We start from the raw sequence: 49,054 nt of genomic DNA, 5'->3' as shown, positions 1-49,054 counted from the left end.
CAGCGCAGTATTGCCGCGCTCAAACGCCGGGCCACGGCCCTCGGGTTCCAGGTCAATCCGATAGAGGTGGCCACATGAACACAACCACCTTCACTTCTGTTTCTTGAGAGCTGGCCATAGGCGGAAAGCTTGGTCGAGTAGCTGGTTTCCTGGTCCTGGATAGCCGTCAGCGGCGCCTGTTCGGACGCCGAGAGCTGATCCAGCAGGGAACTCAGGTCGAGACCAGAGCCGACGCCCAGATTCGAGATGGTTGTCATGCGTGTTCCTGGAACGATTAGCTTGAAGATGGGGACGCGGCCGGGTAAGCCTCACCGTGGCCGCGAGCCACCATAGCAGCGCCTCCAGCGACGAACTCTCGTCAATTGGCGACATTTCGCACCCCATTTAATGGGCCGTAATTTTTGGGTCGCGGTTGATACCTCGTCTCAGCGAAATCTTGTCGGCTTCGATACAAAGCAGAGGCTTTGCAAGTGCTTTGGTATGTATGCAAGTGCCACATGCCATACATATTCCCTCGCCATGCCGGTCCCGGTGCGACCGAAGGTCGCCTTAAAGTTGCGAGCATTTTCCTGTCGGTTAATTGCGCAATTGACCCGATCGCGGTTTCCCGACCTGTATCCGTGAAGCCGATTCGAAAGCTACCTGCCCCTGGTTTTCTGCGCGGCCAGTCGCACCACTCGCCCCGATGTCGCTGATGTCGCCTAAGCTTTACTCAGGACGACTTCAACCAGCCCGCGCGGGGATGCGCCGGACCCATATCATGGAAAAAACCGCTTTCGTCTTTGCCGGTGGCGGCAGCCTGGGCGCGATCCAGGTCGGCATGCTGCGGGAACTGGTCGCGTCGGGCCTGACCCCCGACCTGGTGATCGGGGCCTCGGCCGGGGCTATCAATGGCGCCTACTTCGCCTGCAACCCGGGGCGCGATGGTGCGGCACGGCTGGAACAGCTCTGGCGCACCATCCGCCGCACGGAGATCATGCCGTGGTCGTGGCGCAGCGTACTGGGCATGCTGGGCGGCAGTCGTGGCTACCTGGTGGACGCATACGGCCTGCGCACGCTGCTGAGCCGCAATTTTGGCGACGCGCGGCTGGAAAGCTCGACACTGCCGCTGCATGTCGTGGCAACCGACATGCAGAGCGGCGCGGAGGTCCTGCTCTCCAGCGGAGCGATCGTCGATGCGGTGCTGGCCAGTGCGGCCATACCCGGCGTCTTCCCGCCGGTGCAGTTCGAGGGACGCACGCTGATCGACGGCGGCGTGGCGAACAACACCCCCGTTTCGACCGCAGTCCGGCTCGGCGCCACGCGCGTGATCGTACTGCCCGCAGGCTTCACGTGTTCCGAGCGGCGCCCGCCGCGTGGGGCGCTGGAACATGCTTTCAATGCGCTCTCGCTGCTCGTCGCGCGCCAGCTCGTCCACGACTTGCAGCACTGGAGCAGTCACGCGCATATCTCCGTGGTGCCGCCGCTTTGCCCGCTCGATATCTCACCCTACGACTACTCGCGCTGCGGCGAGCTGATCGACCGGGCGGCCAGTACCACCGCGCTGTGGCTGTCGCATGACGGGCTCGAAAGCCGGAATGTGCCGGGGGCGCTTCAGCCGCATACGCATGATGCGGAATCGCCGAGCTGCAGCGCCGACATGGCGCCGCCACGGCCGCCGCAGGCATCGCCCGGCGCGGAACATCATTTATAGCGAACCGGGCTTGCGGCCATCGAGCGCGGGCCACGAACCAGGCTTGCGACCCGCACTCACTCCACCCTCACTCCACCTTCACGCCGCCCTTCTTCACCACCTCGCCCCAGCGTACCGATTCCTCCTTGATGAAGGCCTGGAACTGCTCGGCCTTGCCGCCAACCGGATCGATACCGTAGTCGATCAGGCGGGTCCGGACGTCCGGCTGGCGCAGCACGGCATCCATCTCCGCGGAGATCTTCGCCAGCACTGCGGGCGGCGTCTTGGCCGGCGCGATCAGACCGATCCAGCTGCTGGCCGTCACGGACGGATAGCCCGCCTCGGCCATGGTCGGCACGTCCGGCGCGGCCGGCCAGCGCGTGGGGCTGGAGATCGCCAGCGCGCGCACCTTGCCCGCCTTCACCTGCGGCATCATGGTCTGCACCGAGTCGAAGATGATGGCCACCTGCCCCGAGAACAGGTCGGGCAGCGCCGGCGAAATCCCCTTGTATGGCACGTGGACCATTTTCACGCCCGTGGTCTGCGCGAAGAGTTCGCCGGCCAGGTGGGCACCCGAGCCGTTGCCGCTCGAGGCAAAGGTCATCTTGTCCGGATGGGCCTTGCCCCAGCTCACGAGTTCCTTCACGTTGGTGGGCGGCAGCTGCGCGCTCGACACCAGCAGCAACGGAATGCGGCCGATCAGGCTGACGCCGGTCAGGTCTCTGACCGGATCGTAGCTCATGCGCGGATACAGGCTCGGGTTGATCGCGTGCCCCGCCACCACGACCAGCAGCGAGTAGCCGTCCGGCGCGGACTTGGCCACGTTGTCCGAGCCGATCATGCCATTGGCGCCGGGGCGGTTTTCCACCACCACCGGCTGGCCGATGCGCTCGGACAGTTTCTGCATCACGAGCCGCGTGACGGCATCGGAAACGCCGCCCGGCGTGTACGGCACGACCACGCGCACCGGACGGTTCGGCCAGCCGTCGCCCTGCGCGATGGCCGGCACCGCGCCGGCGATCAGTCCGGCGAGCACGCTCATCCCCAGCAGCCTGCGGATGCGCCCGCTGGGCTTGTATTGCGTCATGTCTCCTCCTTGTCGGATGGGCGCCTGTTGCCGGCGCTTCGGTTTCTGTCAATCAGTGGCTCAAGTCCTGCGCCCAGCCCTGCGGGACGGAAAGCGGAAAATCCAGCAGCATCTGCGCGTAGCTCTTGCCAAGCGGGTCGGAGCGCAGACTCGCGACACCGCCGCCCCCCAGCGCGCCATGCATCAGGAAGTTCAGCGCATTGAGCCCCGGCACCTCGAAGCGCTCGACCTCGCCCTGCACGAGATGGGCGAAATACGCGCGCACGGCCCGCGGCGTAAGCTGTTCGCGCAACAGCGCCAGGTACTCCGGCCGGCGCGCGATCACGCCGATGTTCTCGTCGTCGCCCTTGTCGCCGCTGCGGGCGCAGGCCAGCGCGACCAGCGGGCGCTCCACGCGGGGCCCGTCAGGCACCGGCGGCAGCGCGGGAATATCGATGGCCTCGGGCGCTGCCTCGTCGCCGCACAGCGCGGCCTTGGCCAGGACGATCTCGCCGCCCTCGAACGCCACGCGCATCGGCACATCGGCCTTCGGCACCAGGAAGGAAAAGACCTTCACCACGGACTGGATGTCGACGCGGCCCGAGAACGACGAACGCGTGCCCGCCGCCATCGAGGTGCCGGCCGACGAGCACTCGCGCTGCAGGAAGCCCAGCGCCTTGGCCTGATCATGGCGCGCGCCGATGCGCAGGACCACCTCGCGCGTGGGCAGGTCGCGCGCATGCGGCCCGTATTGCGATTCACAGCCGAGCAGCTCGACGATGGTCTCGCTGTAGTCCGGCAGGCCGCGCGCGGCCAGCATGCCGCGCGTGCGCGCGAGCAGCGCATCGGCCGTGCGGCGCGCCTTGGCGGGGGCATCGATGCCACGGATCGCCATCATCAGGCTGATCTGGTAGCCGTCCTGCCAGGTCGCGTTGCCCTTGTAATGGCTGCCGGGCGCCCGGCCGCGCGCGCCCGACACGCGTACCTGGCCAGGCGCGGCCAGTTCGGTGCGCACCGCGCGGAAGTCGCAGGTCACGTCGGGCATCAGGTAGTTGGCGGGATCGCCCACCTCATACAAGACCTGCTCCGCCACGGCTGCCGGGTCAACCAGTCCCCCGGTCCCGTCCGGCTTGCTCAGCAGGAAGCTCCCGTCGTGCGCGCAGTCGATCACGGGGTAGCCCATGCGGTCCCAGTCCGGCACGCGCTGCCAGTCCGTGAACAGCCCGCCCGTGGCCTGCGCGCCGCACTCGATGACATGGCCGGCCAGCGTCCCGGCGGCCAGGCGGTCCCAGTCGGTCCAGTCCCATTCAAACTCGTGGGCCAGCACGCCGACCACCACCGCGCTGTCCACGCAGCGTCCGGCGATGACGATGTCCGCCCCGAGCCCCAACGCCCGCGCAATGCCTTGCGCACCGGTGTAGACATTGGCGGACCACGGCTCCGTGGTCGGCACCGGCTGGCCGGCCAGGTCCGTGAGGCCCTGCGCGCACCATTGCGCGAACTGCGCCTGCACGTCGTCGCCCGTCACCACGGCGATGCGCGGCGACAGGCCCTGTTGCGCAGCCGCCTTCAGCAGCGCGTCGCGGCAGGCTTCGGGATTCAGGCCACCGGCATTGGCGACCACGCGGATGCCGCGGCGCAGGATCTCGCCAAGGTTCGGCGCCATGGCGGCGCTCACGAAATCCGTGGCATAGCCCAGCGCCGGGTCCCTGGCGCGGGCGCGCGCCAGGATCGACATGGTGGTTTCGGCCAGGTAGTCGTAGACCAGGTATTGCATGTCCGGCACTGTCAGCAACTGCGGCGTGGCGATAGCGGAATCGCCCCAGAAGCCCGAGGCGCCGCCGATGCGGATGGTCCTGGCGGTATTGGTCATGCGGTCTCCTTGTCTGCGTCCGCTTCCACACGGGCCAGCAGCGCCCCGGCGCTGGCTTGCCCGCCTGTGCGTGCGGCCAGTTCAGCCACCACGCCCGCGAATGGCGCGGCAATGATGTGCTCCATCTTCATGGCTTCCAGCACCACCAGCGGCTGGCCGGCTGCCACGCGCTCGCCCTCGGCGACGTGCACGGCCACGATGCGCGCGGTCAGCGGCGCCTGCAGCAGGCCGTCGGCAGCGCCGGCGTCGCGCCGGCGGCGCGGGTCATGGCGCTGGAACTTCCATGCGCGGCCGGCCTGGAACAGGTGCAGCGCATGCTTGTCCGCGGCGAACACCAGCGGATACGCGACGCCGTCGCACTCCACCAGCGCGGTGCCGGCCTGCGGGTCGGCACGCAGCACGCGCACCACGCATGTTTCGGCCGGCGCATCGCCATCACACTCGCGCAGGCTGACATGCCAGCCGTCGCTCCCGGCGTGCAGCGAGGCCTGCCACGACTGCCCCGCCGCATCCAGCGCGATGCTGGACGCCGTGCGTGCCAGCGCGGCCGGCTGGCTGCCACCGTCCAGCACGCCGGCGGCTACCAGAGCGGCGCTCGCCGCCACGTGCGGCGCAGGCACCGTGGGCTGGAGCGCGGCCTGCATATGGGCCTCGACAAAGCCGGTGTGGACGTCGTTGCCCGCAAAGGCCGGACTTGCCAGGCAGTCGGCCAGGAAAGACTGGTTGGACGGCACGCCCAGCAGCACGCAATCTTCCACGGCGCGCAGCAGCTTGCGCCGCGCCTCTTCGCGGTCGGCGCCGTGCGCCACCAGCTTGGCGACCATCGAGTCATAGTGCGTCGGAATGGCGCCGCCCTCTTCCAGCGCGTGGTCCACGCGCACGTCGCGGCCCGGGACCGGCGGACGCCAGCGCAGCAGCGGGCCGCCTTGCGGCAGGAAGCCGGCGGGGACGTCTTCGGCGGTGAGCCGCACTTCGATCGCGTGGCCGTTCAGTTGCACTTCGTCCTGCGTGACCGGGAGCGGTTCGCCGGCCGCCACGCGCAACTGCCACTCGACCAGGTCGAACCCGGTGATCGCTTCGGTGACCGCGTGCTCGACCTGCAGGCGCGTGTTCATTTCCATGAAGTAGAAGTTGCCATCGGCGTCGAGCAGGAACTCCATGGTGCCCGCGCCGACGTAGCCGATTGCGCGCGCGGCGCGCACCGCGGCGTCTCCCATGCGCGCGCGCAGCGCGGGGCCGACTGCCGGCGACGGCGCCTCTTCGATGACCTTCTGGTGGCGGCGCTGCACCGAGCAGTCGCGTTCGCCGAGGTGGATCGCATGGTCGTGGGTGTCGGCGAACACCTGGATTTCCACGTGGCGCGGCGCAATCACGGCGCGCTCCAGGATCAGTTCGCCCGAGCCGAACGCGGTCTCCGCTTCGGAGCGGGCACTGGCCAGCGCCGCCGGCAGGCCTGCGGCATCGCGCACCAGCCGCATGCCACGGCCCCCACCGCCGGCGGCGGCCTTGACCATCAACGGGTAGCCGATCTGGCCCGCCTGCGCCAGCAGCGTGGCGTCGTCCTGCGCGGTGCCCTGGTAGCCGGGCACGCAGGGCATGTCGGCGGCCAGCATCAGCCGCTTGGCCTCGGCCTTGTTGCCCATGGCGCGGATCGCCTGCGCCGGCGGACCGACGAAGACCAGCCCGGCCGCCACCACGGCTTCGGCGAATTCGGCATTCTCGGCCAGGAAGCCGTAGCCCGGATGCACGGCATCGGCACCGCTCCTGCGCGCGGCGTCAAGGATCGCCGCAATGTTCAGGTACGACTCGCGTGGCGCGGCGGCGCCGATGCAGACGGCGCGGTCCGCGGCGGCCACATGCGGACTATGCCTGTCGGCCTCGGAATAGACAGCCACTGTGGCCAGGCCGAGGCGGCGCGCGGTGCGCATGATGCGCACGGCAATCTCGCCGCGATTGGCGACAAGCAGTGTATGGAAGGGTCGGCGGATAGCAGACATGGAGGAAGTCCCGTGAATCTCTTTGAAAGCTCAGGCAACGGCCTGCGCGGCGCGGACGGTGTCGGCATCGAAGCGCGCCACCCAGCTCACGTCGCGCTTCTCGCGGAAGGCCGCCACGCCTTCGGCGCCTTCGCGCCGCATGCATTGCGCGAACAGGCGCGAGGCCTCGTCCAGCAGCGGCGCCACCGGCTCCTGGCCACAACGGCCCACCAGCGTCTTGAACACGCGGTTGGCCTGCGGCCCGCAGCGGCCGATGCGCGTCAGCCATTCGGCGATCAGCGCGTCCAGCTCGGCACTGTCCTCGGCCAACTGATCGACCAGGCCGAGGGCCACCGCCGGCTGGCCGCTGACACGCTCGCCGGTCAGCCCTAGCCGGCGCGTGGCCACGGCGCCCAGGCGCTGCACCACGAACGGCGCGATCTGCGCGGCGATGATGCCCAGCGTCGTCTCCGACAGCGCGAAGCGCGCGTCACGCGTGGCCAGCACGATGTCCGCCGCGCACGCCAGGCCCATGCCGCCGCCCATGGCTGCGCCGTCCACGGCGGCAATCACCGGCACCGGCAGCACCGACAGGCGCTCCATGAAATAGCCGAACTGGCGGTTGCGCGTGGCGACCGGGTCGTCCTGGCTGGCATCGGCCTGTAGTCGGGCCTGTAGTCGGGCCTGGAAGTTGCCGACGTTGCCGCCGGCGCTGAAGATGCCGCCGGCGCCGCGCAGCACCAGGGCACGCACCTCCGGATCGGACTCAGCCTGCTCCACGGCGGCGGCCAGCGCCGCCACGACTTCAGGCGCCAGCGCGTTGCGCGTGGCCGGGATATTCAGCGTGGCGAACAGCACGCCGTTGGCGCGGCGCACGATCACGCCGTCGTTCTGCGAGGTGTCTGGCATGGCAGTGTGTCGTTGAAATTGTCGGTCACGCGCTCAGCCGCGCGACATCAGGCCCATCTGCTTGGCGATGACCTGCAGCATCACCTCGTCGGCACCGCCGCCGATGGAGCCAAGGCGGAAGTCACGGTAGGCGCGCGACGCATGGTTGTCCCACGTGTAGCCCATGCCGCCCTGGAACTGCATGCACCAGTCCGCCACTTCACGCGACAGGCGTCCGGCCTTGAGCTTGGCCATCGAAGCCAGCTCGGTCACCTCGCCGCCGTTGATATAGGTCTGCGTGGCCACATAGACCAGCGCGCGCAGCGCCTCCATTTCGGTCTTGAGTTCGGCCAGCTTGAACTGGATGAACTGGTTGTCCAGCAGCGGCTTGCCGAAGGCGATGCGCTGACGCAGGTACTCGGCGGTCTCTTCGATCAGCGCGGTGCAGGCCAGGCGGCGCGCGGCGCCGTTCAGGCGCTCTTCCTGGAACTGCTTCATCTGGTAGATGAAGCCCATGCCCTCTTCGCCGATGCGGTTGCGCACCGGCACGCGCACGTCGTCGAAGAAGATCTGCGCGGTGTCCGAGCACCACATGCCGAACTTTTTGATCTTCTGCACTTCGACGCCCTTCACGCGCTTGCCGTTTTCCTTGAGCGGGACCACGATCAGGGACTTGTTCTTGTGCACCGGGCCTTCGGAGGTGTTGCACAGCAGGCAGATCCAGTCGGACTGTGTGCCGTTGGTGATCCACATCTTGGAGCCGCTGATGACGTAGTCGTCGCCGTCGCGGCGCGCGCGCGTCTTGAGCGACGCCACATCGGACCCGGCTCCGGCTTCCGATACGCCGATCGAGCACACCATGTCGCCGGCAATGGCCGGCGCCAGGAATTCGCGCTTGAGCGCGTCGGAGCCGAACGCGGTCAGCGCCGGCGTGGCCATGTCGGTCTGCACGCCAACGCCCATGCCGATGCCCTGCGCGCGCGCATAGCCCAGCGCCTCGGCCGCGGCGACGGCGTAGGAGAAGTCGAGTCCCAGGCCGCCGTATTCGACCGGCTTGGTGATGCCCAGGAAGCCCAGGTCCCCCATCTTCTTGAACAGATCATGCGCCGGGAAGATCTCGGCGGCTTCCCATTCATCGACGTGCGGATCGATCTCCGCCGACACGAAGCGGCGAATGCTGTCCATGATGTTGCGGTGGTCTTCGGTGTACAGCATGCTGGTCTCCAGAATTCTTGTTGGCTTGATGGCTTGTTGGCTTGATGTTCGTTGCAGTATCGTCCGATGCCGCTCACATGCGGGCCACACCGAACTGCATGGCACGCGGCTGGCGCAGGCTGGCTTCGCGCGCGGTGGCCAGTACGAAGGCCAGTACCGCGCGCGTGTCGCGCGGATCGATCACGCCGTCGTCCAGCAGCAGGCCGCTGGTTACGAAGGCGCTGGCCTGGCGCTCGAAGTTGGCGACGATCTCGGCGGTCTGCGCCGCGAGCTGCGCTTCATCGACCGCCTTGCCCTTGCGCTCCGCCTGCTGGCGCGCCACGATCTCCAGCGTCATGGCGGCCTGCTCGCCGCCCATGACCGCGGTGCGTGCATTGGGCCACGAGAAGCAGAAGCGCGGATGGAAGCCCCTGCCGCACATGCCGAAATTGCCCGCGCCGAACGACGATCCGCAGTAGATCGTGATCTGCGGCACGGTCGAGTTGGACAGCGCCTGGATCATCTTCGAGCCGTGCTTGATCATGCCCGCCTCTTCCGAGGCGCGGCCCACGATGAAACCGGTGGTGTTCTGCAGGAACACGATCGGCGTGCCCGACTGGTTGCACAGCTGGATGAACTGCGCGGCCTTGGTCGCGCCGGCCGGGTCGATCGGGCCATTGTTGGTGATGAAGCCGACCGCGTGGCCTTCGATGCGCGCGTGGCCGCAAACCGTGCCGGGGCCATAGTCGGGCTTGAACGGCAGCCACGCGGAATCGTCGACGATGCGCGCGATCACCTCGCGCATGTCGACGGGGCGCTTCATGTCCAGCGTCATCACGCCATCCAGTTCGGCGGGGTCCAGACGCGGCGCACGCACCGGCTGTGCCGGCGCCGGCGACACGTCCGGCCAGTCGAGGCTGGCCACGATGTCGCGCGCGGTGGCAATGGCATGCTCATCGTCCTCGGCCAGGTATTCTGCCAGGCCGCTGACGGTGGCGTGCAGGTCGGCGCCGCCCAGCTCTTCGTCGGTCGCGATCTCGCCGGTGGCGGCCTTGAGCAGCGGCGGCCCGGCCAGGAACGCGCGCGCGCGGTTGCGCACCATCACCACGTAGTCCGACAGGCCAGGCATGTAGGCACCGCCCGCCGTGGACGAGCCGTGCACCACGGTGATCACCGGCAGGCCGGCCGCCGACAGGCGTGCCAGGTTGTAGAAGATGCTGCCGCCGCGGATGAACTTGTCCACGCGGTACTTGCGCAGGTTGGCACCGGCCGACTCCACCAGGTGGATGAACGGCAGCCGGTTATCCAGCGCGATCTCCTGGCAGCGCATCAGCTTCATGTTGCCGGCCTCGGTCATGGCGCCGGCGTCGATGCCGGAATCGGTGGCCAGCACCATGCAGCGCACGCCGCAGACGATACCGATGCCGGCCACGAGCGAACCGCCCGGGACCGACGTGTCGTGGCTCGGGTCGTCCATGCCGAAGCCGGCCAGGGTGGCGATCGGCAGGAACGGCGCGCCGGCGTCGAGCAGGCGGCCGATGCGCTCGCGGGGCAGCAGCGCGCCACGCCTGGCGAAGGCCGGCCGGGCGCGCTCGGAGGCGGCCACGGTCCGCTGCTCCAGGCTGTGCAGGCGGTCGATCAGGGCCTGCATGCCGGCGCGCTGGCTGGCAAACGAGTCGGATGACGGGTCGATGCGGGTCTCGATGGGAATCATGGCACTGGCCTGGTTTGCGTGATGGGAGGATTGCAAACCACGGCGCCGCGCGGGACAACATCAATCGCTTAGTTTGTGCATAATGTGCACGCCGAACCCAATCCTCCCCACCGGAAGCCCGCTGCGCATGCCTGCCAAGCCATCCACGCCCAATGGGGTCCAGAGCCTCACCCGTGCCTTCGCCCTTCTGGAACTGCTGGCCGAGCACCATGAAACGGGGTTAACCCTGCAGGATCTGGCGATCAAGGCCGGGATCGACCGCACCACGGCGCATCGCATGGCACGCTTCCTGGAGGCCGCCGGATACATCGAGCGGGAGCCCGCAAGCAAACGGCTGCATCTGGGCACGACGGCCATGTCGCTGGGGCTGCGCGCGATGAACCGGCCGCCGCCCGGCAGCGTGCTGGTGACCAGGATGAAGGCGCTCGCGCGCCTGACCGGCGACGCGGTCTTCCTGATCGTTCGCATCGGTGACCACGGCCACTGCCTGCATACGGAGGAAGGCAGCCATCGCATCAAGTCCTTCCACATGCTGACCGGCAGCTCGCGCCTGCTGGGCCAGGGCACCGGCAGCATGGCCTTGCTGGCCCGCCTGGGCAATGACGCCGTCCGGGCGCATTACGAACGACACCGCGCCGAATATGAAGCCGGCGGGCTGAGCCTGATGAAGCTGATGCGCGGCGTGGAACGCTGCCGCGCCTGCGGCTATGCGCTGGCCGGCGCCGACGGCGTGGCCGGCGTGGGCTACGCCTTGCCCATGGCCATGCACGCCGAGGCCGCCATCAGCATCGTGTCGGCGGCTTCACGCATGCCTGTGGCGCGCCGGCATGAGATGGGCCAGATCATCGGCGGGATGTTTGCGGGAGACTGAAGGCAACCATGCCGCATCACTTTCCCTGCCTGATTCCACGTTTCCCGTGGTAACAGGCGGACAGCACGCTTGAACGAAACGGCTGCGGGAACAGCCGCTTCGTTCAAGCGCCGGAGAGCACGCGTGCGGACAATCTGCGGACCGGAACACTCTCTGCAGGAACTCACCATGGTTCGCACATTCGCAATGATCTCCATGCTTTTTGCCGGCTACGGCTGCACTACCCCGCCACAGGACCTCGACCTGTCCCGCGACAAGTCCTCCGACGGCGGCCGCTACCAGGTCGCGATCGTCGCGCCGGCACCGTCCCCCGCGATCAACCAGATGCACAGCTGGAAGGTCCGGTTGACGACGCCGGACGGCAATCCCGTGCGCGGCGCGCAATTCTCGGTGGCGGGCGGCATGCCGCAGCACGGCCACGGCTACCCGACGCAGCCGCGCGTGACGCGCGAGGTCGACGACGGCACCTACCTGCTCGAAGGCATGAAGTTCAGCATGAGCGGCTGGTGGGACCTCAAGCTTGGCATTCGCGCGGCGCCGGGTCCCGATCAGGTCGCCTTCAATATCGTCATCGACCCCCGGTCGCAGCGCCCGTGAAGGCGCTCGGCATCAGGGCCGGCATGGCGCTCGCGGGCGTGCCGGTGGCCATGGCTATCGCGGCGGGCGCGGCGACGCCGGCCGCATTGCGCGACGCCTGGGTACCAGAGGACCTGCAGACACTGACCGCCATGCAGCTCACGCAAGCGGGCCCGAGGCCAGTCGATCCATCCAATATCCATGAGCGCAGCAGCAATGCGGCCAGCCTGGGCCGGGCCCTGTTCAACGATCCACGCCTGAGCCGCAATGGCCGTGTTTCATGCGCAAGCTGCCACGCACCGGCCGCCCAGTTCGAGGATGGGCGCCCCGTGGGCCAGGGTATCGGCACCGGCAAGCGCCGGACGATGCCGGTAATGGGTGCCGCGGGAGCGCCGTTCCTGTTCTGGGACGGACGCAAGGACAGCCTGTGGTCGCAGGCGCTGGGCCCCATGGAGGACGCCGCCGAACACGGTGGCAACCGCATGCGGTTTGCCCGGATCATGCGGGCGCACTACGCCACGCAGTACGAGCAGGTCTTCGGGCCGCTGCCGGCAATGCCGGCGCTCGCGCGGGACGCCTCGCCGCTGGGAACGCGGGACGAGCGGGCGGCCTGGGCGGCCCTGCCGCCCGCCACGCAGCAGCAGGTCAACCGCGTCTTCGCCAACATGGGCAAGGCCATTGCCGCCTATGAAAGCCGCGTGCGATACGGCCCTTCGCGCTTCGACCGTTATGTCGGCGCCACCCTCGCCGCGGACCCGCGTGGCCAGGATGTGCTGAGCGTCCAGGAGGTACGCGGACTGCGGCTGTTCCTGGGCAAGGGCCAGTGCATCACCTGCCACAACGGCCCGATGCTGAGCGACCATGCCTTTCACAACACGGGCGTTCCGCCACTGGATCCCGCGCGGCCCGACCGAGGGCGTGCCGACGCCGTCCCGAAGCTGCTGCGCGACGAATTCAATTGCCTTGGCCCTTACAGCGACGCAAAACCCGAACAGTGCGGCGAGCTGAACTTCCTGGCGCAAAACGACCCTGCGCACCTTGGTGCGTTCCGCACGCCGAGCCTGCGCAACGTTGCGGATCGCGCGCCGTACATGCACGCGGGGCAGATCAAGACGCTGCAGGAGGTGGTCCGGCATTACGGGGAAGCGCCGGACGCCATGGTCGGGCACAGCGAACTGGCGCGCCCTGGCGACGCACCGGGGCACGGGCAGCTGATCCGGCTGTCGCCGCAGGACGTCGAGGACCTGGTAGCGTTTCTCGGCACCCTTTCCGGCGCCGTCGATCAGCCCAGGTAGGAAGACGGCGCGCGCAGCCGCTCGCTCAGTGGCCCCTTCATCTGCATGGCGGACGGTGCCAGGCCGAACATGGTGCGGCAGGTGCGCGACAGGTGCGCCGAGTCGGCAAAGCCCGCTGCGTGGGCGGCATTCGCGAGATTGTCGCCCTCCATGAGGATTTCCCAGGCCTTCAGCAACCGGCGCCAGAGCTGGTAGGTCCGCAGCGGCATCCCGGTTTGCTCGACAAAGACATGGCGGAACCTGCTGGCCGACAGATGGACGACGGCAGCCAGTTCCTCGAGGCTCGGCGCCTCTCCGCGATGTGCACGGAGATGCTCGATTGCCATCAGTACGCGTGGATCCGACGGCACGTGCGGGACGGTCCGCGACAGCGAGCTCACCAATGCCTGTGCGACGTCCTGCACCGCCTCCACGGTCCGGGTCATCCGCCATGCCTGCTCCAGCTGGTTCGGCACGCTCGCCAGCGCTTCGTCGCCAAGCAACTCGACTTGCCCGCCCATTCGCGCCGACAGCGCGCGGCCTGCCTGTGTCTCCGGTTCGATGAACACCACCGCGGTCCAGTCACACGACGAGACATCAATGCTGTGCACCGCGCGGGACGGCACAAGTGCGCCCTGACAAGGCATCAATTGCCCGCGATGTCCCGACTGAACCTGAAGACCCGACGGGGCCCCGATCACCAACTGGATCGCATAGTGCGCGTGCGGCGCCACGGGGCCGCCCCCTGAGCCGATGAACATGCAGCCACCGGTCCAGGCGACGTAGTCGCCCTGGTATCGCTGCGGCTTGCTGCTCATCGCGCGGCTCCCGGCAGCCACCCGGACAACTCGCTGTCCCGCCCGGGCTGGATGCCGTCACCCGGTGCAAGGCCCGGGCTTGCCCCACCCGCATCCGCGATCGGCACCGTGGCGCTCCCGCAGCGCAGCACGCCGCGGTCATGGCTTGTACTGACGATCGGGTCACGTCGGAGATCGTGTCGATTGTGTCGCTTCATGCCTGGTTCTGATGTCTTAGGTTCCAGCCGTGCCCGGCTGCGTGGGGACACAGGCGCCAAAGCAGGCGGAAGCCCTGGCTCCGATCGCCGGATATCACTCAAGGCAGACGGGCCAGCAGGCGGTCACGCAAGCTCGGCGGCAGCGCGAGCCTCCCCTTGCCCTCGGCAGCGCCCGAATCGAAGACCAGCACGCCACGGTCCCAGTGCAGGCGCACCGGGCCGGAGTTCGCGAAGGTACGCCGGGCCAGCAGGACATTGCGGCGGGCGCTGTACAAGCGCACCAGCACCTTGTGTTCGGAAAGATAGCAGTACTCCGCCTCGTAGCGCGACGAAGCGTCGGGCATGGGCAGGCGCCGGCAATTGTGGGCGTCCGCCCGCTCCCAGGCACCGTTGCCATAGAGGATGGCCGTCCACATTGCCCCGAGCGCCAGCCCCCAGCGCGTCCCCGTGGCAGCAAGCCGCATCGCTCGCGCACGCCGTCCTTCGGTGCGGGAAAACACGAACCACACCGCGTGCGCAACACCCACAACCAGCACCAGCACCGCCACCCCGGCCAGATGGAAATAAAAGAATGATTCCGGCATGGTCGCCATGGCATGACTCATGACCCGTCCCCAGACAAGCGTGAATGGAAACCCGAAGGAAACCGCCTGAAGGGCCGCGACGCGGGGAGAAGCCATTACCCTGGACGCGGGCCTCCGTTATTCAGTCCGCATTCTCATATAAGGATCGCTTTAATTCTCTATATATCCTTATTTCGGCGCGGAATTTAAATAATAATAATGCCGGCAATGAATTTTCAAATCCGGTGAATTACCGAATCAACCGGATTCCCGGTTATTCGCCGGTTCCGCCAGCGAGCATCGCGTGAAATTCGCGGGCGGTCGGCGTGAATATCGCGGCCACCGCCCCGGCCAGCGCGGCATCGCCGCTGCGGGCCGCATTCTCCAGCCTTTGCGCGAGCCGGTGGAACCCCTGACAGCCGGCCAGGTGTGCCGACGCTTTCACGCGATGCGCCACGCTGCGCAGGCTTTCCAGGCTGTCACCTTCGGCCTGCAGCCTTGCGAGGTCGGATTCCGTTGATGTCGCAAGCGCCTGTACCAGTTCAGCGGCCAGCGCCGGGTCGCCAAATGTCTGGCGCGCGATGGCGTCGGCCAGGCCGGCGCGCTCGCTGCCTGAAATGGCCAGGTAGCGATGCCGGGCCAGCAGCCGGAAGACGGCTTCCTCGGTGACGGGCTCGGCCAGGGCATCGTCGCAGAAGTCTCGCTGCGCCTGGCCTACGCAGACCAGCAGCGCCCCTTCCCGGCGCGCGCGCTGCAGCAAGGACGTGGCGACGATGTCCGGAGCGCCGACGATCAGGCGCGGCACGGCGGCGGCCAGTATCGCGTCCGCCTCGGCAGCCGTCAGGCATTGTGCCGTCAAACCCGCGTCGCCAAGCCACCGTGCCAGAGGCTCGCTCCAGGCGCTGCCCGACTGGGCCAGGATGAATGCGTCATGCATGGCAATCCTTCCTCACCCGAGGGCGATATGGTGCCGCCGGGCGAAATCGATAACATCGACCAGCGAGCGCGCGCCCAGCTTTTCCATGATGCGGGTCTTGTGCGTACTGACGGTCTTGCTGGAAATGAACAGCGCCTCGCCGATCCGCTTGTTGGATATGCCCCTGGCCAGCATCTGCATGATCACCAGTTCCTTGTCGGACAGGCTGCCCAGCCGGCGCCCCTCGTCCAGCCCTTCGGCGCACCCGCCGGCGACGTCCGGCATGACCGAATAGCCGGCCAGCACGGATTCCATGCAACGGACAATCTCCGGCAACTCCTGGGTCTTGCTGACAAAGCCGTGTGCGCCGGCCTGCCGGGCTCGCGGAGCAAAGGTGTTCTGGTCCTGGCCGGAGATCACCAGGACACGTATGGTCGGCTGGATTGCCTTGATCCGTGGGATAACGTCCAGGCCGTTGATACGTGGAATATCCAGGTCCAGGACCACGATATCGGGCGCATATTGGCGCACGATCTCGACCGCTGCCTGGCCATTGTCCGCTTCCAGCACCTGTGTTACGCAGAGGACCTGCGACAGGTGCGTCTTCAGCACGACCCGCACCGCTGGGTGGTCGTCGACAATCAGGATTGTGGCCAAGGCAAGGGCTCCGTCTCTGATGGCATCGCCTGCAGATGGGGTTCACAGGCATTCTCTGTCTGGCACACCATTGTGTTCAGCATTTTTCCGCACCGGCGCAGGAAATTTCCGAGTGCCAGGACGACTTTTCCCGATTAGACGCAGAGTGCGCAATCATACACTCCAACGTTTGTGCTCCGCGATACCCGGCGCAGCGCTGGAACGACACCACCCGGCAAGCCATCGGCGCTCTCGTCGAGCATGCGCTTCGCATCGAGTGCGGCGCGTTCCGCGGCGAGCTGCTCCGCGATGTCGATCGTCGCCGGGACGGTGACTGCCAGGGTGCCACCCGGCAAACGCAGCGGCTGGGTGGCGAACAGCAGCTCGTGCCATTGACCCGCGGCGTCCTGCACGCGCGGTGTTTCGTCGACACGCAGGCCTGACGCCCGGGCCTGCCCGATCGGCGACGCCGCCCCGGCGCTCCGCCGGCAACTGGTCTCGGCATAAGAAGGCCGCGCCTTAATAGGAAATTTCCGCGGAGAAACTCAGACTATTCCGAAACTGCGGCGATGCAGGCCCCCATAAAGTGTGCAGACGGAGATCTCGCTCGGCGGCGGCAACGCCTTGCAGCGCGACCCTCCTGCCCAGTTGCCTGCACCCTCAATGCTGTCCATCCTGCCCCCGCCGGTCACCTGGCTGGCCGTGTGCCTGCCGCTGCTGCTCGCGTTCGCGCTGCTTGGCGCGCGGATATGCGTGCTGCGGCGCCGTCTTGCACGCAGTCAGGCCTGCACGGCGAGATTGAAGCAGCGTCTGGCGCTTCATACCGCGGTGCTGGACAGCATCCCGCAGCCCATCTACGTGCGCGACGCCGAGCAGCGGCTCATCACCTGCAACCGCCGCTATGAGGAACTGGTCGGGGCTTCGCTGGTCTCGCTGCGCGGCCGGCCGCCGGACACCTCGGAACAGCTGGCGGACGTGGTCGGAGACATCGCGGAACTGTCGGAAGACTATCGCGACGTCATTGCTTCGGGCCGACCGCTCAGCAAGGCCCGCTGCCTGCACATCCAGGGCGCAAAGCGGCACGTGCTGAACTGGGTCGCTCCCTTGCCCGGCCCTGGCGACGCGGTGACCGCGCTGGCCGGCGGCTGGGTGGACCTGACCGAGCGCCACGACATGCTGGCGCAGCTGGCCGAAGCCAAGGCGCGCGCCGAAGCGGCCAGCCGTGCCAAGTCGAGCTTCCTCGCTTCGATCAGCCATGATATCCGGACACCGATGAACGCCGTGGCCGGCATGCTGGAGCTGACCCTGAAACGGCCTGGCCTGCCGCCCGAGGACCACCGCATGCTTGCCACCGCGCATGATTCCGCGCTCGCATTGCTGGCCCTGATCGATGACATCCTCGACCTGTCGAAGATGGAGGCGGGAAAACTGCGCGTCTGTGCCGTGCCCACCAGCCTGCCGGCGCTGGTGGACGAGGTGCTGCAGATGCTCGGACCGGTCGCCGCGCGAAAGCATTTGCCGCTGGTACCGGTCATCGATGCGGGCACCGCGCCCGCGCACAAGGCGGACCCGCTTCGCTTCAAGCAGATCCTCGGCAATCTGGTTTCCAACGCCATCCGCTTTACCGATCACGGCGAGGTACGCGTGCATCTGCGCGGCGGCCCGGTGCATGCAGGCAAGCAGGAAGTCGAGCTGACGGTGTCCGATACCGGCATTGGCATCGCAAGTGCCGACCAGGCCCGCCTGTTCCAGCCGTTCGAGCAGGCGCATGACCGCTCGCGCCCGCAATCCGGCGGTACCGGACTGGGCCTGGCCATCTGCCGCCGCCTGGTCGCAGCCATGGGCGGCCGCATCCGCCTGGAAAGCGAGCCCGGCGCCGGTACGCGCGTGCAGGTCACCCTGCGGCTGCCAACGGCCAGCGCACCGGCTGCGCCAGTGCCGACCGCGCCGCGCCCGTGCGCTGTGGCCGCCGGTTCGCTGCATGTGCTGGTCGTCGACGACCATGCCCCCAACCGCCTGCTGCTGAAGTGGCAATGCGAACACCTGGGCCATCGCGTCGATACCGCCGCCGACGGCCGCGAGGCGCTGGCACGGTTGACCACGCCTGCGCCCGGGCAGGACGATCCGTTCGACCTCATCATTTGCGACTGCGCCATGCCGGTCATGGATGGCCTGGCATTTGCACGGACGCTGCGCGAGCGCAACGACGCGCTCGCGCGCGTTCCCGTGATTGGCTGCACGGCCAGCGCCGTGCCCGAGGATCACCACGCCGCGCGGCAGGCTGGCATGGACGGCGTACTGGTCAAGCCGGTCGGGCTCGAGGCGCTGGGCGAGGCCGTGCGCACTTATGCCCGCGCGGGCCGCCACCGTCCAGCCTCCATGCCAGTGCCGCTGCCCTGGCCTGCCAGAGTGGCGGACGCGCCGTCTCCGGCTCCCGGGTCAGACAGATGGTGCGAGATCTGCCAGGCCATGAATGTGCAGTGCGACCGGTTCCGGCAGTAGTCTGAGCGACCGGCAAGCTGCCCGCCCGGAACAAGCGGGCGGGCAGTCGGTCATCCAATGGTGGTATCATCAGCCGCATCTTGCCATTCGCCGATACCTGTCGGACTGAATGTGCTGGCCGCCAGACCACATGGTCGGAGAACATGGGGCGGCCTGTCGGGCGTACACCCGATTCCTCCGGGGCGACCTCGCCCACAACCCTACCCGACCGGCGGCACGTCCGCTCCGCAATGAGCGCGCCACGTACCAGGCGTATCGGCTTGCGCAAGCACCGTCCTTCTGCCGCCCGGCGACGCAGCATTGCTGCGCCCTACGTCAGATCAGACCACTGGAGAGCAAACAGATCATGCCGAATAGCGAAGAATGGGAAGAACTGCATCTGACCCCGGCCGGCTGGATTGCCGGCAGTTACCGGCATACGCCATGGGCACCGGTTGAAGTCGCGCCGCCCGATGCCGGTGTCCTGACGGTACGCCGCCACGTGACCGCGACCTATTGCGGTCCGTCGCGCGCGATCGAAGACCGCACGCCGCAAACGCAGGACATGGCACTGATCGAGTCGTTGTTGAAGCGCTTTGGCAATCCCGAATTCAGCGTCTAGCACCGGGTCGGCAACTGAAAAGCACAACGCGGCGCCGTGCGGGAAGGCGCTATCGTGCTCGTGCCCGGCCCGGTACGCCCCCGCCTACCGGCCTGAGTTCGCCATCCCATGGCACGGCATGCAGATCCAGCACGGAATCGCCCTCCCGCGTCTTCTCGTAGAGATGGTCCCGGATCGCCTGCCCGATTGCCAGGCGGCATAGTGTCTCGCTGTTCTGCGGGACCGTGTCCAGCGACAATTCCGCGGCGACCATCACACCGAATGAACGCCTGCCATCTCCGACAAAGCTGGCGAACCTGACGCCGCTGGGATGTCCCGCCGTGGCAAAACAGGTGGCAACATGGTAGGCAATCCCTTTGCCTGCGCCCGGCAGCGTGCACAGGAAACTCGATGACTCCGCGACTTTGTTCATGGCTGTACTGGCGCTCCAGGCGGCCTCGCGCCGCCGTTGCCCAGTGACCTCGTGGGCGCGATTGAGAATCCCCGTCGACGACACTCAGAGGGAGACGACGGATTGACCGGGAATGGCACCGTTGATGATGTCCTCGGCATAGCGAAGGACTGCGCGCCGTGCCGCCCCGACGTTGTCCCAGGGCGTTGCATCGAGACGGAAGGTACGCGCCATCTCGCCTTCAGGCTGCCTGCCTTCACGGCAGATCACAACGGCGGCGTTGAAGGACCGGTCTGGCCGGGGCTCCATCCAGGCACGTTCCGCAACATGTTTGTAGACCAGAGGGTAAAGGTCATACCCCTTGTAAGTGGCAGTCGGAAAAGCATCCATGACACGCTCCGGGGCGTTTGCGATGTATTGCCCACTCTACTCCTCTTGTGAGGCCGGGAGTGCCTTTATTTCACCGGCGATAGCAACCGTACGACATTGCCAATGAAAAGGCTTTGCAATGCGAAGCCATCTGTGGCCATCCTCGCGATCGTGTAAATTCCAATATGCAAGCACGCTGGTGATGCGTGCTAAAGTGAGCCTTCCCTAATGCAAGAGGCCAGTATGTCGCTCTGTGCAAACTGTCTCGCACTGATACCCGACGCACCCGGCGTCGCCGGGCACCGCGCATTGCGCATCGTGGACACCCAGCGACGCAAGATTCCGCGATCGGTCACCGTCACCCTGAGTACATTCCGCTGCACGGACTGCGGTGCGATGTGGCGTTACCGCGAGGCGAAGGACGACGGCCCGCAAGGCTGGGCTCTCCTGACGACAGAAACCGCAAGCGAAGGATCCTGACGGCGCGCACGACGGCCGGCTTCCGCCTGTTCCGACCCCGCCAGTTCCCCAACACGCAGCCGTATCAGTCCAACGAGACGGCCCGCGAACCTCAATCCGAAAACAGGCCGACGAATTCATTGCGCAGCCACTGGTTCGCAGGATCGCGATGATATCGGGCATGCCAGAACAGGTTGATCTGGATTTCCGGCAAGTCGATCGGATGCGGGATGTGCCGTAGTCCGAAGTAAGCGGCGCTGCGCCGCGCAAAGGTTTCGGTCACCGTCGCGACGAGGTCCGTGCTCGCAACAATATCGGCCAGCGCGGCGAAGTGCGGCACGCGCAAGCGTATCTTCCGCTGCACGCCACGCTGGGCAAGGATTTCATCGACGCGCGCGTGCCCGGTGCCCGCGGCCGTCACCACCACATGTTCCGCCCCCTCGAAGTCGCTCCGGCTGACGGTGCGCTTGTCCAGCGCATGGCCGGGCCGGAACATGCACACGTAGCGCTGGCGGAATAGCCGCCGCTGGAAGAACTCCGAACCCAGTTCCGGCAGCGGCCCCACCGCAAGGTCGATCTTGCCCAGGCTCATTTCCGATGCAAGATCAACGGCCGTGTTGCGCACGGTTGCCACCGCGACGCCCGGCGCGCGTTCCCGCAGCGCCCCCATCAGCCGCGGAATGAAGTGCACTTCGCCGATATCGGTCATCGCAATCCGGAAGGACCGCTCACTGCGCAACGGGTCGAACGAGACCTTCTGGCTCAGCGCGACCTGCAAGGATTCGAGTGCGTAAGCCACCGGCTCCGCCAGGTCCTGCGCGAGCGGCGTCGGAAGCATGCCCTTGCTGCTCCGCACAAACAGCTCGTCGTCGAACATGCGGCGCAGCCGCGCCAGGGCATTGCTGACGGCGGGCTGGCTCAGGTTGAGCGTCCTGGCCGCGCCCGAAACCGTCCGCTCGCGCAGCAAGTGTTCGAACACGACGAGCAGGTTCAGGTCCACATCCTTCAGTTCCACGGCCCACCTTTATTGATTTGCTGAATATGAGGTATTGCCGTGATTCTATTGGTTAATTTTCCCCGCTGCATCATGATTCCTCGCAAGCCAGAACACAAACCCTTGCCGGAGACATCATGGAAGTCCTCGTCCAACCACTGGGCAAACGCCTCGACGTCGCCGGCGGCGAGAACCTGCTGACCGCGCTGCAGAAGCACGACATCCCCATTTCGTACAGCTGCATGGCGGGCCGCTGCGGCACCTGTCGCTGCCGGGTGATCGAAGGCGCCATCCATGAAGCCGGCGGCGACGAATTCCACAATGCCGAGCACGCGACGCAGCGCCATGTGCTGGCCTGCCAGTCGATCGTGACCGGCAACTGCGCCATCGAGATCCCCGAGCCCGACGAGGTGGTCGTACACCCCGCGCGCATCGTCAAGGCGACCGTCACCGCACTCACCGACCTCACCCACGATATCCGGATGATCCGGCTGGCACCGTCCAAGCCCCTGTCGTTCTCGCCGGGCCAGTACGCGATGCTGCAGTTCACGCCGGACCATATCCGCCCTTATTCCATGGCGCGCCTCGCCAGCGACGGCGAGCTGGAATTCCATGTGCGGATGCTGCCCGACGGCCGCGTCACCCGCTATATCGGCGACACGCTGAAGATCGGCGACACGGTCCGCGTCAGCGGCCCGCTGGGCACGTCGTATCTGCGCACCCGCAATGACGCTCCGATCCTCTGCATCGCCGGCGGCACCGGGCTCGCCCCGGTGCTGTCGATCGTGCGCGGGGCGATCGCGGCGGATCTGCCGAACCCGATCCACCTCTACTTCGGCGTGCGCGCGCCGCGCGATGCCTATGGGCTCGACTGGCTGCGCGAACTCTCGCAACGTCATCCGCGGCTGCGCGTCGACATCGTATCGACGCTGCCGGACGACGACGCCGGATTGCGCACCGGCCTGGTCACCGAAGCGGTCGCGGCCGACTTCTCCGACCTGCAGGGCTGGCGCGCCTACCTGTGCGGCGCGCCGCCGATGGTCGACGCCGCGACGCTGCTCCTGCGCAGCAAGGGCGTGCAGCCCGGGCACATCTACGCAGACGCCTTCCACGCAACCGGCACCTGACTCGCCCCCAACATCCAGAGGATCACCACAACGATGGAGACGACACCCATGGCCAGCGCCCTCACACAAGACCGGCCCGTATGGGCCGGCGACGGCATCAGCCGCATCCCGTTCCGCGTCTACACGGACCAGCAGCTCTACCAGCGCGAGCTGGAGCGTGTCTTCTACCAGGGCCACTGGAACTACGTCGGCCTGGAGGCGGAGATTCCGAATCCGGGCGACTTCAAGCGGACCACCATCGGCGAGCGCTCGGTCATCCTCGTGCGCGACCAGGAAGGCGGGATCAACGTGGTCGAGAATGTCTGCGCCCATCGCGGCATGAAGTTCTGCCGCGAGCGCAGCGGCAACCGCAAGGACTTCCACTGCCCCTACCACCAGTGGAACTATGACCTGAAAGGCAACCTGCAGGGCGTGCCGTTCCGCCGCGGCGTGAAGCAGGACGGCAAGGTCAACGGCGGCATGCCGGCCGACTTCAGGCCGCAGGACCACGGGCTCACGCAACTGAAGGTGGCCACGCGCGGCGGCGTGGTGTTCGCCTCGTTCGACCATGAGGTGGAGCCGCTGGAGGACTACCTCGGGCCGGAAATCCTCGGCTACTTCGACCGCCTGTTCAACGGCCGCAAGCTGAAGGTCCTCGGCTACAACAAGCAGCGCATCCCGGGCAACTGGAAGCTGATGCAGGAGAACATCAAGGACCCCTACCATCCCGGGCTGCTGCACACCTGGTTCGTCACGTTCGGCCTCTGGCGCGCGGACAACAAGGCGCGCCTGGTCATGGACCCGCACTTGCGCCATGCGGCAATGGTCTCCACGCGCGGCCAGGGCGGCAAGGGCGAGGTCACCTCGGGCGTGGCCAGCTTCAAGGACCAGATGACGCTGCAGGACGACCGCATTCTCGACATCGTCCACGAGCCCTGGTGGGGCGACCCGACCGCCGTGATGATGACGGTCTTCCCCAGCGTGATCTTCCAGCAGCAGGTGAACTCCGTCTCGACGCGCCACATCCAGCCCAACGGCCCGGACTCGTTCGACTTCGTCTGGACGCATTTCGGCTTCGAGGACGACACCGCGGAAATGACGCGCCGCCGCCTGCGCCAGGCCAACCTGTTCGGGCCCGCCGGCTTTGTCTCGGCGGACGACGGCGAAGTCATCGAATGCTCGCAGGAAGGCTTCTCCCAGAAGCCGTGGCACCGCGTCGTCGCGGAACTCGGCGGAACGACCGCGGAGAACACCGAACACATGGTCACCGAGACGCTGATCCGTGGCATGTACGCCTACTGGCGCAAAGTGATGGAGATCTGACCACATGGACTTCGCAACGTATCACGCGCTGCTGTCGCTGTACGCCGACTACGCCAGCGCCGTCGACCAGGGCGAGTGGGACCGCTGGCCCGACTTCTTCACCGACGACTGCGTCTACCGCATCCAGCCGCGCGAGAACTTCGAACGCGGCCTGCCGCTGGCCACCATGTCGCTCGAGAGCAAGGGCATGCTGCGCGATCGCGTCTTCGGCATCCGCGAGACGCTGTTCCACGACCCCTACTACCAGCGCCATATCACCGGCGCACCGCTGATCCGCAAAAGCACCGACGCGCACATCGTCGCCGAGGCGAACTACGTCGTATTGCGCACCAAGCCTGACCAGATGAGCGAGGTGTTCAACACCGGCCGCTATCTCGACCGGATCGTGCGCACGCCGCAAGGCCTGCGCTTCGCCGAACGCCAGTGCATCTTCGACAGCGAGATGATTCCCAACTCGCTGATCTACCCGATCTGAACACGACAAGCGGAGACAACACCATGACCGAAACCTGGATCGAGGCGGCCCCGCTTGCCAGCGTACCGCAGGACGATGTGATTGCCGTTCAGGTACAAGACCGGGAGATTGCCCTGTATGGTGTCGATGGCGAGGTGTTCGCCACCGACAATATCTGCACGCACGGCCATGCACGGCTCTGCGACGGCTTCCTCGATGGTCACGAGATCGAGTGCCCGCTGCATCAGGGCAAGTTCGATATACGGACCGGCGCGGCCATGTGCGCGCCGTTGACCGAGGCGATACGCGCCTATCCGGTCAGGATCGAGGGGGACAAGGTATTTCTCGACCTTGGCTGACCCTGCGCAGGCGGCCCGCGGCCAGCCGCGTCCGCCTGCGGGGGCGCTACAATGCCTGCCAAACCCCAGTAATCACCGACCATGCTGCCGGACAGCGAATCTCTTCTCCTGCTTGTCACCCGCCAGATGCCATTCGGCAAACACAAGGGAACGCTGATCGCCGACCTGCCCGGCAACTACCTGAACTGGTTCGCGCGGGAGGGCTTCCCGCCCGGCGAAATCGGCCGCCTGCTGGCGCTGATGCACGAGCTGGACCACAACGGACTGACGGACCTGCTCAAGCCGCTGCGCGGCAGGGCCTGAATGTCAGATCCCCAACCCGCCTAGCGATTTCCCGCAGTCGACGAAGAGCGTCTGTCCGGTATTGAAACACGCGTCCGGCCAGCCATAAAAGAAGCCCGGCAAGCGAAGTGATGCGCACGTCCTCGCGGCCAGACTTCCGGTCACGTCTTGCCCCGGGGCGTCTTTCTCGCGAGCACCCTACCTGCCAGCGTTATTGCGCAAGGAAATCGACAGCAACGGGGAAAATACCCGTCGCGAACGACGCGCCACTGGTCAGAGCTCCGCTGGCTGCATCAATCGTGTAGGCCGTGACATTGCCTGAAGCCGTATTCGTGGCATACGCAAACCTGCCACTCGGATCGACCTTGATGGAGTATGGGCTTACGCCGGACAGAAACGGAGAGCCCGCGATCCTCGTCAGCGCTCCGCTTGCAGGGTCGATCGTGAACCCGGAGATGTTGTTGGAACTGATGTTCGCCACATACACGAACTTTCCCGACGGATCGACCGTGACCCCGAACGCGGTCAGCCCCCCGGTGGGGAACGGCGAACCGGGCACTGCCGTAAGGGCGCCAGTGGCACTGTCGATGGCAAAGCCGTTGACCAAATTGCCGTTGTGATTGGTGACATAAAGGAACTTGCCACGTGGATCCACCGCAATCATGTTGGCATTTCCGCCTGCCACGGGGTACGGCGAACTTCCCACTCCCGTCAGCGTACCGGCAACCCGATCGACGGCGAACGCCGAAATGTTCATATCGTCGAAATTCGAGACATAGAGAAACCTGCCGTCTGGCGTGATACCGATGGACATGGGTTGCCGCCCTATGCCCACCGGCGTGCCGACCAGAGAAAGCGCTCCGCTGGCAGCGTCCACGGCATGGATCGAAATGGAGTTTCCAGACTGATTCACCGCATAGACGAACCTGCCATCGGGTGAGACAGCGAGAGTCCGGGGCGCTGTACCCGTGCCATTCGAGAATGGCGAGCCCGAGATCGGAACCAGCGCGCCGGAAGCAGCAGCGATGGCATAAGCAGAAATCGTGCTATTGCCATGCGACGGAATGTAGGCCATCTTGCCCCCGGGCGCCAACGCAATGTCATAAGCATCCACGCCCGTCGATGCGGAACTGCTCGTTGCCAGCGCGCCGGTCGAGGCATCCACGGTGAAGACCGATACCGATGTGGAATTCCTGTTCACCACGTATGCGAAACGCGGCGTCAGCGCCGCGCAGGTCACCGCTACGCTGGTGTAGACGCTCGCAACGAGCGTGCCATTGCCATTGCTGACGGTGCAGTTCTGCCGGGGCACGCCCGGTTGCGTCTTGACGGTCACGGCATAGTTCGCCCCGCTCGCGATCTTCGTCGCGAAGCTGAAGCTGCCATTGGCCGGGATTGCGACGTCGTCGCCCCCATTGTTCTGCAGGACCAGGCCGGAACCGGTCATGCCGCTGACGGTGCCGCTGAGCGTTTGCAGCGGCGTACCAGCAGAAGGCTCGGATGGTGCGGGTTCGCTGGCAACCGGGCTGGCTGGGCTGGCTGGGCTGGCTGTGGTGGCCGGACTGGCTGGGCTGGCCGGATCATCGGAGCCACACGCGGCCAAACCGGCCAGCAGTGCAGCGGCGACAAGATGGGCCAACACGGTTGACACGGGAAAGCGGCTGTTGCGGGTCGCAGGCGAGGACATGATGGCCGAAGATCGGATTGGGGGCGGTCTGGAATCGGCGGATCGTAAACACATCGGCCATGACCGGCAAGAAAAGCGCCGCGCCATGCACTGGTTTTCCGAAATGCTGCCCCGCCAATGCAACGCTGCAAGGGCAATACCCGATTGACGGGCGACGCCGTCGACGGCACTTGAACACTTTCCGCGGTCGGCGTGGTTCATGCTGGAATAAGGCCGCGGCGTGAACTACAACCAGTCCATTGCCCCTTTTTTGCGATGCCCGCCGGACACAGGCCCCGCTGCTGCTGCCGTACGCCCCGGCACAGCGTTCGCCCCCCCCCATTTGATGCTGCCAGCGACCCAACAGATCGGAGACGCCTCATGACCTCCACCACCTCCTCCCGCAGACAGGCATTCCGCCAGCAGGTCGCGTCGAAGCAGGGCCTGCTCATGCCCGGCGCGTTCAACGCCATGAGCGCAAGGGTGATCGAAGACCTCGGCTTCAAAGCGGTCTACCTGACCGGCGCCGGCGTCACGAATATGTCATTCGGACTGCCCGACCTCGGCTTCATAGGCCTGAGCGACATCGCCGAGCACACCGCGCGGGTGCGGGATGCCGTTGACCTGCCGCTGCTCGTGGATGCCGACACCGGGTTCGGCAATGCGCTGAACGTTCGGCATGCGGTACGCACGCTCGAGCGTGCCGGGGCGGACGCGATCCAGCTCGAGGACCAGGTGATGCCGAAGAAGTGCGGGCATTTCGCCGGCAAGCATGTCGTCAGCACGGACGAGATGGTGGGCAAGGTCCGCGCCGCGGCCGATGCGCGCGATGATCCCGATTTCCAGATCGTCGCGCGCACGGACGCCGCCGCCGTGCACGGCATCGAAGACGCGATCGAACGTGGCCACCGCTTTGCCGAGGCCGGCGCCGATATCCTCTTTCTCGAGGCCATCGAGGACCTCTCCGACATTGCGCGCCTGCCCGGCCTGTTCAAGGTGCCGTTGCTGATCAATATCGTCATCGGCGGCAAGACGCCGGTGCAAGGCCGCGATGCGCTGGAGCGCCTTGGCTACGGCCTCGTGCTTTATGCCAATGCCGCGCTGCAGGGTGCCGTGCGCGGCATGCAGCAGGCGCTCGGCAATTTGCAGGCGAACGGCAAGATGGACGAGGACCCGGCCATCGTCGCGCCCTTCAGCGAACGCCAGCGCCTGGTCAGGAAGCCTATGTACGACGAACTCGAAGCGCGGTACAAGACCGACGACTGAACGTCGAAGTCGTCAAGCGCCGGTCCAACGCACGTCCCGGAGTTGCCATGAAGACCGCCCTGATTGTCCTGGACCTCATCAACGACATCGTCCATGCGCAAGGCAAGCTGGCAGGCGGCGGCACAGCCGCGCAGGCAAGCGCGCGCGATCTCGTCGCGAAGACCAACAAGGTCGTTGCCCATGCGCGCGCGTGCCAGTGGCCACGGATTTTCGTAAAGGTCGGATTCTCCGGCACGTATGCCGAGCAACCCAAGTCCTCGCCGTTCTTTGGCAAGGCCCACGCGATCGGCGCACTGACGCTGGGCACCTGGGGCACCGAATTCGTCGAGGGCCTCGATGTGCTGTCCTCCGACAGCGTGGTCGTCAAGCATCGGATCAGCGCCTTCTCCGGCACGGCGCTCGAGACGCTGCTCAGGCCCGCTCAGGTCGAACACCTGGTGCTGGTCGGAGTCAGCACCACATGGGCCGTTGAAGCCACGGCGCGCGAGGCGCATGACCGGGACTACCGGGTCACGGTGGTCGAAGACGCGTGCGCCGCGAGGAACGAGGACGACCACCGCCATGCGATGAAGAACATCGCGGCAATCGCCATGGTCACGTCAGTCGATAGCCTGATTTCCGGCCGTGACGGGGCGTCCTGATCCGCGGGGTGCCCCGGCCTGACGCGGTCGGGCTGAATTACATCCCGCTGTATGAACGCACCGGTACGGCACGCTGTCGCCGCCACGCGCCGTGTTTGCCGTGGCAAGTAGGTCACCTGGCACGCAGGCACGCCGCATGCGACAACGCGAAGATGCGGTGGCATCGGAACCGCCGTTGACCGATTCATCATCGAAGGAGAGGCAGATATGCGTACAGGAAACCGCAACCTCATCGATCTGGCCGTCGCCGCAGTGGCCGGTGCCGCGCTGATGTACCTGTTCGATCCACAGCTGGGTGCACGGCGGCGGGCCATGCTCAGGGACAAGGCGGAGGCCGGAGGCCATGACCTGAGCGACTACGCGCAGACGCAGGCAAAACGTGTGCTCGATCACGCGCGTGGTCTCTCCGCGCGGGCGCGAACGTACGTGGCAGCGGATGAAAAGGTGCGCTCGGGCGACTATGAGATCAGCGAGCGGATTCGTGCGCGGCTGGGTCACGTGGTCAGCCATCCCCGTGCGATCGGTGTCGATGTTGCCGGCGGGTCCGTCTGCCTGAGCGGCCATGTCCTCGCGGACGAGTATGACGCCGTGCTGTCCGCCGTGTGGGCGGTGCCAGGCGTCGCGGACATCGAAGACGGACTGACCGTGCACGACGAAGCGGGCAACATTCCGGCCCTGCAAGGCTAGCGCCGCACGTCGATACCGGCGTTCGGGCGGCAATGGTCGTGGGCCAGCCCTACAACACCCGCCCGAACCACCACAAGGACAGCAGCCCGGCGCAGGCCGCCAGCAACGCGCCAGCCGCCGCGAAGAACGCGGTCACTTCGACCTGGTCACGCTTGTCGAATGCCAGCCTCGCATTGAGCGCGCGATACACCTTCTTCAGCGAGGCGGCGTCTTCAAGCCGGAAGTACTCGGCCCCGGTGACGTCGGCGACCTGCTTCAACACCTTCTCGTCCAGCCTGACGCGCGCCGACCAGCCCTCCGCCGACAGCACGACGCCTTCGATCGTGCCGACGCCGACGGTATAGACCCGCACCCCGTACATGGCCGCAAGCTGCGCGGCCTGCTCCGCGGCGGGGCCTGCGTTGTTTTCGCCATCGGAGAACAGGACGATCGCGCCCGCAGCATAGGAGCCGGGCGTCACGGCGTCATCGTCGCCGGGTGCGCCCGGCTTTTTCGCCGGCGCGACGTCGCCGCCGTTCATCAGGCGTTCCGCGTCGCTGGCGGCCTGCGGCAGCAGCGTCGTGAGCGCAACGAGCAGGCCGTTGCCCAGGGCCGTGCCGCCCTGCGGCTTCAGCCCTTCGATTGCCGCGGCCACGTCGTCCTTGCTGTGACTGGGCGCCTGTGCCAGCGCAGCCGTTCCCGCCATCGCCACCACCCCCACGCTCACGCTTGCCGGCTGGGCGTCGAGCAGCACCCTGGCCGCCTGCTGGGCGGCACGGATGCGGCTCGGGCGCACATCCTGCGCGCGCATGCTGCCCGACAGGTCGATGACGAGGATGACGGTCTTGATGCGCGAAGGCAGCGTCATCACCGCCTGGGGACGGGCAATGGCAAAGATGAGCGCGCTCAGGGCCAGCAGCGTCAGCGCGGCCGACACGTGACGGCGCCAGCCGGTGCTGCCCTGCATGGCCACGCCGATGGACCTCATTGCGGGATGGGCCACCGTTGCACGCCGCCGGCGCGTGTCGAGCCAGATGTAGCCCGCGCCCAGCACCAGCACCAGCGCGAGCAGCCAGAGCATGCCGGGCCAGAGAAAGCTGAACAGGGGCAGCCGGTTCATGGTCTCGGTCATGTCGCCCCCACGGGCGCGCCCCTGTCCGCTCCTTGCCGGAAGCGGCGCTCGCGCATGAACTGCAGCAATGCCAGGTCGATGGGCGCGTAGGTCGAGAGCGTCAGGCATTCCACGCCGGCGCGCGCGAACGCGAGGCGCAGCTCGGCCTCGCGGTTCTGGGCGACCGCAGCGAACCGTTTGCGGAACGCGGGGTCATGCGTATCGATGAACATCTGTTCGCCGGATTCGGCATCCTGCAGCACGACCAGCCCGAGGTCGGGCAACGCCATCTCGAGCGGATCGACCAGCCGCACGGCGACGACTTCATGGCGCCGGGCCAGCATGGCGAGCGACGTCTGCCAGCCCGGAGCGCTGATGAAATCCGAGACCACGAACATCACCGAGCGCCGTTTTGCGACGGCCCGCGCGCGCTCCAGCAGGTCGCGCAGGCGGGTCTCGCCGGGACACACGGCCGGGGTGGCGTGCATGCGATCGAGCAGGTGCAGCAGCTGGCGGCGGCCAGAGCGCGGCGGGATCATCGATGCCTCCGCGTCGCTTGCTCCGCCATAGAGCACGGCGCCGATGCGGTTGCCATAGCGCGTCAGCAGCAAGGCCATGACGGTGGTGAAGTCGCTCAGCAGGTCGCGCTTGCGCACCGCGCCCGAGCCGAATTCCACCGACCCGCTCAGGTCGAGCACGAACCACGCCGAGAGGTCGCGATCCTCCTGGAACTCGCGCACGTGCGGCGTCTGCAGCCGCGCCGTCACGTTCCAGTCGATATGCCGCACATCGTCGCCGGGACGGTATTCGCGCAGGTCGGCAAGATCCAGTCCGAAACCGCGGAACAGCGTGCGGTAGTCGCCCTGCAGCAGCCCGTCGAGGCGCCGCACCACGGTCCATTCCAGACGCCGCAACAGCGTCTCGGCCTGCCGTGCGCCGATGCTCGCCAGCGCCGCGCCGGAACGCGCGGGGCCGCTGGCCGCCGCTTCGGCGCCGCGCGGGCGCTTACCGAACAGCCGCCCGAACATGGGATTCGAGCGGGCGCTCCGGAACCGGCAGCGCCTGCAGGATGCGCGTGATGAGCTGGTCCGCCGTCGCACCATCCGACATGGCCTCGTACGACAGCGACAGGCGGTGGCGCAACACGTCGGGAACGAGGTCGATCACGTCTTCGGGCACGGCATAGTTCCGGCCGCGCAGGAACGCCAGCGCCCGCGCGCCTTCGACCAGGCCGATGGTGGCACGGGGGCTGGCGCCGAACGCGATGTAGCGCGCCATGTCTTCCAGGCCGTAGCCTGCGGGCTTGCGGGTGGCCGCCACCACGCGCACTGCATACTGGACCAGCGACGGGTCCACGTAGACGCGGCGGCATTCTTCCTGCAGGTCCGCCAGATGCTCCGGGGTGGCAATCGCACTCACGCTGATGCGGGGGCCGGTGACGCGATTGACGATGACGACCTCTTCCTCCTCGCTCGGATACCCGACCAGCACCTTCATCATGAAGCGGTCGACCTGCGCCTCGGGCAGCGGATAGGTGCCTTCGGTCTCGATCGGATTCTGCGTCGCCATGACCAGGAAAGGCGTGGGCACGCGATGCGTCTCGCCCGCAATCGTGACCTGCTTCTCCTGCATGACTTCGAGCAGCGCGCTCTGCACCTTTGCCGGCGCGCGATTGATTTCGTCCGCCAGCAGCAGGTTGGCGAAGACCGGCCCGCGCACGGTCGAGAACTCCCCCGTGCCCTGGTTGTACATGCGCGTGCCGACCAGGTCCGCCGGCAGCAGATCCGGCGTGAACTGGATGCGCTTGAAGGACCCGCTCATGGTCCTGGCCAATGTGTTGACGGTCAGCGTCTTGGCGAGGCCCGGCACGCCTTCCACCAGCAGGTGGCCGCCGGCAAGCATGGCCACGAGCACGCGTTCGAGGAAGTGGTCCTGCCCCACCACCACCCGCTTCACCTCGTACAGCAGGCGCTCCATCAGGTCGGCGCTGTCCGTCGCGCCATGAGCTTGCTCGTTCATAGGCCTCCGCGTCTAGAAAGGAGAAGTTCCGATAGAAGCGCCGGCGCTCTCGATCGTGACGGCAAAGCCGATCCCGAGGAAAGTGCCGCTCTGGTTGGGGTTGAGGATGGCGGTGACGATGCCGACCACTTCGCCGTCCATGTTCACCAGCGGGCCGCCCGAATTGCCGGGGTTGGCGGCCGCGTCGAACTGGATCAGGTTGTTCAGGCTCTGCTTCTTGTCCGGCGACACGAACTGCCGGTCGAGTCCCGACACCACGCCGGCGGACACCGACGGCCCGATGCCGAACGGGAAGCCGACGGCCACGACTTCGGAACCCGGCGCAAGGTTGCGGCTGGAGCCGAGCGTCGCGGCCGGCAGGTCGTCGGGAATGGATTTCGGCCTGACGAGGGCGAGGTCCTTTTCCGGGATCGCCTGCATCACCGTCGCCTCGGAAGTCTGGCCATCGTGAAACATGACCTCCACGCGCTTGGCGTCGGCAACGACGTGGTAGCTGGTCAGCACCAGCCCGCTTTCGGTCACGACGACGCCCGAGCCAATGTGACGCGCTTCGCGCGTGCCCTTTGCCGGATCCTCGCCGGCAGGCGGATCGCCCTTGGCCAGTTCCTCGGGCGGCGCACGCCGCGATGGCGGTGAGGACTTATGCCGGGAGGCGGGAGGATCACGCCGGGCGCGCGGCGCAGACGCGGCTTCGACCTCCGGCTCGGCCGGCGCGAAGCTGCGCACTTCCACCACGGATTGGCGGATGGCCTCGGCAGCGCGCGCGGTGCGCGATGGCAGGCTCTTGGTCTGCAGCGTATGCAGCACGGCGGCGTCGATATCCGCCTGCGTCAGCACCCGCGGCGAGGGCCGCGACAGCCACGCAAGGCTCAGCGCCGACGCAGCCATCACCGCGACCGCAGCCGAGATCCATCCGTAGATCGTCACACGCTTCATCGCACGCTCCCGAGGTCCCGTGCCGCCTTAAAAAATACAGTACCATCCTCTTAACCATTGCGCCAAGGAGCAGGGCATGCAGTTTCTCTGGCCGCAAATGCTCTGGCTGCTGCTCGCGCTTCCTTTGCTGGCAGCCGGATACCTGTACCTGATCGCGCGACGCAAGAAGGCCGCCCTGCTTTACGCCAGTCTTGCCCTGCCGCGCGCTGCGCTCAGCCCCGGCCAACGGCTCCGGCGTCACATTCCCCCGCTGCTGTTCCTGTTTGCCCTGGGCGCCGCCCTGCTGGCTTGCGCGCGGCCGACCGCCACCATCACGCTGCCATCCGACACGATCACCCTGGTCCTGGCGATGGACGTCTCGCGCAGCATGGAGGCCACCGACGTGGCACCCACGCGCATCAGCGCGGCGCAGCAGGCCGCGCGGGACCTGATCGTCGGGCTGCCGGGCAGCGTTCGCCTGGGCATCGTCTCGTTCGCGGCGACTGCCACCGTGGTCCTGCGTCCCACCAGCAACCGGCAGGACATGCTCGACGCGATCGACCGGTTCCAGCTCCAGCGCGGCACGGCGACCGGCAGCGGACTGATCCAGGCGCTGGCCGTGCTGTTTCCGGACGATGGCATCGACCTCGAAGCCATCCTCTTCAGCGACGATCCGCCCTTCCCTTCAGCGCGCCGCGCCACGCCGCTCGACGAGGCCGCCGCGGCCGATGCCGCGCGCAAGCGCGCGCAGGAGCGACCGCCGGCACAACCCGGTTCCTATCGGCACGGCGCGGTCATCCTGCTCAGCGATGGTCGCCGCACCACCGGCCCCGACCCGATCGACGCCGCGCGCATGGCGGCTCAGCGCGGCGTGCGCGTCTATACCGTGGGCTTCGGTACGCTGGGCGGCAACGCGCCCGAGACCAGCCTGTCCTACTACATGCAGCTCGACGAGCCCGCCTTGCGCGCTGTGGCCACGCTGACCGGGGCCGAGTACTTCCAGGCAGGATCGGCGGCCGACCTGAGCCAGGTGTACCGGAAACTCAGCGCGCGCTTCGCGCTGGAGCGCCGCGAGACCGAGGTCAGCGCCCTGCTGGCCGCGGCGTCGGGGCTGCTGCTGGTGTCGGCTTGCGCACTTTCCATGCTGTGGTTCCGGCGTTGACGGTGCCGGACAGACCGGCTTGGCACGCCGCAATTCGCGTGTCAACAAGAGTTCATACGCCCCGTGCGCGGCCTCCGGAGGCCATCTTGTTCAGGTATGCTTTCGCCCTCGAAAACGATCTTTTCCAGAGGGACAAATGCGGCGCGTCGTGTTCAATCAGAAGGGTGGCGTGGGCAAGTCGACCATCGTATGCAATCTCGCCGCGATCAGCGCCAGTCAAGGCTTGCGCACGCTAGTCGTCGACCTGGACGCGCAGTGCAACTCGACCCAGTACCTGATGGGCGCAAAGGCTGCCGAGGCCAACCCGACTGCCGCGCACTTCTTCGAGTCGTCGCTGACCTACAGCTTCAAGCCGGTCGACCTGGGCAGCTTCATCCACGCCACGCCGTTTGAAAACCTCGACGTGATGCCGGCGCATCCTGAGCTCGACGCACTGCATGGCAAGCTGGAATCCCGCTACAAGATCTACAAGCTGCGCGACGCCCTGCTCGAACTGGAGTCGGTCTATGACGCGATCTACATCGACACGCCGCCGGCGCTCAACTTCTACACGCGCTCGGCGCTGATCGCGGTGGAGCGCTGCCTGATCCCGTTCGACTGCGATGACTTCTCGCGCCGGGCCCTGTACACGCTGCTCGACAACGTGAAGGAAATCCAGCAGGACCACAACGAGGCGCTGCGGGTCGAAGGCATCGTCATCAACCAGTTCCAGCCGCGCGCGAGCCTGCCCGCGAAGCTCGTCGAGGAACTGGTCGGCGAAGGGTTGCCGGTTCTGGAAGCGCGGTTGTCGTCATCGGTGAAGATCCGCGAATCGCACCAGCACGCCACGCCCATAATCCACCTGGATCCGCGCCACAAGCTGTCGCAGGAGTACCTGGCACTGCACAGCGAGCTGGCCGGCTGAGGACCGCAGGGTCCTAGCACCCAAGCCGCGCCAGCCCCTCCTGGATTGCCCGGTACTGCTGCCGCAGGGCTTCCATCGACTGCCACGCATTGCCCTGCCGCATCGCCAGTTCGGCATTCCTGCGCTGCACGATCAGGCCGTTGCATTCATAGCGGCGGTTGTTCTCGGCGGCGACCAGTTGCTGGCGCTCCACCGCGACCTGTCGCTGCTCGGCCTGGTGCTCTGCATTGCGGCTGCGCAGGTAGTCGGCCTCCTGCCGCCTGGTCAGGTCGGCCTTGCCGATGCTCGACACGGTGCCCCCGCCACTGCCGGATGTGACGTCGGTGTAACCAGACGGACAATAGTCGTCCTGCGTGTAGAGGATGCCATTGCCGCTACGGCACTTGGCCGCGTGGGCAACGGGAACACATGCGAAGGCCACAGCGAAGGCGACGGTCCTGAGCATTGCCATTTCCGGAGTTGGGACAGGAAACATTCCGGCTAACGCCCCATCGTCGTCAACCCTCCCGACGACGGATGCGGGGCGCTTGCCGGGGGCGGCTCAACCCAGCGCCAGCCCGCCGTGCGCCAGCACTTGCCGGAATACCTCAAGCCGGGCGTCGCCGGTTTCGGCCAGCCTCTGGCAGACGTGCATGTGCTTGTCCATGTCGCTGTGTCCGCGCAGCGCTTCCTCGCATTCCTGCTCCGAGACTTCCAGATGGACACCGGTCAGGATCGCGCGGCCCTGGCCGACCCGCGAGCTGACGATGGCCGGTGGCGCGCCTTCAATATCCGCGTAGACCGCCAGCACTTCCGTATCGGCACCGGGCGCATCGTCGAAATCAAAGCGGCAGCCACCGTGATAGTGCGTGTAGACCGACATTGGCGCCGCAGCCAGCCGCTCCGTAGTCCGCAGTTCGACCGCGGCGGTGGTGCGCGGCGTGCCGTCATACAGGCGGCCCCCGGTGAGTTCGGGCAGCGAGCCGACCGCGACGGCATCGACGAAGCTCAGTTCGCGCGGACCGCAGATCGCTCCGCGGGTGCCGGCGTGGAACGCCAGTTCCCGGCACGCGTAGTAGGCGCCCGCGCAGATGCCCAAGTAGACGCCGCCGTTCTCGACAAAGCGCCGGATACGCGCGTTGGGCGCGCCATTGAGTTTCGCGCAATACGGCAGGTCGGCGCCGCCCGGCATGACGAACATGACCGCGTCGTCGAACAGCGTGGGGTCGTGGCGGATGTCCGATGCCATGACCGCGCGCATTTCATAGGCGCCGGACTGCAGCTGCTGGCCGATCGTGCGCATCAGGCACGCGGTCCAGTCGGAGGCACCGGCATCAATGTAGGTCAGGATGTGGGGCTTTGGCATTGTCGGGGGCGAGAGGTCGAAGCGGTCGGGCCGCGATGGCGCCCTGCACCGAGTGTATTCCACGGACGGGCTGGCGCCCGCAAGCGCCTTACATATCGAGCGGCACGGCGCTGGTGCACTTGATCTCGTCGAGGCACACGCTGGACTTCACGCCGCTCACGCCCGGGATGCGCATCAGCGTATCCAGCAGGAAGTCCGACAGCGACTTGAGATCCCTGGCGACCACCTTCAGCACGTAGTCGATATCTCCGGTCACCGAGAAGCACTCCTGGATCTGCGCAAGCTCCGCCACCAGGCTCTTGAAGTTCGACAGGTCGCGGATATGGCCGCGCTCCATGGTCACGTGGATGAACGCCACCACGCCCAGACCGAGGCTGGCCGCATCGAGCCGCGCCTCGTAGCGCTTGATGATGCCGCTCTCTTCCAGGCGGCGGTGGCGCCGCAGTGTTTGTGCCGGCGACAGCGCAATGGCTTCGGACAGTTCCAGGTTCGAGGCCCGTCCCTGTTCCTGCAAAACGCCCAGCAGACGTCGATCCGTACGGTCCAGCTCGATGGTATGCACTTTTGTTTCCTCCATACCTCATTTCACGCAACCCGATTTCTCATTTCAGGGTTTCCCTGCGTGAGGAATGAAATCCAATTTTGTCGGCCAGAATATACACTGCATTCCAGATTGGCAATGCCGACGAGGAGCCAGAGAGACTTCCCGACATCGCCGGAGCGCGCCGCAGGCCAGGATCGCGGCGCACCGTTCGCAATATTATTTCCCGGCCACCCGGCCGGGTAAAGCAAGCGCCCCATGACCATCCGCACCCCGTCCCTGCCGCGTCCGCATGCCCGCCATCACGACGCCCGGCTCCTGACGCCCGCGCGCTGATCGCGGCGGCCTGCCCGATTTCCTTGCCCCCGCCGCCGGCGGCACTCTGTCCGGCGCGCGAGATCGAAACACTTACCTTCCCCTGTGAGACAAACCATGGCCGATCTCTTTGACAACCCGATGCAACTGATGGGCTTCGAATTCGTCGAATTCGCCTCGCCCACCCCCAATGTGCTGGAGCCGCTGTTCGAGAAGATGGGCTTCACGCTGGTAGCACGCCATCGCTCCAAGGACGTGGTGCTGTATCGCCAGGGCGAGGTCAACTTCATCGTCAACCGCGAGCCCAACAGCCACGCCGCCTACTTTGCCGCCGAGCACGGCCCCAGCGCCTGCGGCATGGCGTTCCGCGTGAAGGATTCGCACAAGGCCTATGCCCGCGCACTGGAACTGGGCGCGCAGCCGGTGGAAATCCCGACCGGCCCGATGGAACTGCGCCTGCCCGCGATCAAGGGCATCGGCGGCGCGCCGCTGTACCTGATCGACCGCTTCGAGGAAGGCAAGTCGATCTATGACATCGACTTCGAGTTCATCGAAGGCGTGGACCGCCACCCCGAAGGCCACGGCCTGAAGCTGATCGACCACCTGACGCACAACGTCTACCGTGGCCGCATGGCCTACTGGGCGAGCTTCTACGAGAAGCTGTTCAACTTCCGCGAGATCCGCTACTTCGACATCAAGGGCGAGTACACCGGCCTGACCTCCAAGGCCATGACCGCGCCGGACGGCAAGATCCGCATCCCGCTGAACGAGGAATCGTCCAAGGGCGCAGGCCAGATCGAGGAATTCCTGATGGCCTTCAACGGCGAGGGCATCCAGCACATCGCCTTCCTGACCGACAACCTGCTCGAAGTCATCGACAACCTGCAGCTCGCCGGCGTGGAACTGATGACGGCGCCGAACGACTACTACTACCAGGCCCTGGACAACCGCCTGCCGGGCCACGGCCAGCCGGTGGACCAGCTCAAGGCCCGCGGCATCCTGCTCGACGGCACCACCGAAGGCGGCAAGCCGCGCCTGCTGCTGCAGATCTTCTCCAAGACCGTGCTCGGCCCGGTGTTCTTCGAGTACATCCAGCGCAGCGGCGACGACGGCTTCGGCGAAGGCAACTTCAAGGCGCTGTTCGAATCGCTGGAACGCGACCAGATCGCGCGCGGCACGCTCAAGGTCGAGGCCTGACCGGCCCGGACTCGTCCCCGTCGCGGGGCGCGGTACCCCGCGCCCGGCGACTCTTACGGCCCAGGCATCCTACCCTCACAGCAAGAGATGCCAGGCCTCGCATGCCATTCCATAAAAATGGGTAGAGGAAACAACACAGATGGTTGAAAGCAACAATGACGGCACGCTCAAGCGTGGCCTCAAGAACCGGCACATCCAGCTGATCGCGCTCGGTGGCGCCATCGGCACCGGGCTGTTCCTGGGCATCGCCCAGACGATCAAGATGGCCGGCCCCTCGGTCCTGCTCGGCTATGCCGTGGCGGGCATCGTGGCCTTCTTCATCATGCGGCAGCTCGGCGAGATGGTGGTGGACGAGCCCGTCGCCGGCTCCTTCAGCTACTTCGCCAACAAGTACTGCGGCCACTTCGCCGGCTTCATGTCGGGCTGGAACTACTGGGTGCTGTATATCCTGGTGAGCATGGCCGAGCTGTCGGCGGTCGGCATCTACGTGCAGTACTGGTGGCCCGCCATCCCGACCTGGGTCTCGGCGCTGGCCTTCTTCCTGATCATCAACGCCATCAACCTGTCGAGCGTGAAGTCGTTCGGCGAGATGGAGTTCTGGTTCTCGATCGTCAAGGTGGCGGCCATCATCGGCATGATCGGCTTCGGCGGCTACCTGCTGATGTCGGGCGATGCCGGTCCGCAGGCCAGCATCACCAACCTGTGGCAGCACGGGGGCTTCTTCCCGAACGGCCTGGGCGGACTGGTCATGGCCATGGCGGTGATCATGTTCTCGTTCGGTGGCCTGGAACTCGTCGGCATCACGGCTGCCGAAGCCGACCAGCCGGAAAAGAGCATCCCGAAGGCGACCAACCAGGTCATCTACCGCATCCTGATCTTCTACGTCGGCGCGCTGGCGGTGCTGCTGTCGCTGTACCCGTGGGAGAACGTCGTCACCGGCGGCAGCCCGTTCGTGCTGATCTTCCATGCACTGAACAGCAACTGGGTGGCCAATGTGCTGAACGTGGTGGTGCTGACGGCTGCGCTGTCGGTCTACAACAGCGGCGTGTACTGCAACAGCCGCATGCTGTTCGGCCTGGCCCAGCAGGGCAATGCGCCCAAGTCGCTGCTCAAGGTCAGCAAGCGCGGCATTCCGCTGACGGCGCTGGGCGTCTCGGCGGCGGCTACCGGCCTGTGCGTGCTGATCAACTACTTCATGCCCGGCAAGGCGTTCGAACTGCTGATGGGCCTGGTGGTCTCGGCCCTGATCATCAACTGGGCCATGATCAGCATCATCCACCTGAAGTTCCGCGCCGATAAGCGCAAGGCACGCCAGGAAACGCGCTTCAAGAGCTTTGGCTACCCGCTCACGAACTACCTGTGCCTGGCGTTCCTGGCCGGCATCCTGTACGTGATGTACCTGACCGACGGCCTGCGCATCTCGGTGTACCTGATCCCGGTGTGGCTGGTCGTGCTGGGCATCAGCTACCGCCTGCGCCAGAAGAACGCGGTGCCGGCCCTGCAAGGCAGCGTCTCGACCCAGTAAGGCAACGCCGGCGGCGCCGCATCGCGCGCCGCCGGTTACACTTCAGCCTGTGCGTCTGGCACTGAAGTCCCGTTCCGCACCCTCTCCAGCCCCGACCCAGAATCCAGAGAATCCCATGTTTGCACATATCGATGCCTTTCCCGGCGACCCGATCCTTTCGCTCAACGAAGACTTCCAGAAAGACCCGCGCACCGAGAAGGTCAACCTGAGCATCGGCATCTACTTCGACGACAACGGCCGCCTGCCGGTGATGCAGGCCGTCGAGCAGGCCGAGGCCGCGCTGCTGGCCGACATGGGCCCGCGCCCCTACCTGCCGATGTCGGGCCTGGTGGCCTACCGCAATGCCGTGCAGGCACTGGTGTTCGGCGAAGACAGCCCGGCGCGCGCCGCCGGCCGCGTCGCCACGCTGCAGACGCTGGGCGGCTCGGGGGCGCTGCGCGTGGGTGCCGATTTCCTCAAGCGCTACTTCCCGCAGTCGCAGGTATGGATCAGCGACCCGAGCTGGGAAAACCACCGCGTGGTGTTCGAGCGCGCCGGCTTCACCGTCAACACCTACCCGTACTATGACGCGGCCACCGGCGGCCTGAAGTTCGACGCCATGGTCGACGCCATCGGCAAGCTGCCGAAGCAGAGCATCGTGCTGCTGCACGCGTGCTGCCACAACCCGACCGGCGTGGACCTGAACCAGGACCAGTGGCGCCAGCTTGCCGGCGTGCTGAAGGCCAGGGAGTTGCTGCCGTTCGTCGACATGGCCTACCAGGGCTTTGGCGAAGGGCTGGAGGAAGATGCGTTCGCCATCCGCGAACTGGAGCGCCAGGGCGTGCCGTGCCTGGTGGCCAACTCGTTCTCGAAGAATTTCTCGCTGTATGGCGAGCGCTGCGGCGGCCTTAGCGTGGTGTGCAACAGCGCCGCCGAAGCCGCCAACGTGCTGGGCCAGCTGACCGGCGCGGTGCGCGCCAACTACAGCAACCCGCCGACGCATGGCGCGCGCGTGGTGGCCAAGGTGCTGACCACGCCTGAACTGCGCACGCTGTGGCAGCAGGAACTGGCGGACATGTGCAACCGCATCGCACGCATGCGCCAGGCCATCCATCACAACCTGCGCGACCATGTCAGCGGTGAAGCGCTGTCGCGTTACCTGACCCAGCGCGGCATGTTCACGTACACCGGCCTGAGTGCCGACCAGGCCGACCGCCTGCGTGAAGACCACGGCGTGTACCTGCTGCGCTCTGGCCGCATGTGCGTGGCCGGGCTCAATGAACGCAATGTGACGGTAGTCGCCAAGGCCATCGCCAGCGTGCTCGGCGACAGGTAAGTCCCCACCGCTTGCGCGGTCCGGCCTCTGCTCCGGACCGCGTTCCCTCCTTCAGGGCCCACGGCCACCGTGGCGCCTGCGCTGCATCCTCCGCATTTCCCCCACGCTGCAAGCCTTGGCCGTTCGTAGTAAAAACGCAGGGTCGGCGGGCGGCGCCATGCCAGGCGCCGTCCATGCCATCCCCCGAGGTCTCCTGCGCTGCGTTCGGCGCACATCCTGAAAGGTACCGCCATGAAGATCGATCTGTCGGACAAGACTGCCCTTGTCACGGGTTCCACCGCAGGTATCGGCTTTGCCGCGGCGAGGGGACTGGCGCACGCCGGCGCGCGCGTCATCCTGAACGGGCGCAAGGCGGATGCGCTGGCGAAGGCGGCGGACACGCTGCGCGCCGAAGTGCCCGGCGCGGACGTGCTCACGTTCGCCGGCGACCTGGCCACGCCGCAAGGCACGGAAGCGCTGCTGGCGCAGGTGCCGGCCGTCGACGTGCTGGTCAACAACCTGGGCATCTTCAACCCTCAGGATTTCTTCGAGACGCCGGACAGCGAATGGACGCGCTTCTTCGAAACCAACGTGATGTCAGGCGTGCGGCTGTCGCGTGCCTACGCACCCGGCATGGTGCAACGCAAGTGGGGACGGATCGTGTTCGTCTCGTCCGAATCCGGGCTGAACATCCCGGTGGAGATGATCCACTACGGCTTCTCCAAGACCGCACAGCTCGCAGTATCGCGCGGGCTGGCCAAGCGGCTGGCCGGTACCGGCGTGACGGTGAATGCGGTGCTGCCCGGGCCAACCCTGTCGGAAGGCGTCGAGGAAATGCTGGCTGACGAAGTCAGGCGCACCGGCAAACCCGTGGAGGAAGTCGCGGCGGATTTCGTCAAAGCGCATCGCAGTTCATCTATCATTCAGCGCGCGGCGACCGTCGATGAAGTGGCCAACATGATCGTGTACGTGTGCTCGCCGCAGGCGTCCGCGACGACCGGTGCCGCGCTGCGCGTGGATGGCGGAGTAGTCGATACCATTGCATGACCGCTGCCGATGCAGATTCTGCTCGCGGCATGGAGTTTCGAGATGGCTTGCACGGCTTAGCCGGCCGCGCAGGCCGCATGACCAACCGAGGCGTCGGGCATCGCTCTTGCCCGGCCTGATACAAGAAGAAGGCGCGCTTGCATGGCATGCGGCCAGGAGGAATACGTGAAGACCCCGGGAATCGCAATCGCTGCCAGACCACCACGCGCAGGCCGCCGCATGCGCGCGCCAGCGTGCCTGCTGGCCCTGATGGGCGCTCTCGCGTCGACGCAAGCGCAAGCGCAGACCCCCGCCCCGCTGGCCGAATGGCAGTTCTCAGTCGGCGTGCCGCTGGAAAAGCTGTTCGAAGAGACCATTCCGGAATGGGAAGTCCGGCTTGGCGCGGCGGCGATGCTGCGCCCGCGCTATGACGGCTCGTCGAAATACATCGTGATCGCCGGACCCAGTATCGATATCCGCTACCGCGACATCGCGTTCGCCTCGATCGGCGAAGGCCTCGGCGTCAATGTCCTGCGCGGCAAGAATTACCGGGCGGGCATCGCACTGACGTACAACCTGGGCCGGCGGTCCAAGGAAAGTTCGCCGCTGCTGGACGGCATGGACAACATCAACCCCGCGCCGGAAGCCAAGCTGTTTGCAGAATACGCGGTGTCCAAGGAATTCCCGCTGGTGATGCGCGTCGACGCGCGCCGCAGCCTGGGCGGCTCCGACGGCTGGATCGGCGACATCGGCGCCTACCTGCCGCTGCCGGGCAGCTCCGAGAAATTCTACTGGTTCGCGGGCCCGACGCTGACGCTGGCGGACTCGCGCTACATGAATGCCTGGTACGGCGTGAGCGCGTCACAGGCGCGGCCCGGTCGCCCGCAGTTCAATCCCGCTGGCGGCGTACGCTCCTACGGGTTCGGCCTCAGCGCGGTCTGGTTCTTTGACAAGCACTGGTTCGCTACGACCGACGTCTCTGTCGTGCAACTCGTGGGCGATGCGAAGCGCAGCCCCCTGACGCAGAGTTCGACGGGCGGGGCCTTCGATCTGTCGATCAACTACCAGTTCTGAGCGGCGCCGCAAGAAAAGACGCGGCGGAGCCTCCTGCCGAGGCCGCGCCGCGCGGCAAACCCATCAGTCGAGCACTTATTGCGCCGCTGCCTTGTCGGCGGCAGGCTTCTTCGCGTGCTTGTGAGCGTGGGTCTTCTCCTTGTGGGTGCTCTTCTCCACCTTGGCGGGCTCCTTCGAATCCGGCGCGGCAGCCGGCGCCTGCGCATACGCACCAGCGGCAAACAGACCCAGGGTCAGGATGGCAAGTACTTTCTTCATTGTCGGTCTCCGGATGGACGCGCAATGTTGCGCGTTGCTCCTGAAAACGTCGGCCGGGAGCGGCTTGTTGACCGCCCTGCGGCAGAGTATGTAACAAATTATTTCTGCCGGGCTGCGCCCAGGGTCAGCGATATCGACAACAGCCTGCCCGACAACGTCCAGAAGCTGCTGGCAGGCAACCTGGTCACGAGCCGAGCCTGCGCGTCGTCCGGCAGCCGGTTCAGTTGGGCTCCACGCGGGCCCGCTTCATGACCTCGAGCCACTTCGCGCTTTCCGCGGTGCTGAAGCGCGCGAATTCCTCGGCCGTCAGGTGGCTTGGCACCACGCCATAAGCCTGCATGCGCTGCTGCACCGCCGGCAAGGCCGATGCCTCGCGCATCGCCTGATTGAGCCGGGTCACGGCCGCGGCCGGCGTTCCCTTCGGCGCCCACAACGCGTACCACGACGACACGTCGAAATCCGGGATCGCGGTCTCGGCAATGGTCGGCGCCTCGGGCAGCAGCTCCAGGCGCTTCTTCGACGTCACGGCGAGCGCGCGCAGCTTGCCGGCCTTGATCAGCGGCAGCGCGCTGGCAACCGAGGCATAGAGGATGTCGACATGGCCGCCGGCCACGTCGGTCATGGCCTGGCCCGTGCCGTTGTACGGCACATGCTCGATATTCACGCTGGTGCGCAGGTTGACCAGTTCACCCACGAGGTGCGGCAGCGAACCGAGCCCGCCCGAGGCAAAGGACAGCTTGCCCGGCTTCTCGCGCGCCTGCTCCAGCATGCCCTTGAAGCTCATGATCGCCGAGCCCGAGGACACCACCACCACCATCGGCGCGAAACCGAACACGCCGACCGGCGCAAAGTCCTTGAGCGGATCGAACGGCAGGCTGCGGAACATGCCCGGGTACATCACCTGGATCGAAGCATTCATCAGGCCCGTGTAGCCGTCGGGCTTGCTGCGTGCGACCTCGCGCGCGCCGGTGGTGCCAGCCGCGCCCGGCCTGGATTCAATCACCAGCGGCTGCCCGAGCAGCTCGCCCATTTCCATGGACAGCATGCGTCCGAAGGTCTCGGTGGACGAGCCGGCGTTATAGGGCGAGATGATGCGGATGGGCCGGCTCGGGAACGCGTCGGCGGCGTGGACCAGTTGCGGGCCGAGCGCGGCAAGCGCGGCGGCGGCAATCAGGCGGATATGCTGGAAGGGCATCAGGGTCATGCGTGTCTCCTTGGTGGTCTGCGGCACCGTCTTGCGCGGGCCGTGCTGTCTTGCGCGGACTACCCTGCCCCGCGATTCAGGGGCCCGGCGCCGACGCCATGCCGTGTGCCGGGCCGAAAGCGCCAGCCCGGGCCAGCGCGGCAATGCCGTCGGGCGCGCAGCCGCCATCGGCCGGTCCCTCCCGCGTATGCGCGCCGGGTGTTGGCCGCAGGCTAGCGCGCATCATTGCGCTCCGGCAGCGCGCGTGCCGCGCAGGCGTGGAGCGATGCGCCATTCGAAGCAGTCGTCGCCGAGGTCGAACCGGCACGTAACGGTCAGCGCAAGGTGGCGGTTGTGCGCGGACAGCGCGCCCTCCAGCAGCTCATTCCACGCCTCGAAGGCCGCATGATGCAGCGACGGCACCCCCGCCATCAGCTTCCAGCCGTACTGGCGCACCGCCATGCCGCCGTCCTCTTCCACCAGCTCGGCCTCGTCGCCTTGCGCGCGCGCCAGCGCCACCATGAAGCGGCCGAAGTCACGGGCGTCGCCCTGGTCATGCATGCCGAGCGCGGCGGCGGTTTCGCTGTAGAACTGCATGCCGATCAGCCGCGCGGTGATGCCGCCGAGATAAATCGCGTCCCGCGGACCGAACAGCGCGATCAGTTCCGGCAGCGCGGTGCGCACGTACTCCATGGCATAGTTGCGGCGGGCCTTCTGCACGCGTTCCTCGGGCCAGTCGGCAGTCAGCAGGCGCGGGGCGAGCGCCGGGTCGAAGTCGGGCGCTTCCTCGCCGCGCGCGAAACGCAGGCGCTCTTCGGGTTCGAGCGCACGATCATGTTCGCAGTAATAGCCTTCCAGGCCCGGCTGGCCGTCCATGGTCTGCTTGGTGCAAACGAAGCCGAGCTTCGGCTCGCCCAGCGACACGCCGTTGTGCGCGTGCCAGCCGCGCAGCACCGCACGGGACACCTCGCCCGGAATCGCGCAGATGGCGGTGCCGTGCCAGGCCCAGCGCGGCGGCGGGTAGCGGACCCACACCTTGCGCGGCGATTCTTCCATGTACTCGACGCGCACGCCGCCAATGGCATTGGACAGGTAGTGGTAGCGCGCCGCCGCCACCGCGGGCGGCAGCCCGGTCAGGCCAAGCTTGTCCAGCCCCGGCAGGAAGCGCTCATGATGCTGGCGACGGAAGATATTGAAGACCAGGTCGGCCGCTTCGCGCGTACTGCGCCGGGTCACCGTGGTCATGACAAGCCCGGTGAAATAGGCGTGGTACCAGTTGGCCACGGCGGACCATCGCGCGGCATCCGTGACGGGGACAGCTTGGACTTGCTCGGACATGGGCTCAGACACGGACACTCCCGGTAGAAATGGGATGGAAGCGCAGCGCCGACGGCGCCGCGCGCAAGACAAGAAACTGCCGGCGTGCGGGGATCAGCCGGGCGGGTCGGGACGGAACGGCTGGCGCAGGCCGCCCACGACAAACGACGCGAGCTGCGTGGCAATACGGTCGCGGTCCTCGGCTGTCTCGCCGGGGCGCGGCTGGTACCACATGGTGGTCCAGTTGATCGCGCCGAACAGCGGCTTGACCGCGAGCCTCGGGTTCTGCTGCGGCAGGTCCCCGGCTTCGATCGCTTGCGTGATCATGCGCACGAACAGCTTTTCATAGCGGTCGCGCAGCTGGATCACGTCATTGAGTCGCGCGCGCTGTTCTTCATTGACGCGGCCCATCAGCTGGGCTTCCAGGCCCTGCACGGCCACGCGCTGGTAGGACAGGTGTTTCATCACCTGCATCGAGTGTGCATGCGCCATGCGATAAAGCCGCTGCACGGCCGGCACGTCCTTCTGCGCGGCAATCGGCTCCACCGTCTCGATGTTCATTTCCATCACGCGGCGGTACACGGCCACGAACAGGTCGGCCTTGCTGCGGTAGTGGTAGTAGATGCTGCCCTTGGTCACGCCGAGCACGTCGCCGATGTAGTCGAGCGAGGTGGCGTCATACCCCTGCTGGTTGAAGGCTTCGGCGGCGGCATCGAGGATCTCGGTGACCCGGCTCGGGGCTTCGCGCGACGGCGCGGCGGGCGATGGTCTGGACATCGGCAAACAGGTTCCTGAGTGGTCTTTCGGATCAACATACTACCCAGTAGGTTATGAACCGAGCCCGCACCAGTCAAGCGATTCAGGGTATCCACCTAGCTCTCTTCTGACATCGCCGTGGCTTTACATACTACCCGGTAGGTTGTAGCCTTTTCCGCAGATTTCCAACACGAAAACGAACAAGCGGAGGAAGGCATGCGACACAGCTTCACCCCACTCGGCCAGCGCGACAGTCTCGACTGGCCGTTCTTCGATGCGGACCATGGCGAGTTCATGCGCACGGTGGATGCCTTCGCGGACTCCGGCGTGCTCGACGGCGTGGACCATCATGACGTGGACGCGTCGTGCCGCAGACTGGTGGCGGAACTGGGCCGCGCCGGGCTGTTGCGTGCTTGCGTGGAGGGCGAATACGGCGGCTTCGCGCCATCGATCGAATCGCGCCGGCTGACGCTCGCACGCGAAGGCCTGGCTTACCGCGACGGGCTCGCGGACTTCGCGCTGGCCATGCAGGGGCTGGGCAGCGGGCCGATCGCGCTCGCCGGCACGCCCGAACTGAAGCGCGAGGTGCTGCCGCGCGTCGTGCGCGGCGAACTGATTCCGGCCTTCGCGCTGTCGGAATCCGGCGCGGGCTCGGACGCCGGCGCGATGACCTGCGCGGCCGTGCGCGACGGCGACAGCTACGTGGTCAACGGCGAGAAGACGTGGATTTCCAACGGCGGCATCGCCGGCCTCTATGTCCTGTTCGCGCGCACCGGCGAGGCACCGGGCACGCGCGGCATCTCCGCGTTCGTGGTGTATCCGGACGACCCGGGCTTTTCGATTGCCGAGCGCATCGACGTGATGGCGCCCCACCCGCTCGCCACGCTGCGTTTCACGGACATGCGCATCCCCGCGTCGCGCCTGCTCGGTGCGCCCGGCGAAGGCTTCAGGCTCGCGATGCGCACGCTCGACATCTTCCGCGTGTCGGTGGCCGGCGCGGCGCTCGGCTTCGCGCGGCGCGCGATGGATGAAGCGCTGGCCCACGCGCAGTCGCGCCAGATGTTCGGCGCGCCGCTGGCCGACAAACAGCTCACGCAGGCACGGCTCGGCGAAATGGCCACGCTGATCGATTCGGCCGCGCTGCTGACCTACCGCGCCGCGTGGCGCCGCGACGTGCAGGGCCTGCCCACCACACGCGAAGCCGCCATGGCCAAGATGAGCGCCACGGAACATGCCCAGGCCGTGGTCGACGGCGCGGTGCAGCTCTTCGGCGCGCGCGGCGTGAAGGTGGGCGGCATCATGGAAAGCCTGTACCGCGAAATCCGCGCGCTGCGCATCTACGAAGGCGCGACCGAAGTGCAGAAGCTCATCATCGCCCGCGAAACGCTCAGGCCGGGCGCAGGGCTGGGCGTGCGTCACGCCTGATGCCCTGCGGCCCGCACGCAGCCACCTTCGTGCGGGCAGCGCGGCATCACAGCCCGCGCGAGATGATCTCCTTCATGATCTCCGACGTGCCGCCTGCCAGCCTCGTCGACAGCGATGCGACCATGCAGATGATGCGCAACGAATACGTGCGCTTCGGCAAGCTGGTGGAGCAGGCGAAGATCCGCGTGAACTGAACGCGGCCTTGCGGGCCCGGCTCTGGCTACGGGCCGGGGCCCGCAATCCGTGGCAATGACGTATCCGTCTGTCAAGTCCTGACATAGGTTGACAGGTTTTGATGGCGACCTTGGGCACCTAGCCCGCCAAGGCAATTGACGCCCGATGAACCTCATCGGGCGTTTTGTATTTCAGGGCCT

At 66.7% G+C, this 49,054-nt stretch carries 50 protein-coding genes; 23 read left to right on the top strand and 27 right to left on the bottom strand.

Features of this window, described 5'->3' with window-relative positions; genetic code table 11:
• The coding region (locus KHO22_RS32690) for a flagellar cap protein FliD N-terminal domain-containing protein (protein ID WP_275950847.1) at positions 1 to 257 on the bottom strand (257 nt) is incomplete at its 3' end.
• 503 nt (positions 258 to 760) lie between these two features.
• Between KHO22_RS32690 and KHO22_RS29775 the strand changes: the two genes are divergently transcribed.
• Positions 761 to 1,693 (top strand): patatin-like phospholipase family protein, encoded by a 933-nt coding sequence (locus KHO22_RS29775; protein ID WP_211950773.1) that lies wholly within the window; start codon positions 761 to 763, stop codon positions 1,691 to 1,693.
• 67 nt (positions 1,694 to 1,760) lie between these two features.
• Here KHO22_RS29775 and KHO22_RS29770 read toward each other — a convergent pair whose 3' ends face one another.
• The 6 genes from KHO22_RS29770 to KHO22_RS29745 form a co-directional block, all read right to left on the bottom strand.
• Complete coding sequence (locus tag KHO22_RS29770) at positions 1,761 to 2,759, bottom strand: Bug family tripartite tricarboxylate transporter substrate binding protein (protein WP_211950772.1); 999 nt, start codon at positions 2,757 to 2,759, stop codon at positions 1,761 to 1,763.
• A 52-nt stretch (positions 2,760 to 2,811) separates the two neighbouring features.
• Complete coding sequence (locus KHO22_RS29765; protein ID WP_211950771.1) at positions 2,812 to 4,611, bottom strand: acyclic terpene utilization AtuA family protein; 1,800 nt, start codon at positions 4,609 to 4,611, stop codon at positions 2,812 to 2,814.
• A complete protein-coding gene (locus KHO22_RS29760) occupies positions 4,608 to 6,608 on the bottom strand; it encodes an acetyl/propionyl/methylcrotonyl-CoA carboxylase subunit alpha (protein ID WP_211950770.1) in 2,001 nt (666 codons plus the stop codon). Before KHO22_RS29760 ends, KHO22_RS29765 begins: the two co-directional genes overlap by 4 nt.
• A gap of 30 nt (positions 6,609 to 6,638) precedes the next feature.
• The gene (locus KHO22_RS29755) at positions 6,639 to 7,496 is read right to left on the bottom strand and encodes an enoyl-CoA hydratase/isomerase family protein (RefSeq protein WP_211950769.1); all 858 of its coding nucleotides are present in this window, start codon (positions 7,494 to 7,496) and stop codon (positions 6,639 to 6,641) included.
• Between the two features lie 33 nt (positions 7,497 to 7,529).
• On the bottom strand, positions 7,530 to 8,690 hold the full coding sequence (locus tag KHO22_RS29750) for an acyl-CoA dehydrogenase family protein (protein ID WP_211950768.1): 1,161 nt from the start codon (positions 8,688 to 8,690) through the stop codon (positions 7,530 to 7,532).
• Positions 8,691 to 8,763: 73 nt separating this feature from the next.
• On the bottom strand, positions 8,764 to 10,383 hold the full coding sequence (locus tag KHO22_RS29745) for an acyl-CoA carboxylase subunit beta (protein ID WP_211950767.1): 1,620 nt from the start codon (positions 10,381 to 10,383) through the stop codon (positions 8,764 to 8,766).
• 127 nt (positions 10,384 to 10,510) lie between these two features.
• On the opposite strand from KHO22_RS29745, the gene KHO22_RS29740 reads away from it, so the two are divergent.
• From KHO22_RS29740 to KHO22_RS29730, 3 genes are all read left to right on the top strand, one after another.
• Positions 10,511 to 11,254, top strand: coding sequence for an IclR family transcriptional regulator (locus KHO22_RS29740; RefSeq protein WP_211950766.1), 744 nt, complete (start codon positions 10,511 to 10,513; stop codon positions 11,252 to 11,254).
• A 168-nt stretch (positions 11,255 to 11,422) separates the two neighbouring features.
• A complete protein-coding gene (locus KHO22_RS29735; RefSeq protein ID WP_211950765.1) occupies positions 11,423 to 11,851 on the top strand; it encodes a FixH family protein in 429 nt (142 codons plus the stop codon).
• Positions 11,848 to 13,125: a cytochrome-c peroxidase gene (locus KHO22_RS29730; RefSeq protein ID WP_230427085.1), complete on the top strand. Its 1,278-nt coding sequence runs from the start codon at positions 11,848 to 11,850 to the stop codon at positions 13,123 to 13,125. Before KHO22_RS29735 ends, KHO22_RS29730 begins: the two co-directional genes overlap by 4 nt.
• On the opposite strand, the gene KHO22_RS29725 is transcribed toward KHO22_RS29730, so the two are convergent.
• From KHO22_RS29725 to KHO22_RS29705, 5 genes are all read right to left on the bottom strand, one after another.
• Positions 13,113 to 13,922 carry a helix-turn-helix domain-containing protein gene (locus KHO22_RS29725; RefSeq protein ID WP_211950764.1) on the bottom strand — a complete coding sequence of 270 codons (810 nt, stop codon included), beginning with the start codon at positions 13,920 to 13,922 and terminating at the stop codon, positions 13,113 to 13,115. The genes KHO22_RS29730 and KHO22_RS29725 overlap by 13 nt on opposite strands.
• 295 nt (positions 13,923 to 14,217) lie before the next feature.
• On the bottom strand, positions 14,218 to 14,724 hold the full coding sequence (locus KHO22_RS29720; protein WP_211950763.1) for a hypothetical protein: 507 nt from the start codon (positions 14,722 to 14,724) through the stop codon (positions 14,218 to 14,220).
• A gap of 232 nt (positions 14,725 to 14,956) precedes the next feature.
• Positions 14,957 to 15,619 (bottom strand): Hpt domain-containing protein, encoded by a 663-nt coding sequence (locus KHO22_RS29715; RefSeq protein WP_211950762.1) that lies wholly within the window; start codon positions 15,617 to 15,619, stop codon positions 14,957 to 14,959.
• A 12-nt stretch (positions 15,620 to 15,631) separates the two neighbouring features.
• Complete coding sequence (locus tag KHO22_RS29710; RefSeq protein ID WP_211950761.1) at positions 15,632 to 16,255, bottom strand: response regulator transcription factor; 624 nt, start codon at positions 16,253 to 16,255, stop codon at positions 15,632 to 15,634.
• A gap of 134 nt (positions 16,256 to 16,389) precedes the next feature.
• On the bottom strand, positions 16,390 to 16,647 hold the full coding sequence (locus KHO22_RS29705) for a hypothetical protein (protein WP_211950760.1): 258 nt from the start codon (positions 16,645 to 16,647) through the stop codon (positions 16,390 to 16,392).
• A 250-nt stretch (positions 16,648 to 16,897) separates the two neighbouring features.
• Between KHO22_RS29705 and KHO22_RS29700 the strand changes: the two genes are divergently transcribed.
• Complete coding sequence (locus KHO22_RS29700) at positions 16,898 to 18,736, top strand: ATP-binding protein (protein ID WP_211950759.1); 1,839 nt, start codon at positions 16,898 to 16,900, stop codon at positions 18,734 to 18,736.
• A 346-nt stretch (positions 18,737 to 19,082) separates the two neighbouring features.
• Positions 19,083 to 19,337 (top strand): translation initiation factor 1, encoded by a 255-nt coding sequence (locus KHO22_RS29695; RefSeq protein WP_211950758.1) that lies wholly within the window; start codon positions 19,083 to 19,085, stop codon positions 19,335 to 19,337.
• 49 nt (positions 19,338 to 19,386) lie between these two features.
• Here the strand turns inward: KHO22_RS29695 and KHO22_RS29690 are convergent, their stop codons facing one another.
• The 3 genes from KHO22_RS29690 to KHO22_RS29680 all read right to left on the bottom strand — a co-directional run bounded on the left by KHO22_RS29690 (position 19,387) and on the right by KHO22_RS29680 (position 21,571).
• Positions 19,387 to 19,749, bottom strand: a complete 363-nt coding sequence (locus tag KHO22_RS29690; protein WP_211950757.1) for a hypothetical protein — start codon at positions 19,747 to 19,749, stop codon at positions 19,387 to 19,389.
• An 84-nt stretch (positions 19,750 to 19,833) separates the two neighbouring features.
• A complete protein-coding gene (locus KHO22_RS29685; protein WP_211950756.1) occupies positions 19,834 to 20,118 on the bottom strand; it encodes a hypothetical protein in 285 nt (94 codons plus the stop codon).
• A gap of 550 nt (positions 20,119 to 20,668) precedes the next feature.
• A complete protein-coding gene (locus tag KHO22_RS29680; RefSeq protein WP_211950755.1) occupies positions 20,669 to 21,571 on the bottom strand; it encodes a LysR family transcriptional regulator in 903 nt (300 codons plus the stop codon).
• 116 nt (positions 21,572 to 21,687) lie between these two features.
• Between KHO22_RS29680 and KHO22_RS29675 the strand changes: the two genes are divergently transcribed.
• From KHO22_RS29675 to KHO22_RS29655, 5 genes are all read left to right on the top strand, one after another.
• Complete coding sequence (locus KHO22_RS29675; protein ID WP_211950754.1) at positions 21,688 to 22,677, top strand: 2Fe-2S iron-sulfur cluster-binding protein; 990 nt, start codon at positions 21,688 to 21,690, stop codon at positions 22,675 to 22,677.
• 48 nt (positions 22,678 to 22,725) lie between these two features.
• Positions 22,726 to 23,979 (top strand): aromatic ring-hydroxylating dioxygenase subunit alpha, encoded by a 1,254-nt coding sequence (locus KHO22_RS29670; RefSeq protein ID WP_211950753.1) that lies wholly within the window; start codon positions 22,726 to 22,728, stop codon positions 23,977 to 23,979.
• A gap of 4 nt (positions 23,980 to 23,983) precedes the next feature.
• The gene (locus tag KHO22_RS29665; RefSeq protein WP_211950752.1) at positions 23,984 to 24,454 is read left to right on the top strand and encodes an aromatic-ring-hydroxylating dioxygenase subunit beta; all 471 of its coding nucleotides are present in this window, start codon (positions 23,984 to 23,986) and stop codon (positions 24,452 to 24,454) included.
• Positions 24,455 to 24,477: 23 nt separating this feature from the next.
• A complete protein-coding gene (locus tag KHO22_RS29660) occupies positions 24,478 to 24,792 on the top strand; it encodes a non-heme iron oxygenase ferredoxin subunit (protein ID WP_211950751.1) in 315 nt (104 codons plus the stop codon).
• A gap of 81 nt (positions 24,793 to 24,873) precedes the next feature.
• The gene (locus tag KHO22_RS29655) at positions 24,874 to 25,095 is read left to right on the top strand and encodes a DUF3820 family protein (RefSeq protein ID WP_211950750.1); all 222 of its coding nucleotides are present in this window, start codon (positions 24,874 to 24,876) and stop codon (positions 25,093 to 25,095) included.
• Between the two features lie 190 nt (positions 25,096 to 25,285).
• On the opposite strand, the gene KHO22_RS29650 is transcribed toward KHO22_RS29655, so the two are convergent.
• Complete coding sequence (locus KHO22_RS29650) at positions 25,286 to 26,761, bottom strand: lactonase family protein (RefSeq protein WP_211950749.1); 1,476 nt, start codon at positions 26,759 to 26,761, stop codon at positions 25,286 to 25,288.
• On the opposite strand from KHO22_RS29650, the gene KHO22_RS29645 reads away from it, so the two are divergent.
• The 4 genes from KHO22_RS29645 to KHO22_RS29630 all read left to right on the top strand — a co-directional run bounded on the left by KHO22_RS29645 (position 26,760) and on the right by KHO22_RS29630 (position 29,334).
• Positions 26,760 to 26,909, top strand: a complete 150-nt coding sequence (locus tag KHO22_RS29645; protein WP_211950748.1) for a hypothetical protein — start codon at positions 26,760 to 26,762, stop codon at positions 26,907 to 26,909. The genes KHO22_RS29650 and KHO22_RS29645 overlap by 2 nt on opposite strands.
• 212 nt (positions 26,910 to 27,121) lie before the next feature.
• Positions 27,122 to 28,006: an isocitrate lyase/PEP mutase family protein gene (locus tag KHO22_RS29640; protein WP_211950747.1), complete on the top strand. Its 885-nt coding sequence runs from the start codon at positions 27,122 to 27,124 to the stop codon at positions 28,004 to 28,006.
• A 47-nt stretch (positions 28,007 to 28,053) separates the two neighbouring features.
• A complete protein-coding gene (locus KHO22_RS29635; protein WP_211950746.1) occupies positions 28,054 to 28,647 on the top strand; it encodes a cysteine hydrolase family protein in 594 nt (197 codons plus the stop codon).
• 252 nt (positions 28,648 to 28,899) lie between these two features.
• Positions 28,900 to 29,334 (top strand): BON domain-containing protein, encoded by a 435-nt coding sequence (locus KHO22_RS29630; RefSeq protein ID WP_420839665.1) that lies wholly within the window; start codon positions 28,900 to 28,902, stop codon positions 29,332 to 29,334.
• A gap of 49 nt (positions 29,335 to 29,383) precedes the next feature.
• On the opposite strand, the gene KHO22_RS29625 is transcribed toward KHO22_RS29630, so the two are convergent.
• From KHO22_RS29625 to KHO22_RS29610, 4 genes are read right to left on the bottom strand one after another with little or no spacing between them, the layout of a single operon-like run.
• Positions 29,384 to 30,445, bottom strand: a complete 1,062-nt coding sequence (locus tag KHO22_RS29625) for a vWA domain-containing protein (RefSeq protein ID WP_211950744.1) — start codon at positions 30,443 to 30,445, stop codon at positions 29,384 to 29,386.
• Positions 30,442 to 31,452 carry a DUF58 domain-containing protein gene (locus KHO22_RS29620; RefSeq protein ID WP_211950743.1) on the bottom strand — a complete coding sequence of 337 codons (1,011 nt, stop codon included), beginning with the start codon at positions 31,450 to 31,452 and terminating at the stop codon, positions 30,442 to 30,444. The genes KHO22_RS29625 and KHO22_RS29620 overlap by 4 nt, the downstream gene beginning before the upstream one ends.
• On the bottom strand, positions 31,430 to 32,443 hold the full coding sequence (locus KHO22_RS29615; RefSeq protein WP_211950742.1) for an AAA family ATPase: 1,014 nt from the start codon (positions 32,441 to 32,443) through the stop codon (positions 31,430 to 31,432). The genes KHO22_RS29620 and KHO22_RS29615 overlap by 23 nt, the downstream gene beginning before the upstream one ends.
• Before the next feature lie 12 nt (positions 32,444 to 32,455).
• Entirely contained in the window at positions 32,456 to 33,379 is a 924-nt protein-coding gene (locus tag KHO22_RS29610; RefSeq protein WP_211950741.1) for a S1C family serine protease, read from the bottom strand.
• Between the two features lie 76 nt (positions 33,380 to 33,455).
• Here KHO22_RS29610 and KHO22_RS29605 point away from each other — a divergent pair, with 76 nt between their 5' ends.
• Positions 33,456 to 34,520 (top strand): VWA domain-containing protein, encoded by a 1,065-nt coding sequence (locus tag KHO22_RS29605; protein ID WP_211950740.1) that lies wholly within the window; start codon positions 33,456 to 33,458, stop codon positions 34,518 to 34,520.
• Positions 34,521 to 34,656: 136 nt separating this feature from the next.
• A complete protein-coding gene (locus KHO22_RS29600; protein WP_211950739.1) occupies positions 34,657 to 35,424 on the top strand; it encodes a ParA family protein in 768 nt (255 codons plus the stop codon).
• 13 nt (positions 35,425 to 35,437) lie between these two features.
• Here KHO22_RS29600 and KHO22_RS29595 read toward each other — a convergent pair whose 3' ends face one another.
• From KHO22_RS29595 to KHO22_RS29585, 3 genes are all read right to left on the bottom strand, one after another.
• Positions 35,438 to 35,869: a hypothetical protein gene (locus KHO22_RS29595; protein WP_211950738.1), complete on the bottom strand. Its 432-nt coding sequence runs from the start codon at positions 35,867 to 35,869 to the stop codon at positions 35,438 to 35,440.
• A gap of 96 nt (positions 35,870 to 35,965) precedes the next feature.
• Positions 35,966 to 36,769, bottom strand: a complete 804-nt coding sequence (locus KHO22_RS29590; protein ID WP_211950737.1) for a BPL-N domain-containing protein — start codon at positions 36,767 to 36,769, stop codon at positions 35,966 to 35,968.
• An 88-nt stretch (positions 36,770 to 36,857) separates the two neighbouring features.
• Positions 36,858 to 37,346, bottom strand: a complete 489-nt coding sequence (locus tag KHO22_RS29585) for an Lrp/AsnC family transcriptional regulator (protein WP_420839664.1) — start codon at positions 37,344 to 37,346, stop codon at positions 36,858 to 36,860.
• Positions 37,347 to 37,742: 396 nt separating this feature from the next.
• On the opposite strand from KHO22_RS29585, the gene hppD reads away from it, so the two are divergent.
• The 5 genes from hppD (at position 37,743) to KHO22_RS29560 (ending at position 43,741) form a co-directional block, all read left to right on the top strand.
• Entirely contained in the window at positions 37,743 to 38,822 is a 1,080-nt protein-coding gene (hppD, locus tag KHO22_RS29580; RefSeq protein WP_211950735.1) for a 4-hydroxyphenylpyruvate dioxygenase, read from the top strand.
• 139 nt (positions 38,823 to 38,961) lie between these two features.
• Entirely contained in the window at positions 38,962 to 40,347 is a 1,386-nt protein-coding gene (locus KHO22_RS29575) for an amino acid permease (protein ID WP_211950734.1), read from the top strand.
• A 115-nt stretch (positions 40,348 to 40,462) separates the two neighbouring features.
• Positions 40,463 to 41,662, top strand: coding sequence for an amino acid aminotransferase (locus KHO22_RS29570; RefSeq protein ID WP_211950733.1), 1,200 nt, complete (start codon positions 40,463 to 40,465; stop codon positions 41,660 to 41,662).
• A 231-nt stretch (positions 41,663 to 41,893) separates the two neighbouring features.
• Positions 41,894 to 42,688 carry an SDR family NAD(P)-dependent oxidoreductase gene (locus tag KHO22_RS29565; protein WP_211950732.1) on the top strand — a complete coding sequence of 265 codons (795 nt, stop codon included), beginning with the start codon at positions 41,894 to 41,896 and terminating at the stop codon, positions 42,686 to 42,688.
• A gap of 219 nt (positions 42,689 to 42,907) precedes the next feature.
• Positions 42,908 to 43,741: a MipA/OmpV family protein gene (locus KHO22_RS29560; protein ID WP_230427084.1), complete on the top strand. Its 834-nt coding sequence runs from the start codon at positions 42,908 to 42,910 to the stop codon at positions 43,739 to 43,741.
• Positions 43,742 to 43,816: 75 nt separating this feature from the next.
• On the opposite strand, the gene KHO22_RS29555 is transcribed toward KHO22_RS29560, so the two are convergent.
• The 4 genes from KHO22_RS29555 to KHO22_RS29540 all read right to left on the bottom strand — a co-directional run bounded on the left by KHO22_RS29555 (position 43,817) and on the right by KHO22_RS29540 (position 47,276).
• A complete protein-coding gene (locus tag KHO22_RS29555; RefSeq protein WP_211950731.1) occupies positions 43,817 to 43,999 on the bottom strand; it encodes a hypothetical protein in 183 nt (60 codons plus the stop codon).
• A 220-nt stretch (positions 44,000 to 44,219) separates the two neighbouring features.
• Positions 44,220 to 45,203: a Bug family tripartite tricarboxylate transporter substrate binding protein gene (locus KHO22_RS29550; protein WP_230427083.1), complete on the bottom strand. Its 984-nt coding sequence runs from the start codon at positions 45,201 to 45,203 to the stop codon at positions 44,220 to 44,222.
• 222 nt (positions 45,204 to 45,425) lie between these two features.
• A complete protein-coding gene (locus KHO22_RS29545) occupies positions 45,426 to 46,520 on the bottom strand; it encodes a hypothetical protein (protein ID WP_211950730.1) in 1,095 nt (364 codons plus the stop codon).
• 93 nt (positions 46,521 to 46,613) lie between these two features.
• Positions 46,614 to 47,276: a TetR/AcrR family transcriptional regulator gene (locus KHO22_RS29540; protein ID WP_211950729.1), complete on the bottom strand. Its 663-nt coding sequence runs from the start codon at positions 47,274 to 47,276 to the stop codon at positions 46,614 to 46,616.
• 195 nt (positions 47,277 to 47,471) lie between these two features.
• Between KHO22_RS29540 and KHO22_RS29535 the strand changes: the two genes are divergently transcribed.
• Entirely contained in the window at positions 47,472 to 48,680 is a 1,209-nt protein-coding gene (locus tag KHO22_RS29535) for an acyl-CoA dehydrogenase family protein (RefSeq protein ID WP_211950728.1), read from the top strand.
• Positions 48,681 to 49,054 lie beyond the last annotated feature (374 nt).

It is taken from the genome of Cupriavidus yeoncheonensis (genome assembly GCF_905397275.1).
In the GTDB taxonomy this organism is placed as follows: domain Bacteria; phylum Pseudomonadota; class Gammaproteobacteria; order Burkholderiales; family Burkholderiaceae; genus Cupriavidus; species Cupriavidus yeoncheonensis.
Note: the sequence above shows the minus strand (reverse complement) of the source record. Positions and strands in the feature narration are given on the sequence as shown.

Coding starts and splice junctions, on each gene's coding strand:
- KHO22_RS29725 (WP_211950764.1), bottom strand. CDS start 13,922: ATGAGCAGCAAGCCGCAGCGATACCAGGGCGACTACGTCGCCTGGACC.
- KHO22_RS29765 (WP_211950771.1), bottom strand. CDS start 4,611: ATGACCAATACCGCCAGGACCATCCGCATCGGCGGCGCCTCGGGCTTC.
- KHO22_RS29575 (WP_211950734.1), top strand. CDS start 38,962: ATGGTTGAAAGCAACAATGACGGCACGCTCAAGCGTGGCCTCAAGAAC.
- KHO22_RS29690 (WP_211950757.1), bottom strand. CDS start 19,749: ATGAACAAAGTCGCGGAGTCATCGAGTTTCCTGTGCACGCTGCCGGGC.
- KHO22_RS29750 (WP_211950768.1), bottom strand. CDS start 8,690: ATGCTGTACACCGAAGACCACCGCAACATCATGGACAGCATTCGCCGC.
- KHO22_RS29685 (WP_211950756.1), bottom strand. CDS start 20,118: ATGGATGCTTTTCCGACTGCCACTTACAAGGGGTATGACCTTTACCCT.
- KHO22_RS29720 (WP_211950763.1), bottom strand. CDS start 14,724: ATGAGTCATGCCATGGCGACCATGCCGGAATCATTCTTTTATTTCCAT.
- KHO22_RS29695 (WP_211950758.1), top strand. CDS start 19,083: ATGCCGAATAGCGAAGAATGGGAAGAACTGCATCTGACCCCGGCCGGC.
- KHO22_RS29615 (WP_211950742.1), bottom strand. CDS start 32,443: ATGAACGAGCAAGCTCATGGCGCGACGGACAGCGCCGACCTGATGGAG.
- KHO22_RS29670 (WP_211950753.1), top strand. CDS start 22,726: ATGGCCAGCGCCCTCACACAAGACCGGCCCGTATGGGCCGGCGACGGC.
- KHO22_RS29600 (WP_211950739.1), top strand. CDS start 34,657: ATGCGGCGCGTCGTGTTCAATCAGAAGGGTGGCGTGGGCAAGTCGACC.
- KHO22_RS29745 (WP_211950767.1), bottom strand. CDS start 10,383: ATGATTCCCATCGAGACCCGCATCGACCCGTCATCCGACTCGTTTGCC.
- KHO22_RS29620 (WP_211950743.1), bottom strand. CDS start 31,452: ATGTTCGGGCGGCTGTTCGGTAAGCGCCCGCGCGGCGCCGAAGCGGCG.
- KHO22_RS29605 (WP_211950740.1), top strand. CDS start 33,456: ATGCAGTTTCTCTGGCCGCAAATGCTCTGGCTGCTGCTCGCGCTTCCT.
- KHO22_RS29625 (WP_211950744.1), bottom strand. CDS start 30,445: ATGACCGAGACCATGAACCGGCTGCCCCTGTTCAGCTTTCTCTGGCCC.
- KHO22_RS29645 (WP_211950748.1), top strand. CDS start 26,760: ATGATGGCCGAAGATCGGATTGGGGGCGGTCTGGAATCGGCGGATCGT.
- KHO22_RS29545 (WP_211950730.1), bottom strand. CDS start 46,520: ATGTCCGAGCAAGTCCAAGCTGTCCCCGTCACGGATGCCGCGCGATGG.
- KHO22_RS29590 (WP_211950737.1), bottom strand. CDS start 36,769: ATGCCAAAGCCCCACATCCTGACCTACATTGATGCCGGTGCCTCCGAC.
- KHO22_RS29665 (WP_211950752.1), top strand. CDS start 23,984: ATGGACTTCGCAACGTATCACGCGCTGCTGTCGCTGTACGCCGACTAC.
- KHO22_RS29595 (WP_211950738.1), bottom strand. CDS start 35,869: ATGCTCAGGACCGTCGCCTTCGCTGTGGCCTTCGCATGTGTTCCCGTT.
- KHO22_RS29770 (WP_211950772.1), bottom strand. CDS start 2,759: ATGACGCAATACAAGCCCAGCGGGCGCATCCGCAGGCTGCTGGGGATG.
- KHO22_RS29610 (WP_211950741.1), bottom strand. CDS start 33,379: ATGAAGCGTGTGACGATCTACGGATGGATCTCGGCTGCGGTCGCGGTG.
- KHO22_RS29585 (WP_420839664.1), bottom strand. CDS start 37,346: ATGGAGGAAACAAAAGTGCATACCATCGAGCTGGACCGTACGGATCGA.
- KHO22_RS29540 (WP_211950729.1), bottom strand. CDS start 47,276: ATGTCCAGACCATCGCCCGCCGCGCCGTCGCGCGAAGCCCCGAGCCGG.
- KHO22_RS29535 (WP_211950728.1), top strand. CDS start 47,472: ATGCGACACAGCTTCACCCCACTCGGCCAGCGCGACAGTCTCGACTGG.
- KHO22_RS29775 (WP_211950773.1), top strand. CDS start 761: ATGGAAAAAACCGCTTTCGTCTTTGCCGGTGGCGGCAGCCTGGGCGCG.
- KHO22_RS29760 (WP_211950770.1), bottom strand. CDS start 6,608: ATGTCTGCTATCCGCCGACCCTTCCATACACTGCTTGTCGCCAATCGC.
- KHO22_RS29715 (WP_211950762.1), bottom strand. CDS start 15,619: ATGCATGACGCATTCATCCTGGCCCAGTCGGGCAGCGCCTGGAGCGAG.
- KHO22_RS29650 (WP_211950749.1), bottom strand. CDS start 26,761: ATGTCCTCGCCTGCGACCCGCAACAGCCGCTTTCCCGTGTCAACCGTG.
- KHO22_RS29555 (WP_211950731.1), bottom strand. CDS start 43,999: ATGAAGAAAGTACTTGCCATCCTGACCCTGGGTCTGTTTGCCGCTGGT.
- hppD (WP_211950735.1), top strand. CDS start 37,743: ATGGCCGATCTCTTTGACAACCCGATGCAACTGATGGGCTTCGAATTC.
- KHO22_RS29655 (WP_211950750.1), top strand. CDS start 24,874: ATGCTGCCGGACAGCGAATCTCTTCTCCTGCTTGTCACCCGCCAGATG.
- KHO22_RS29675 (WP_211950754.1), top strand. CDS start 21,688: ATGGAAGTCCTCGTCCAACCACTGGGCAAACGCCTCGACGTCGCCGGC.
- KHO22_RS29570 (WP_211950733.1), top strand. CDS start 40,463: ATGTTTGCACATATCGATGCCTTTCCCGGCGACCCGATCCTTTCGCTC.
- KHO22_RS29735 (WP_211950765.1), top strand. CDS start 11,423: ATGGTTCGCACATTCGCAATGATCTCCATGCTTTTTGCCGGCTACGGC.
- KHO22_RS29550 (WP_230427083.1), bottom strand. CDS start 45,203: ATGACCCTGATGCCCTTCCAGCATATCCGCCTGATTGCCGCCGCCGCG.
- KHO22_RS29560 (WP_230427084.1), top strand. CDS start 42,908: ATGCGCGCGCCAGCGTGCCTGCTGGCCCTGATGGGCGCTCTCGCGTCG.
- KHO22_RS29635 (WP_211950746.1), top strand. CDS start 28,054: ATGAAGACCGCCCTGATTGTCCTGGACCTCATCAACGACATCGTCCAT.
- KHO22_RS29700 (WP_211950759.1), top strand. CDS start 16,898: ATGCTGTCCATCCTGCCCCCGCCGGTCACCTGGCTGGCCGTGTGCCTG.
- KHO22_RS29755 (WP_211950769.1), bottom strand. CDS start 7,496: ATGCCAGACACCTCGCAGAACGACGGCGTGATCGTGCGCCGCGCCAAC.
- KHO22_RS29740 (WP_211950766.1), top strand. CDS start 10,511: ATGCCTGCCAAGCCATCCACGCCCAATGGGGTCCAGAGCCTCACCCGT.
- KHO22_RS29640 (WP_211950747.1), top strand. CDS start 27,122: ATGACCTCCACCACCTCCTCCCGCAGACAGGCATTCCGCCAGCAGGTC.
- KHO22_RS29565 (WP_211950732.1), top strand. CDS start 41,894: ATGAAGATCGATCTGTCGGACAAGACTGCCCTTGTCACGGGTTCCACC.
- KHO22_RS29660 (WP_211950751.1), top strand. CDS start 24,478: ATGACCGAAACCTGGATCGAGGCGGCCCCGCTTGCCAGCGTACCGCAG.